60 protein-coding genes and 1 pseudogene (1 of these 61 only partly in view) are annotated in these 54918 nt (G+C 69.9%); 22 read left to right on the top strand and 39 right to left on the bottom strand.

The genetic code is table 11. The annotated features are described in order from the left end of the window. Positions 1 to 674, bottom strand: the 5' portion of a protein-coding gene (mshA, locus tag FE633_RS27480) for a D-inositol-3-phosphate glycosyltransferase (RefSeq protein WP_138047875.1). It extends 664 nt beyond the left edge of the window; the window shows 674 of its 1338 coding nt (coding positions 1-674); its start codon is at positions 672 to 674; the stop codon falls past the left edge of the window. A 213-nt stretch (positions 675 to 887) separates the two neighbouring features. Between mshA and FE633_RS27475 the strand changes: the two genes are divergently transcribed. From FE633_RS27475 to FE633_RS27465, 3 genes are all read left to right on the top strand, one after another. Beyond that, positions 888 to 1748: a class I SAM-dependent methyltransferase gene (locus FE633_RS27475; protein WP_138047874.1), complete on the top strand. Its 861-nt coding sequence runs from the start codon at positions 888 to 890 to the stop codon at positions 1746 to 1748. Positions 1749 to 2082: 334 nt separating this feature from the next. Next, on the top strand, positions 2083 to 3168 hold the full coding sequence (locus tag FE633_RS27470) for a C40 family peptidase (protein ID WP_138047873.1): 1086 nt from the start codon (positions 2083 to 2085) through the stop codon (positions 3166 to 3168). A gap of 372 nt (positions 3169 to 3540) precedes the next feature. Further along, positions 3541 to 4842 carry a PP2C family protein-serine/threonine phosphatase gene (locus tag FE633_RS27465; protein ID WP_138047872.1) on the top strand — a complete coding sequence of 434 codons (1302 nt, stop codon included), beginning with the start codon at positions 3541 to 3543 and terminating at the stop codon, positions 4840 to 4842. 88 nt (positions 4843 to 4930) lie between these two features. On the opposite strand, the gene FE633_RS27460 is transcribed toward FE633_RS27465, so the two are convergent. From FE633_RS27460 to FE633_RS27445, 4 genes are all read right to left on the bottom strand, one after another. Further along, complete coding sequence (locus tag FE633_RS27460) at positions 4931 to 5257, bottom strand: DUF2516 family protein (RefSeq protein WP_425473233.1); 327 nt, start codon at positions 5255 to 5257, stop codon at positions 4931 to 4933. A 150-nt stretch (positions 5258 to 5407) separates the two neighbouring features. Next, the gene (locus FE633_RS27455; protein ID WP_138047870.1) at positions 5408 to 6001 is read right to left on the bottom strand and encodes a hypothetical protein; all 594 of its coding nucleotides are present in this window, start codon (positions 5999 to 6001) and stop codon (positions 5408 to 5410) included. Between the two features lie 141 nt (positions 6002 to 6142). Then, positions 6143 to 6721: a helix-turn-helix domain-containing protein gene (locus FE633_RS48715; RefSeq protein ID WP_246113853.1), complete on the bottom strand. Its 579-nt coding sequence runs from the start codon at positions 6719 to 6721 to the stop codon at positions 6143 to 6145. Positions 6722 to 6965: 244 nt separating this feature from the next. Then, complete coding sequence (locus tag FE633_RS27445) at positions 6966 to 7541, bottom strand: TetR/AcrR family transcriptional regulator (RefSeq protein WP_138047869.1); 576 nt, start codon at positions 7539 to 7541, stop codon at positions 6966 to 6968. 115 nt (positions 7542 to 7656) lie between these two features. Between FE633_RS27445 and FE633_RS27440 the strand changes: the two genes are divergently transcribed. From FE633_RS27440 to FE633_RS48710, 5 genes are all read left to right on the top strand, one after another. Next, the gene (locus FE633_RS27440) at positions 7657 to 8349 is read left to right on the top strand and encodes an SDR family oxidoreductase (RefSeq protein ID WP_138047868.1); all 693 of its coding nucleotides are present in this window, start codon (positions 7657 to 7659) and stop codon (positions 8347 to 8349) included. Positions 8350 to 8409: 60 nt separating this feature from the next. Continuing rightward, a complete protein-coding gene (locus tag FE633_RS27435) occupies positions 8410 to 9465 on the top strand; it encodes an aldo/keto reductase (RefSeq protein WP_138047867.1) in 1056 nt (351 codons plus the stop codon). A gap of 172 nt (positions 9466 to 9637) precedes the next feature. Next, on the top strand, positions 9638 to 10642 hold the full coding sequence (locus tag FE633_RS27430) for an NADP-dependent oxidoreductase (RefSeq protein ID WP_138047918.1): 1005 nt from the start codon (positions 9638 to 9640) through the stop codon (positions 10640 to 10642). Positions 10643 to 10804: 162 nt separating this feature from the next. Further along, entirely contained in the window at positions 10805 to 11374 is a 570-nt protein-coding gene (locus FE633_RS27425; RefSeq protein WP_246113852.1) for an alpha/beta fold hydrolase, read from the top strand. After that, positions 11371 to 11610, top strand: coding sequence for an alpha/beta fold hydrolase (locus FE633_RS48710; RefSeq protein WP_246113851.1), 240 nt, complete (start codon positions 11371 to 11373; stop codon positions 11608 to 11610). Before FE633_RS27425 ends, FE633_RS48710 begins: the two co-directional genes overlap by 4 nt. Before the next feature lie 59 nt (positions 11611 to 11669). On the opposite strand, the gene FE633_RS27420 is transcribed toward FE633_RS48710, so the two are convergent. Both FE633_RS27420 and FE633_RS27415 read right to left on the bottom strand, forming a co-directional pair. Continuing rightward, the gene (locus tag FE633_RS27420; RefSeq protein ID WP_212747284.1) at positions 11670 to 11999 is read right to left on the bottom strand and encodes a hypothetical protein; all 330 of its coding nucleotides are present in this window, start codon (positions 11997 to 11999) and stop codon (positions 11670 to 11672) included. Positions 12000 to 12077: 78 nt separating this feature from the next. Beyond that, the gene (locus FE633_RS27415) at positions 12078 to 12455 is read right to left on the bottom strand and encodes a winged helix-turn-helix transcriptional regulator (RefSeq protein WP_138047866.1); all 378 of its coding nucleotides are present in this window, start codon (positions 12453 to 12455) and stop codon (positions 12078 to 12080) included. Positions 12456 to 12734: 279 nt separating this feature from the next. On the opposite strand from FE633_RS27415, the gene FE633_RS27410 reads away from it, so the two are divergent. Next, positions 12735 to 13640, top strand: a complete 906-nt coding sequence (locus tag FE633_RS27410; RefSeq protein WP_138047865.1) for an NADP-dependent oxidoreductase — start codon at positions 12735 to 12737, stop codon at positions 13638 to 13640. A 109-nt stretch (positions 13641 to 13749) separates the two neighbouring features. Here the strand turns inward: FE633_RS27410 and FE633_RS27405 are convergent, their stop codons facing one another. Then, positions 13750 to 14517 carry a nucleotidyltransferase family protein gene (locus tag FE633_RS27405; RefSeq protein ID WP_138047864.1) on the bottom strand — a complete coding sequence of 256 codons (768 nt, stop codon included), beginning with the start codon at positions 14515 to 14517 and terminating at the stop codon, positions 13750 to 13752. 38 nt (positions 14518 to 14555) lie between these two features. Continuing rightward, positions 14556 to 15434, bottom strand: a complete 879-nt coding sequence (locus tag FE633_RS48705) for a DUF6262 family protein (protein WP_246113850.1) — start codon at positions 15432 to 15434, stop codon at positions 14556 to 14558. Between FE633_RS48705 and FE633_RS27390 the strand changes: the two genes are divergently transcribed. Next, the gene (locus FE633_RS27390) at positions 15406 to 15663 is read left to right on the top strand and encodes a hypothetical protein (RefSeq protein WP_138047863.1); all 258 of its coding nucleotides are present in this window, start codon (positions 15406 to 15408) and stop codon (positions 15661 to 15663) included. The two genes, FE633_RS48705 and FE633_RS27390, sit on opposite strands and share 29 nt — an antisense overlap. Before the next feature lie 42 nt (positions 15664 to 15705). Here the strand turns inward: FE633_RS27390 and FE633_RS27385 are convergent, their stop codons facing one another. Beyond that, entirely contained in the window at positions 15706 to 16290 is a 585-nt protein-coding gene (locus FE633_RS27385) for a TetR/AcrR family transcriptional regulator (protein WP_138047862.1), read from the bottom strand. Here FE633_RS27385 and FE633_RS27380 point away from each other — a divergent pair. Both FE633_RS27380 and FE633_RS27375 read left to right on the top strand, forming a co-directional pair. Continuing rightward, entirely contained in the window at positions 16265 to 16663 is a 399-nt protein-coding gene (locus FE633_RS27380; protein WP_138047861.1) for a hypothetical protein, read from the top strand. The two genes, FE633_RS27385 and FE633_RS27380, sit on opposite strands and share 26 nt — an antisense overlap. A 141-nt stretch (positions 16664 to 16804) precedes the next feature. Further along, complete coding sequence (locus tag FE633_RS27375) at positions 16805 to 19951, top strand: ATP-binding protein (protein ID WP_138047860.1); 3147 nt, start codon at positions 16805 to 16807, stop codon at positions 19949 to 19951. Here the strand turns inward: FE633_RS27375 and FE633_RS27370 are convergent. Both FE633_RS27370 and FE633_RS27365 read right to left on the bottom strand, forming a co-directional pair. Next, a complete protein-coding gene (locus FE633_RS27370; RefSeq protein ID WP_138047859.1) occupies positions 19932 to 20723 on the bottom strand; it encodes an ABC transporter permease in 792 nt (263 codons plus the stop codon). The genes FE633_RS27375 and FE633_RS27370 overlap by 20 nt on opposite strands. After that, positions 20720 to 21697: an ATP-binding cassette domain-containing protein gene (locus FE633_RS27365; RefSeq protein WP_138047858.1), complete on the bottom strand. Its 978-nt coding sequence runs from the start codon at positions 21695 to 21697 to the stop codon at positions 20720 to 20722. Before FE633_RS27365 ends, FE633_RS27370 begins: the two co-directional genes overlap by 4 nt. Positions 21698 to 21864: 167 nt before the next feature. On the opposite strand from FE633_RS27365, the gene FE633_RS27360 reads away from it, so the two are divergent. Further along, positions 21865 to 22725 (top strand): GNAT family N-acetyltransferase, encoded by an 861-nt coding sequence (locus tag FE633_RS27360; protein ID WP_138047857.1) that lies wholly within the window; start codon positions 21865 to 21867, stop codon positions 22723 to 22725. Positions 22726 to 22758: 33 nt separating this feature from the next. Here the strand turns inward: FE633_RS27360 and FE633_RS27355 are convergent, their stop codons facing one another. The 3 genes and pseudogenes from FE633_RS27355 to FE633_RS48700 all read right to left on the bottom strand — a co-directional run. Then, positions 22759 to 23685 (bottom strand): RNA polymerase sigma-70 factor, encoded by a 927-nt coding sequence (locus tag FE633_RS27355; protein ID WP_138047856.1) that lies wholly within the window; start codon positions 23683 to 23685, stop codon positions 22759 to 22761. A gap of 78 nt (positions 23686 to 23763) precedes the next feature. Beyond that, positions 23764 to 24147, bottom strand: a complete 384-nt coding sequence (locus tag FE633_RS27350; RefSeq protein WP_138047855.1) for a DoxX family protein — start codon at positions 24145 to 24147, stop codon at positions 23764 to 23766. A 74-nt stretch (positions 24148 to 24221) separates the two neighbouring features. Beyond that, positions 24222 to 24359, bottom strand: a pseudogene (locus FE633_RS48700) (ABC transporter ATP-binding protein); the annotation flags it as partial. 181 nt (positions 24360 to 24540) lie between these two features. Between FE633_RS48700 and FE633_RS27340 the strand changes: the two are divergent. Together FE633_RS27340 and FE633_RS27335 are read left to right on the top strand one after the other, a co-directional pair. Further along, positions 24541 to 25110 carry a TetR/AcrR family transcriptional regulator gene (locus tag FE633_RS27340; RefSeq protein WP_138047854.1) on the top strand — a complete coding sequence of 190 codons (570 nt, stop codon included), beginning with the start codon at positions 24541 to 24543 and terminating at the stop codon, positions 25108 to 25110. Between the two features lie 116 nt (positions 25111 to 25226). After that, entirely contained in the window at positions 25227 to 26411 is a 1185-nt protein-coding gene (locus tag FE633_RS27335; protein WP_138047853.1) for a GDSL-type esterase/lipase family protein, read from the top strand. A gap of 182 nt (positions 26412 to 26593) precedes the next feature. Here FE633_RS27335 and FE633_RS27330 read toward each other — a convergent pair whose 3' ends face one another. The 4 genes from FE633_RS27330 to FE633_RS27315 all read right to left on the bottom strand — a co-directional run bounded on the left by FE633_RS27330 (position 26594) and on the right by FE633_RS27315 (position 32908). After that, positions 26594 to 28783 carry a HelD family protein gene (locus FE633_RS27330; protein WP_138047852.1) on the bottom strand — a complete coding sequence of 730 codons (2190 nt, stop codon included), beginning with the start codon at positions 28781 to 28783 and terminating at the stop codon, positions 26594 to 26596. 114 nt (positions 28784 to 28897) lie between these two features. After that, complete coding sequence (locus FE633_RS27325; protein WP_171060144.1) at positions 28898 to 29512, bottom strand: TetR family transcriptional regulator; 615 nt, start codon at positions 29510 to 29512, stop codon at positions 28898 to 28900. 39 nt (positions 29513 to 29551) lie between these two features. Beyond that, complete coding sequence (locus FE633_RS27320; RefSeq protein ID WP_138047850.1) at positions 29552 to 31807, bottom strand: aminoglycoside phosphotransferase family protein; 2256 nt, start codon at positions 31805 to 31807, stop codon at positions 29552 to 29554. Positions 31808 to 32044: 237 nt separating this feature from the next. Further along, positions 32045 to 32908, bottom strand: a complete 864-nt coding sequence (locus FE633_RS27315) for a GntR family transcriptional regulator (RefSeq protein WP_246113849.1) — start codon at positions 32906 to 32908, stop codon at positions 32045 to 32047. 173 nt (positions 32909 to 33081) lie between these two features. Here FE633_RS27315 and FE633_RS27310 point away from each other — a divergent pair, with 173 nt between their 5' ends. Further along, complete coding sequence (locus FE633_RS27310; protein ID WP_138047849.1) at positions 33082 to 33264, top strand: hypothetical protein; 183 nt, start codon at positions 33082 to 33084, stop codon at positions 33262 to 33264. Positions 33265 to 33275: 11 nt separating this feature from the next. On the opposite strand, the gene FE633_RS27305 is transcribed toward FE633_RS27310, so the two are convergent. Together FE633_RS27305 and FE633_RS27300 are read right to left on the bottom strand one after the other, a co-directional pair. Continuing rightward, on the bottom strand, positions 33276 to 33992 hold the full coding sequence (locus FE633_RS27305) for an HAD family hydrolase (RefSeq protein WP_425473232.1): 717 nt from the start codon (positions 33990 to 33992) through the stop codon (positions 33276 to 33278). 29 nt (positions 33993 to 34021) lie between these two features. Further along, on the bottom strand, positions 34022 to 34900 hold the full coding sequence (locus FE633_RS27300) for a GntR family transcriptional regulator (RefSeq protein WP_138047847.1): 879 nt from the start codon (positions 34898 to 34900) through the stop codon (positions 34022 to 34024). 195 nt (positions 34901 to 35095) lie between these two features. Between FE633_RS27300 and FE633_RS27295 the strand changes: the two genes are divergently transcribed. Continuing rightward, a complete protein-coding gene (locus FE633_RS27295; RefSeq protein ID WP_138047846.1) occupies positions 35096 to 35287 on the top strand; it encodes a hypothetical protein in 192 nt (63 codons plus the stop codon). Between the two features lie 24 nt (positions 35288 to 35311). On the opposite strand, the gene FE633_RS27290 is transcribed toward FE633_RS27295, so the two are convergent. Then, the gene (locus FE633_RS27290) at positions 35312 to 36223 is read right to left on the bottom strand and encodes a winged helix-turn-helix domain-containing protein (RefSeq protein ID WP_138047845.1); all 912 of its coding nucleotides are present in this window, start codon (positions 36221 to 36223) and stop codon (positions 35312 to 35314) included. Between the two features lie 208 nt (positions 36224 to 36431). Between FE633_RS27290 and FE633_RS27285 the strand changes: the two genes are divergently transcribed. Next, entirely contained in the window at positions 36432 to 36617 is a 186-nt protein-coding gene (locus tag FE633_RS27285) for a hypothetical protein (protein ID WP_138047844.1), read from the top strand. Positions 36618 to 36727: 110 nt separating this feature from the next. On the opposite strand, the gene FE633_RS27280 is transcribed toward FE633_RS27285, so the two are convergent. From FE633_RS27280 to FE633_RS27270, 3 genes are all read right to left on the bottom strand, one after another. Next, on the bottom strand, positions 36728 to 37984 hold the full coding sequence (locus FE633_RS27280) for a GNAT family N-acetyltransferase (protein ID WP_138047843.1): 1257 nt from the start codon (positions 37982 to 37984) through the stop codon (positions 36728 to 36730). Between the two features lie 374 nt (positions 37985 to 38358). Beyond that, entirely contained in the window at positions 38359 to 39369 is a 1011-nt protein-coding gene (locus FE633_RS27275) for an asparaginase (RefSeq protein WP_138047842.1), read from the bottom strand. A 101-nt stretch (positions 39370 to 39470) separates the two neighbouring features. Continuing rightward, entirely contained in the window at positions 39471 to 40202 is a 732-nt protein-coding gene (locus FE633_RS27270) for an RsiG family protein (RefSeq protein ID WP_138047841.1), read from the bottom strand. A gap of 161 nt (positions 40203 to 40363) precedes the next feature. Here FE633_RS27270 and dtd point away from each other — a divergent pair, with 161 nt between their 5' ends. Beyond that, on the top strand, positions 40364 to 40789 hold the full coding sequence (gene dtd / locus FE633_RS27265) for a D-aminoacyl-tRNA deacylase (RefSeq protein ID WP_138047840.1): 426 nt from the start codon (positions 40364 to 40366) through the stop codon (positions 40787 to 40789). 22 nt (positions 40790 to 40811) lie between these two features. Here the strand turns inward: dtd and ygfZ are convergent, their stop codons facing one another. From ygfZ to FE633_RS27245, 4 genes are all read right to left on the bottom strand, one after another. Next, positions 40812 to 41777: a CAF17-like 4Fe-4S cluster assembly/insertion protein YgfZ gene (gene ygfZ, locus FE633_RS27260; RefSeq protein ID WP_138047839.1), complete on the bottom strand. Its 966-nt coding sequence runs from the start codon at positions 41775 to 41777 to the stop codon at positions 40812 to 40814. Between the two features lie 34 nt (positions 41778 to 41811). Then, positions 41812 to 42279: a Fur family transcriptional regulator gene (locus FE633_RS27255; RefSeq protein WP_138047916.1), complete on the bottom strand. Its 468-nt coding sequence runs from the start codon at positions 42277 to 42279 to the stop codon at positions 41812 to 41814. Between the two features lie 101 nt (positions 42280 to 42380). After that, entirely contained in the window at positions 42381 to 43550 is a 1170-nt protein-coding gene (locus tag FE633_RS27250) for an RNA-guided endonuclease InsQ/TnpB family protein (RefSeq protein WP_138047915.1), read from the bottom strand. Between the two features lie 80 nt (positions 43551 to 43630). Further along, complete coding sequence (locus tag FE633_RS27245) at positions 43631 to 44206, bottom strand: heme-binding beta-barrel domain-containing protein (RefSeq protein WP_138047838.1); 576 nt, start codon at positions 44204 to 44206, stop codon at positions 43631 to 43633. Between the two features lie 290 nt (positions 44207 to 44496). Between FE633_RS27245 and FE633_RS27235 the strand changes: the two genes are divergently transcribed. After that, the gene (locus tag FE633_RS27235; RefSeq protein ID WP_031051812.1) at positions 44497 to 44859 is read left to right on the top strand and encodes a DsrE family protein; all 363 of its coding nucleotides are present in this window, start codon (positions 44497 to 44499) and stop codon (positions 44857 to 44859) included. A 40-nt stretch (positions 44860 to 44899) separates the two neighbouring features. Here the strand turns inward: FE633_RS27235 and FE633_RS27230 are convergent, their stop codons facing one another. The 9 genes from FE633_RS27230 to FE633_RS27195 form a co-directional block, all read right to left on the bottom strand. Then, positions 44900 to 45283: a VOC family protein gene (locus tag FE633_RS27230; RefSeq protein WP_138047837.1), complete on the bottom strand. Its 384-nt coding sequence runs from the start codon at positions 45281 to 45283 to the stop codon at positions 44900 to 44902. Between the two features lie 10 nt (positions 45284 to 45293). Continuing rightward, the gene (locus FE633_RS27225) at positions 45294 to 45554 is read right to left on the bottom strand and encodes a DUF3099 domain-containing protein (protein WP_119100227.1); all 261 of its coding nucleotides are present in this window, start codon (positions 45552 to 45554) and stop codon (positions 45294 to 45296) included. Between the two features lie 176 nt (positions 45555 to 45730). Next, positions 45731 to 46018, bottom strand: a complete 288-nt coding sequence (locus FE633_RS27220; protein ID WP_033324392.1) for a DUF1416 domain-containing protein — start codon at positions 46016 to 46018, stop codon at positions 45731 to 45733. Positions 46019 to 46056: 38 nt separating this feature from the next. Then, positions 46057 to 46896, bottom strand: coding sequence for a sulfurtransferase (locus FE633_RS27215; protein ID WP_138047836.1), 840 nt, complete (start codon positions 46894 to 46896; stop codon positions 46057 to 46059). A 156-nt stretch (positions 46897 to 47052) separates the two neighbouring features. Then, positions 47053 to 47133, bottom strand: coding sequence for a putative leader peptide (locus tag FE633_RS49850; RefSeq protein WP_351515640.1), 81 nt, complete (start codon positions 47131 to 47133; stop codon positions 47053 to 47055). A 216-nt stretch (positions 47134 to 47349) separates the two neighbouring features. Further along, a complete protein-coding gene (locus tag FE633_RS27210; RefSeq protein ID WP_138047835.1) occupies positions 47350 to 48108 on the bottom strand; it encodes an LmeA family phospholipid-binding protein in 759 nt (252 codons plus the stop codon). A 343-nt stretch (positions 48109 to 48451) separates the two neighbouring features. Further along, entirely contained in the window at positions 48452 to 49771 is a 1320-nt protein-coding gene (locus tag FE633_RS27205; protein WP_138047834.1) for a hypothetical protein, read from the bottom strand. 7 nt (positions 49772 to 49778) lie between these two features. Continuing rightward, entirely contained in the window at positions 49779 to 50033 is a 255-nt protein-coding gene (locus FE633_RS27200) for a MoaD/ThiS family protein (protein WP_138047914.1), read from the bottom strand. A 49-nt stretch (positions 50034 to 50082) separates the two neighbouring features. Next, on the bottom strand, positions 50083 to 51009 hold the full coding sequence (locus tag FE633_RS27195; RefSeq protein WP_138047833.1) for an alpha/beta hydrolase family protein: 927 nt from the start codon (positions 51007 to 51009) through the stop codon (positions 50083 to 50085). Positions 51010 to 51264: 255 nt separating this feature from the next. Here FE633_RS27195 and FE633_RS27190 point away from each other — a divergent pair, with 255 nt between their 5' ends. Beyond that, on the top strand, positions 51265 to 52083 hold the full coding sequence (locus FE633_RS27190) for a winged helix-turn-helix transcriptional regulator (RefSeq protein WP_138047832.1): 819 nt from the start codon (positions 51265 to 51267) through the stop codon (positions 52081 to 52083). A 23-nt stretch (positions 52084 to 52106) separates the two neighbouring features. Further along, a complete protein-coding gene (locus tag FE633_RS27185) occupies positions 52107 to 53129 on the top strand; it encodes a LacI family DNA-binding transcriptional regulator (RefSeq protein WP_138047831.1) in 1023 nt (340 codons plus the stop codon). Between the two features lie 117 nt (positions 53130 to 53246). Here the strand turns inward: FE633_RS27185 and FE633_RS27180 are convergent. Beyond that, the coding region (locus FE633_RS27180; protein WP_138047830.1) for a trypsin-like serine protease at positions 53247 to 54918 on the bottom strand (1672 nt) is incomplete at its 5' end.

Here is a 54918-nt window from a genome sequence, read left to right as displayed (position 1 = left end):
AGGTTCACGCCGGGGTGGACGACGGCGACCTTGCCGGGGTCCGCCTCGTAGTGGCGCACGAGTTCGTCGGCCTCTTCGGAGGTGTTGGCTATGAGCCGGTCGGCGGCGCGGACGATCTGGGTCTCGCCGATGACGCGGGCTGCGGGCTCGGGGTTGTCACCCTCGGCCAGGGCGGCGTTCTTGACCTTCGCCATGGTGTGCATGGCGTGCACCAAGGGGGCGCCCCAGCGTTCGGCGGCGAGCCAGCCGACGTGACCGGAGAGCCAGTAGTGCGAGTGCACCAGGTCGTAGTAGCCGGGGCGGTGGCCGGCCCAGGCCTGCATCACGCCGTGCGTGAAGGCGCACAGCTGGGCGGGCAGGTCCTCCTTGGCGAGGCCTTCGTAGGGGCCGGCGTCGACATGGCGTACGAGGACGCCCGGCGCGAGCTCCACGGTGGGGGGCAGGGCGCCTGTGGTCGCGCGCGTGAAGATCTCGACCTCGATGTTGATCGCGGCGAGGCGCTGGGCCAGCTCCACGATGTAGACGTTCATGCCGCCGGCGTCGCCAGTGCCGGGCTGGTGGAGCGGAGAGGTGTGCACGGAGAGCATCGCGACGCGGCGTGGCCTGCGGTGCAGCCTGAGCCGTGAGGGGGCCGCCGACGAGCGACGCCCGAGCCTGCTCACGTATTGGCTCACGTGGCGATCCTCCTTGCTGCGGGCATGCCGAAAGGAGGGACCGGAGCGCCCTCCGAAGGCGGGAACGCCGGAGCCCTCCGTTCCATTTCCCCTTTACTGAATATTTGCCCATGATCGCTCAACCGTTCGAGGTCACGGTGCGTAGGAGCCAGAACCTTGAACGGCCGAACCGGCCGCACAGTCCCGTACGACCGGCCGCATACCCTCATACGCATGACAGCCCGCGCAGCGACCCTCCCCCACTCTCGGCTTCGCTCGAGCGGGGGGACCCCCATCGTGGGAACGGTGACGCGCGGGACCACCAACCCCAACCGGCTGCGGCGCATGGACCGCTGGATCGCGGCGGTCCACGGCGCCGAACTGCGCCGGGGACTGCGCCGGACCGGCGACGCCGTGGCGGTCGACCTCGGGTACGGGGCCGCCCCCTGGACGGCGGTGGAGCTCCTCCAGCGGCTGCGTACCGTCGCTCCACGCGCGCGCGTGGTCGGCGTCGAGATCGAACCGGCCCGGGTCGCGGCCGCGCGGCCGTACGAGCGTGAAGGACTCGCCTTCCGGCACGGCGGCTTCGAGATCCCGCTGCCGGAGAAGCCGCTGCTGATCCGCGCGGCGAACGTGCTGCGCCAGTACGAAGAGGCGGAGGTCACCGAGGCCTGGGCACGGCTGTGCGCCCGCCTCGCGCCGGCGTGCGCCGACTCGGGCGGCGGACTCCTCGTCGAGGGCACGTGCGACGAGATCGGCCGCCGCCACGTCTGGGTCGCGCTCGGCCCGGAAGGGCCGCGCACGGTCACGTTCGCCACCCGCCTCGGCTCCCTGGACCGCCCCTCCGACCTCGCCGAACGCCTCCCCAAGGCACTGATCCACCGCAACGTCCCCGGCGAACCGGTGCATGCCTTCCTGCGCGACTTCGACCGCGCCTGGGCGGCCGCGGCGCCGTACGCCTCGTACGGCGCCCGGCAGCGCTGGATCCGGTCCGTCCGCGACCTGAAGGCCGACTGGCCGGTGACGGACGGCGTGACGCGCTGGCGGCAGGGTGAAGTGACCGTGCGGTGGGAGGCGTTGGCGCCGCGGGCATGACCGTGCGCGCCGCACCGGCCATTCGGCACCCCGGCCACACCCCGCCACACCCGGCCAAACCCGGCCACACTCGGCCACACTCGGCCACACGACGACCGCACCCCGACTTCACCTCGACTTCATCCCGGCGGGAACGATCTCGATGAGTCGTTCGTCACACTGGCGGGGAGATCATCGCCGAGTGGGCAAAGTGGCCGGGAGGGGGATCGAGGGGGGCGCGTGGGAGTTCTTGCTCGCCTCTGTCGCATTGCGTCTGTCGCATTGCGCGACGACATGGCACCATCCCCCGAGGTGTCCGTAAGTTACTGACGGTAAATCAGCTTGGGGGCGGAGTATGGGATCGGGCAAGCGGAGCCTGACCACGGTGACCATGGCCCTGGCCTGCGCGGCGGCCATTCTGTCCGCGCCGGGGGTGGCGTACGCGGATCCGACACCGAGCCCCACACCGACGCCGACGCCCCCTCCGTCCTCAACGCCTGCGAGCCTCAAGGATCTTGAGGCCGTCCGCAAGAAGCTGGAGAAGCTCTACCACGACGCCGCGGTCGCCACGGACGCGTACAACGCGGCGGAGGAGAAGACCGAGAAGCAGTCCACGCAGATCGTCGAGCTGGCCCGCGCGATCGTGAAGGGCCAGGCCAGGCTGGACAAGTTGAAGGACCGTGCGGGCGCCGCGGCCCGCGCGCAGTACCGCGGCGGCGGGCTGCCGCCCGAGGCGCGGCTGATGCTCAGCGACGATCCGCAGCAGTACCTGGACGGCGCGGGCCGGGTGCGCCAGGGCGAGCACGCCACCAAGGGGATGCTCGCCGAAATGGCGCGTACGCAGGAGGACTTGAAGCAGTACGCGAAGGACGCGGCCGCCCAGTGGAGGAAGCTGGAGGCCAACCGCAAGGCCAAGGCGGAGGCCAAGAAGAAGGTCAAGGAGCAGATCGCCGCCGCCGAAGAGCTCGAGTCGCGGCTGGCGAAGGACGAGAAGGAGCGGCTGGCGAAGCTGGAGCGGAAGGCCGCGGACAAGGCGCAGACGGCCTGGCTGAGCTCCGGTGTCCTCGACGACATCAAGGGCGCGGCGACGGACCAGGGCACGAAGGCCGTGGAGTACGCGACGGCACAGCTGGGCAAGCCGTACGAATGGGGCGCGGAGGGCCCGGAGACGTACGACTGCTCCGGCCTGACCTCGCAGGCATGGGCGGCGGCCGGCCAGGGCATCCCGCGCACCTCGCAGGAGCAGTGGAAGCAGCTCGACCGCATCGACATCAAGGACATGCGCCCGGGCGACCTCATCATCTACAACTCCGACGCCAGCCATGTGGCGATGTACATCGGCGACGGCGCGATCATCCACGCCCCGCGACCGGGACGGACGGTGACGATCGCGGGTGCGGGCACGATGCCGATCCTGGGGGTCGTACGTCCCGACGCGTGAGGGCCGCCACACCTCGTGGCCCGTCCGGCAGTTGAGGACGGGACCGAAGGGTGACAAACGCGCGCACCAGCGGACAATCACCCCAGGAGAGCCAAGAAAGTCCCGCCAAAAGCCTCGCCAGGTGACGCGCCCCACGTGACCCTCAGCACGTTCCTCATACCCTCTCAACCCCGGAAACGTGATGTTCGTCATTACGGGCAGAGCCGCACCCTGTCCAAATGCGTTGCGGGATGCGGCATATGACGGCGTCCGTTTTCCGGCCGGAGCGCCTTACGGCATTCCTTTGCGGCGGCAGCTGACGCTATGGTCCCCGTCGGTGGGTCGAGAACCTTGCCCCACCGTGCCCTCGGGGGGAGGGAAGGAACGAAGACGATGCCCGTACCCGTACCGCGGCAGAGAGCCATCCCTGCCGTGGCAGGTGGTCAGGCTCGCGCCGCATCCACACCAGGCGGTTCAGCCGGCACCGCGTCCGGCACCGGCGGCGCCGCCGTCGGCAGCACCGCCCCGCTGACGTTGCTCCTGATCGAGGACGACCCGGCGGGGTCGCTGAGCGTTCCTCAACTGCTCGACTCGGCCGGCAAGCCGATCCGGGTCCGTACCGCCCGCAACCTCACCGAGGCCGAGCGGCTGCTCACCGACGACGTCCACTGCATCCTGCTCGACCTCGCGCTGCACGCGCCGGGCCAGGCGGTCGAGGGGGACGACGAACTCGTCACGCTCAAGCACGTGCTGCGGCTCGCGCCCCGGCACGCCGTCCTCGCCCTCACCGCGTCCGGGGACGCCGAGCGGGGCGCGGAGGCGGTACGCGTCGGCGCCCAGGACTATCTGTTCCGTGACGAGCTGGACGGCCGGCTGCTGAGCCGGGCGATCCGGTACGCGGTGGAGCGGAAACGTTCCGACACGGCCGAGCGACGGCTCACCGAGTCCAGGCTGCGGGCTCAGGAGAACGCCCGCCTGGAGCGCGGCCTGCTGCCCACGCCCCTCCTGGAGGGCTCCTCCCTGCGGTTCGCCGCGCGCTACCGGCCCGGCCGCTCGCGTGCGCTGCTCGGTGGGGACTTCTACGACACCGTGCGCACCCCCGACGGCACCGTGCACGCCATGATCGGCGACGTCTGCGGGCACGGCCCCGACGAGGCGGCGCTCGGCGTGGAGCTGCGCATCGCCTGGCGGGCGCTGACACTGGCCGGCCTGTGCGGCGACGAACTGCTCTCGACGCTCCAGCAGGTCCTGGAGCACGAGCGCGAGAGCGACGAGATCTTCGCGACACTCTGCACCGTGGACATCGCGCCGGACGGCCGCCGGGCCGGCCTGTGCCTGGCGGGGCACCCGTCCCCGCTGATAGCCCGTGCGGGCCGCGTCGCCGAACTGCTGCCGTACGAGAACGGCGGCCCCGCGCTCGGTCTGCTGCCCCACGCCCGCTGGCCGCGCCAGCAGGTGGAGCTGGGCGGCGCCTGGAGTCTGATGCTCTACACGGACGGCCTGATCGAGGGCCGGATCGGCGAGGGCAGGGAACGGCTGGGCCAGGACGGGATGGTGGACATGGTCCGCCGCCAGCTGGCGCAGGGCCTGCACGGCGAGGAGCTGCTCCGGGCGGCCGTGAACGAGGTCCGGGACCTCAACGGGGGAGAGCTGACGGACGACGTGGCGGTACTGCTGCTGGACCGCGTCGGCTGACTCGGTCGGGCCTGAGATCCGGGTCCGAAATCCGTGCCTGAAGCGGGCTGAATCGGGCTTGAATCGTGCCTGGCATGGAGCCTGGAGGTCACCGGCCGCCGTTGTAGGGCCCGTACGGACCGTCGCTGCTGCTTCCGCCGCGCCGGCCTCCGCCCGAGACCTGCTTGAGCGCGGGCCGAACGTCCACGAAGAAGACGATCGTGGCGATGAGCCCGGCGATCTGCAGGAACAGGATCGGCACCAGCAGGTTCACGGCCACCGTGACACCGAGGATGATCATCCAGAACATCTTGTTCTGCTTGTCGGCGGCCCGATACGCGTCGTCGCGGGCCAGCGCCGCCAGCACCAGCGCCGCCACCGCGAGCACCAGCATGGCGAGGAAGATCAGCGACATGAAGCCGCCGAATGCCGTCATCAGCACTGTGCCCACCACCCGTGTCGAGTCATCTCTACGCCGTCACCGTACCCGCAGAACGGGCTGGGGACTCCGATAGTGCCCGGAGTCCCCAGCCCGTTCTCGTGACGGCGAACCGCCATATGTGTCTTTACCTGCCGGGCCTACGCCTTACTTGCTGGGCGGCGTGGTCTTCTTGGCGGTGGTCTTGCGGGCGGCCGGGGCCTTCTTGGCCGGAGCGGCCTTCTTCGCCGGGGCGGGCTCGGTCTTGGCCGCGACGGGCTTGTTGTTCTTGACCTCGGACGCTTCCGGCTTCGGCTCGACGGCCACGGCCAGTTCCTCGATCTCCTCGGCGGCCTCGCCGCGCCAGGTCTTCACGGTCTGCTCACCGTGCTCGGCGACCTTCTCGTACGTCTCGCGCGCCTTCACGGCGTACTCGGCGGCCACGCCGACACCGCGGAGGGCGAAGTCCTGAGCGGTCTCACCGATCTTCTTCAGGTCGGTGTCGAGCGTGCCGATGAACTCCGTGACCTTGGTCTGGAGGGTCACCTGCGCCTCCTTGGCGCGGCTGGCGGCCTTCTCCTGGACGGCGTTCGGGTCGATGTTGCGTACGGCGTCGATGCGGGCCGGGGCCTCGGAGCGGAGCTGCTCGACGATGCCGGGCACCTTCTTGGCCTGCTGGAAGGCCAGGTCGGCGGTGCCGGCGGCGAAGTAGAGCGGGGTCGGGTCGCTGAGGGTCTTACGCAGGTCTTCAGTGATGGCCATGGCGAGGGTCCTCCCGGAATCGCTGTGAGCGTGAGGGTTTTCGTATGCGGGTGGTGCGGGTGGTGTGCGGTCGGTGCTCCGCGGCCGTCGGCGCCCTGTCCGGCCCGGTCGACTGGGACCGGGCTCCGGCGGGCGGCCGAATCAACTCGCGGGCTGCTGACCGCGCGCGTCGTCGCGGTCGTTCTTGACGCGCTGGTCGTTCTTGCCCTGCTGGTCTTTCCTGGCGCGCTGGACTTTCTTGGCGCGCTGATCCTTCTTGACGTGCTGGTCGTTCTGGAGATCGGCCTCGTTGCCGTCGGCTGTGCGGGCCTGGTCAACAGCGGCATCCTGAACATCCGATATGCCCTGAGCATCCTCGACCGTCTTGATCTCGAACCCGTTCTCCTTGCGGAAGGACTCGTAGATCTGGAGCAGCACCTGCTTCTGCCGCTCGTTGAGCGTGGGGTCGGCGAGTATGACGGCGCGCGTCTCCACCTCGTCCCGGTCACGCTCGTCATCGAGGATCCCGGCCCGCACGTACAGCGTCTCGGCGGAGATCCGCAGCGCCTTGGCAACCTGCTGCAACACCTCCGCGCTCGGCTTGCGCAGCCCGCGCTCGATCTGGCTCAGATACGGATTGGACACCCCGGCGGCGTCGGCGAGCTGCCGCAGGCTCAGCTGCGCGTTGCGCCTCTGCTCCCGCAGATAGTCACCGAGATTGCCGACGTTGAGCGATGCCATGACTCCACCCTGCACCACGGCCGCTAACTATTGCAAGCACCTGCTTGCAAAAGTGCGCCATGCCACTTCCCGGACCGGTGAGCCTGAGCACGATAGGTGTCGCATTTGCACGACAACTGTCGTAGGGAGCACGGAACTACGCCAGATCGATCAGGCCGCGAGCACGGAAGCCTCAGGCCCCGCGTCACCTCGCGGGTGCGACCGGTGCACACACGCCGCGCGGCGCCCGATGCCGGGCCCCCGGTCAGCCGGCTTCCGTCAGGGCCGCGTGCGCGGCGGCGAGGATCTCCTCGGAGAGCGGGGAGCCCTGGGTGGCCCGGGACAGGACCAGAGCACCGACCAGGGTGCACAGCCGGGCGAGGCCGCCCTCGCCGCCCCCGACGGCCTCGGCGGGGGCGAGGAACGCGGCGAAGTCGGCCACGCCCTCCGCGTAGGTACGGCGCGCCTCGCGGCCTTCGGGTCCGCGCGCGACATCGATGGCGAGAGCCGCGACCGGGCAGCCGTCCGCCGCGTTGTCACGGTGTTCGACGGAGAGGTAGGCGTCGATCAGGGCCCGCTGAGCGGCATCCCGCTGCCCGTCGTGCCGCTCGAGCCCGGCCGCATTGCGCCGTGCGATCTCATCGAAGGCGTGGGCGGTGACCTCATCGACGAGCGCTTCCTTGGAGGCGAACTGCTTGTAGAAGGCACCGTGGGTGAGGCCGGCCGCCTTCATGAGATCGGCGACGCTGACGTGGGTGCCCTGCTCCCGGAACAGCCGCGACGCGGTGTCCACCACCCGCCTGCGATTTTCCTGCGCCTGCGCCTGCGATACGCGGCCCATGACCACCTCCCATTTGGATGTCGACTGGCATCTATCGTAGTCCGGTGTTTAGATTGTTGCCGCAATCTAATTGACGCGGGTGTCCCGACGGCGCCCGAAATGATCTGGAGCGAGCATGGAACTCAAGAACGCGGTCGCGGTGGTCACCGGCGCCAACCGGGGCCTCGGGCGGCACCTGGCCGCCCAGCTCGTGGAGCATGGCGCCAAGGTCTACGCGGCGGCCCGCCGTCCCGAGACGGTCGACCTGCCGGGCGTCCGCCCACTGCGCCTCGACGCGACGGACCAGGAGTCGATACGGGAGGCCGCCCGCATCGCGTCGGACGCGACGCTACTGATCAACAACGCGGGCATCTCCACCGGCGCGACGCTGGTCGGCGGCGACCTGGACGAGGTACGGCGCGAGATGGAGACCAACTTCTTCGGCCCGCTCGTCGCCACACGGGCCTTCGCCCCCGTCATCGAGGGCAACGGCGGCGGCGCCGTACTCAACGTCCTGTCCGCCCTGTCCTGGTTCCACCCGGCAGGACTCGGCTCCTACGCGGCCTCCAAGGCCGCCGCCTGGGCGCTGAGCGACGCGACTCGTGAGGAGTTGGCACCGCACGGGATCACCGTCTCGGCGCTGCACGTCGGCTACATGGACACCGACATGGCCGCCGGCGTGCCCGCCGATCAGAAGGTCGCCGCCGCCGACGTCGCGGCCCAGGCCCTGTACGGCATCGAGACCGGCCTGCCCGAGATCCTCGCCGACGAGACCAGCCGGTACGTCAAGCAGAGCCTGTCCGCGGCACCCCAGCCGAACGCGGGCTGACGCTCACCCCCTCCACCACGGCACGACGGCCTTCCAGGCCCCCTTACGTAAGGACTTCTCCTGCGTTACACGACCTTCGGACACAGGACCGGACTGCGCGTGTCCGAGTACGCGCTCGGCACCGCGAACTTCGGCACCGGCTGGGGCGCAGGCGCCGAGCCCGACGAGGCCCGCCGCATCTTCGACCGGTTCGCCGAGGCCGGCGGCACCTTCCTCGACAGCGCCGACGGCTACCAGTTCGGCGAGTCGGAGGAACTGACCGGCAAGCTCGTCTCCGCCGACCGCGAGCACTTCGTCCTGGCCACCAAGTTCGCCCTCGGCGCCGCCCCGCAGCCGGACATCTCCAAGACCGGCAACAGCCGCAAGAACCTGGTCGCCTCCGTCGAGGCCAGCCTGAAGCGCCTGGGCACCGACTACATCGACCTGCTGTGGGTGCACTTCCCCGACCAGCTCACTCCGATGGAGGAGCTCCTGCGCGGTCTCGACGACCTGGTCAGCGCGGGCAAGATCCACCACGCCGCGCTGTCCAACTTCCCCGCCTGGCGCGTCTCGCGCGCGGTAACCCTCGCCGACCTGCGCAACCAGTCCCCCATCATCGGCATCCAGCACGAGTACAGCCTCGTCGAGCGCACCGCCGACCGGGAGCTGCTGCCGATGGCCGAGAGCCTCGGACTCGGCGCCGCGCTGTGGTCCCCGCTCGGCGGCGGACTGCTCACCGGCAAGTACCGCACGTCCGCAGAAGGGCGCCTCAGCGACCTGGGCATGGTCATCCACACCGAGAGCACCGACCAGAAGACCGCCGTCGTCGACACCGTCCTGGCCATCGCCCAGGAGACCGGTGCGACGCCCGCCCAGGTGGCGGTGGCCTGGGTCCGCGAGCGCGCCGCCCGCTCCACGGCCACGCTGGTCCCGATCATCGGCCCGCGCAACCTCTCCCAGCTCGACAGCTACCTCGCAGCCCTCGACGTCCAGCTGACCGACGAGCAGTACGCGCGCCTCGACAAGGTCAGCGCCGTGCCGCTCGGCGTACCGCACGAGGGCATCGCGGGCTCGCTGGGACACCTCCAGGGCGGCGACGCGAGCAGCGTCATCACCCCGGTCGTGCCGGTGGCCTGAGCCCGGAAACACGGCCGACGCAGAGCTCTCCGCGCAGGCACTGGCCACTGCCGTGCCGACGCGGAGCGCGCGGACTAGAAGAACACCACAAACCGTCTCGTACCGAGACAAACCACTCACGGACAGAACACCCCTCCCGCTTGGACGGGAGACCACACGAACGGAGATGACGATGAAGGCCTTCATGGTCGAGAAGTACGGTGATGCGGCCGGGATGCGCGCCGCCGAGATACCTGACCCTCAGGTGGGCGCCGACGACGTCCTGGTCAAGATCCACGCGGCGGGCGTCAACCCGCTGGACATGAAGATCCGCAACGGTGACCTCAAGGCGATCGTGCCCTACCGTCTCCCGCTCGTCCTGGGCAACGACCTCGCCGGGACCGTCGTCCGGGTCGGATCGTCCGTCGACCGCTTCGCCGTGGGCGACGAGGTCTACGCGCGGCCTGACAAGGACCGCATCGGCACCTTCGCCGAACTCCTCGCCGTCCACCAGGACGACCTCGCCCCCAAGCCCGCCACGCTCACCATGACCGAGGCCGCCTCCCTCCCCCTGGTCGCGCTGACCGCCTGGCAGGCCCTGATCGAGCGGGCCCACGTACAGCCGGGCCAGAAGGTCTTCATCCACGCGGGCGCCGGCGGCCTCGGCTCCATCGCCGTCCAGCTGGCCAAGGCACTGGGCGCGTACGTGGCCACCACCGCGAGCACCGCCAAGGTCGACCTGGTCAAGGAACTCGGCGCAGACGAAGTCATCGACTACCGCACACAGGACTTCACCGAAATCCTCCACGGCTACGACGTCGTCCTGGACTCCCTCGGCGGCGAGAACCTCGCCAAGTCCCTGCGCGTCCTCAAGCCCGGCGGCCAGGCCATCTCCGTCGTGGGCCCGCCCGACCCGGCCACCGCCCGCGAGCTCGGCTCGAACCCGGTCCTGCGCCTGGCCGTCACCGCCCTCAGCGCCAAGACCCGGCGCCAGGCCAAGCGCCTCGGCGTCACCTACGCCTTCCTGTTCATGAAGGCCAGCGGCGCCCAACTCCGCGAACTCACCCCCCTCATCGACGCCGGGAAGATCCGCCCCATCGTCGACCGTGTCTTCCCCTTCGACGAGACCCTCCAGGCCATGGAGTACGCCGAGAAGGGCCGCCCGAAAGCCGGCAAGGTCGTCGTCTCCATGACGTGAGCACAGGGCACCGGCCCTGCCGGACGCCGAGAACGCCGCCCGCCACAACGAGAAGATCCCGCCCCACGCTCCTCTCTCCCACACCAGGACCCGATCACGAACGCACCGTCCAGCTCCCCCACGCCCACCCCGTCGTCGTACAAGAACGCGCCGACCCGCGCCGTGTCCGTGCACGGCGTGGACTTCGCCTACCGGCAGCACGGTCCGGACGACGGCGTACCGCTGATCCTGCTCAACCACCTGTCCGCGGTCCTGGACAACTGGGACCCCCGCGTCGTCGACGGACTCGCCGCCCGACGCCGCGTGATCACCTACGACAACCGCGGCGTCGGCGCCTCCGGCGGCTCCACGCCCGACACCATCGAGGCGATGGCCCGCGACACGGTGCTGTTCATCCGGGCTCTCGGGTACGACCGTGTCGACCTGCTCGGCCTGTCGATGGGCGGCTTCGTCGCCCAGGTCGTCGCGGCACAGGAACCGGACCTCGTAGGGAAGATGATCCTCGCGGGCACGGGCCCCGCCGGAGGCCCCGGCATCGACAAGGTCACCTCCCTCACCATCAAGGACACCCTCAAGGCCGTCGCGACCCGCAGGGACCCCAAGCAGTTCCTCTTCTTCACCGACACCGAAAGCGGCCGACGGGCCGCCCACGCCTTCCTGGACCGGCTGAGAAAGAGCGCACGGACGACCGCGACAAAGCCATCTCGCTCTCATCATTCCGCGCCCAGTTGAAGGCCATCCACCGCTGGGGCGTCCAGGCCCCCGCCGACCTGTCGCGCATCCACCTGCCGGTCCTGGTGGCCAACGGCGAGAGCGACCGGATGGTCCCGAGCGTCAACACCCTCGACCTGGCGGCCCGGCTGCCCCAGGGCGAACTCGAACCCCTCTACCCCGACGCCGGGCACGGGGGGATCTTCCAGTTCCACGACGCCTTCGTCCCACGGGCGCTGGAATTCCTCGAAGCGTAGCCAGGCCGATGAGCGGCTGGCCGAACGCCGCCCCATCCGGCTGTCCGCCTCGCCGTCTTTCATCGCTGAAGGCTGCGCCACAAGGCCGTCGATATCCAGGCGGAGCGACGCATGTAGATGCTGAGTGCGCGATCGGCACCACGCAGCCTTTCGACGAGCGGCGCCAGACGCTCCCGCGCTTCGTGCGCGTCCGCGGCATTGAGGAGTCGTACGGCGATCTGCATGACTGCACCCGCAGCCAGGGAGCCCTCGGGGGGCGCGGTGTAGGGCTTGGAGGTCTTCTTCTTGCCGGGAGTGTTGAACATGGGCCGCGCCTGCGCGTCGCGGGCGGCGTGCTCCACGTCGAGCGCAGTGGCCAGGACCGGCGTTCCGGCGTAGTCGCGAGCCACTGGCCAGGACCGAAAGATCATGGCTACCACGGCTCGCAAGTCCGCGAAGTAGTGCGCGACGGGGACAGCAGGTTCGAGTCAGCCGATGGAGGAGATGCCGCCCTCGCGGGCGTCGAGTAGCTCGTCCCAGTGCTCGGCCGCCCATTGGCACGCGGCGGCCAGCGGCTCCAGCATGCTGCGGCCTAGCGGTGTCAGCGCGTACTCCACCCGCAGTTTCGGGTCGGCGTGCACGGTGCGTGACACGAACCCGTTCCGCTCCAAGCCGCGGAGCGACTGGGTGAGCGCCTTCGGGGTGACGCGACTCAGTGGTACGCGGAGTTCGGAGTATCTGCGCGGGCCGTCGTCCAGGCAGCGGAGGACCATGGATGCCCATTTGTCACCGAAGCGGAAAGGCAGCAGCGGGGACGGGCACAGCTCGTCGAACAAGTCGGGTGGCAGCGGTGGCCGTTGCGTCATTGAGGGTCTCCCGTCTCAGGTCTTGGTATCCAGCTGGTTACCGACCTTCTGGATATCTTCCGGAGCATCGACTCAACGGGAGGTATTCCGACGATGGGCAGGATCGTGGTTGTCGGGGCGGGTGGCTGCCCGACTGCTCGACAACCTCACCGATCCGTACCCGTCCTCCTCTGGCCGGAAGGCAGTCGGCTTGCCGCACCTCAAGTCAACGTCAGATTTGCAGTAACGGGCGTCGAATGAACACCATCATTTCGACCTATAAAGGTAAGGCAGGACATTATGCGTGCAGCCCGCTTCCATGAATACGGCGGAGCGGAGAGCCTGGTGATCGAGCGGGCCCCCGACCCCCACCCCGGACTTGGTGAGATCCGTGTCCGCGTCGCGGCGGCCAGTGTCAATCCCATCGACTGGAAGCTGCGCGCCGGCGCCCTGCACCAGCTGATACCCCTGGAGCTACCCGCCATCCCCGGGCGCGACGCCGCCGGCGTGGTCGACGAAATCGGTGACGGAGTGCAGGGGGTGAGCATCGGCGACCGCGTCTTCGGGCTGGGCGGTGTCACCGGCGCAACCGCAGAGCTGGTCATCCTCTCAGCCTGGGCCCACGCCCCCGACACGTGGAACGATGAGCAGGCCGCGGGCGCCGGCCTCGCATCCGTGACCGCGATGCGTGGCCTGAACGCGCTCGGCTCCCTGGCGGGTCGCACCCTTCTCGTCGAGGGCGCCGCCGGAGGCGTGGGCGGCGCGGCAGTCGAGATCGCTGTGGCACAAGGTGCCACCGTGATCGGGACAGCCAGCGAACGTAACCACGAGTTCCTCACCTCTCTCGGCGCCGTTCCCACCACCTACGGCCCCGGCCTCGCGCAGCGCCTCTCCGCTCTCGCTCCGCACGGCGTCGACATCGCGCTCGACACCGCGGCCTCCGGATCCCTGGACGACCTCGTCGCGATCACGGGCGACCCGACACGCGTCGCGACGGTCGCCGACCACGCAGGCGGGCAGCGCCTGGGCACGCATGTGGTCAACGCGGAGAACGACTCCACCCTCCTGTCCGCGGCCGCGGAACTGGGCCGGCAAGGCCGCTACACACCCCGTATCGAACAGACCTACCCCCTGGAGCGGATCGCCGACGCCCACGCGCACGCCGAGCGCGGACGCACACGCGGAAAGATCGTGATCTGCATCTGAAGCGGGGCACGGCGCAGATGCGCCAGTCCGCCAAGCGATGGGGGCACGGTGACCTGCACCCCGCGAACGTCGTCGTCGCGGACGGCATACACAGCGGCAGGGCTTGCTGCTATGCCGTTTGGACGGCCCGCTTCAGCAAGGACACCGTTTCGTCGATGGCATGTGTGAGCACTTGTGGCTGGGGAGCCAGGTTGGCCAGGACGCGGTCGATGCTTCGCAGTCCCGCGCGGTCGAGCAGTTTCTTCTCGTTGGTGACCCACTGTCCCTGCGCGGCCATGACCGCGTGCGCCGTCTGGCAGGCGGCGGTGGCGATTGCCCCGGCGCAGTCGGTGAGGTGTCCCTGTTCGGCGTGGGCAGCGCGGGCATAGGTGAGGGTGAGCTGGGCCGTGCCCCACCACTGCTCAGGTGCATGGCGTCGCAGAGCCTCGGGGTATTCAGGGCGCGGCAGTTCTCCGTGGAGTACCTGGTTGACGGCCAGCTCGGCGACGACCAGGTAGGTCGGAATGCCGGCCAGGTGAAACATGAGCCTCTCGATGCCGAACCGGCCCTGGCGGGCTTCGGAAAGTTGATGCTCGACGTCATCGAGATCGCGGTAGTGCACGTCGATGTGCCGGGTGCCGATCTGGAGCCACGCTCCACCGTTGAACACGCCGCCGCCCCACCCGCCGATCTCGGAGACCTCCCCGGGCCAGCCGAGGGCGCGCAGGCTCTGGGGAGAGAACTCGCCCCGGTAGTAAATGGCGAAGTCCCAGTCGCTGTCGGGCCGATGCGTGCCCGTGGCTCGCGAGCCCCCCAACGCGACGGCTTTCACACCCGGCAGGCTCGCGAGCCGGTCCGTGACGTGCGCAACGAAGGCTTGATCGTCGTCTGGGTGCATGGAGGGGAGGATAGGCGGGTCGGCCACCGAGGTGCAGATCATTTTCCTTCGCTGCTTTCGACTCCGGGTGCGCCATGGCCAGTGGCCGCCTCGCTGACGGTGAGACGGCCACTGCGCGGATGAGGGCAGCCTGGTGGGGACGCGATCTGGGCTTCGAGGTCGGCGACGCGCCGGTCCTGGAAGCGGAGGTTGGATCGGGCGGCTTTGAGCCGCTCGTCGAGGGTGCGGTTGTCAGCGGTCAGCCGGCGGACCCGTTGTTTGAGGGTGGTGTTCTCGGTGGTGATCCGCTGGATGGCCTCTTCGGTCCACTCGGCTTGCAAGTCCCTTAGCTGGCCGAGGAGTTCGCCGATCCGGGTGCGCTGGGTGAGGATCTCGGTCTGGGCGGCCTTGAGTGCTTCCTCAGCGTTCAGCGCGCGCTCGCGCCAGGTTGCCTCGCGCTCGTCGTCCTGTTCGACGAGGATCCGCGTCCGGCGGTCACCTGCCTCGGCTATCGCCGTGGCGATGGCGGCCCGGGCCTCGGGGTTGGCATAGAGGAAGGTGCGTGAGACGTTCGCCCGCCGGGCGACAGCGGCGACGCCGACCTGGGCCTTCTCCCGTTGGAGCCGGGTGATGGACTCGCGGACCCGCAGGAGGGCCGTGTCGGTCTTGCCGCGGCGAGCTGCCAGGGCAGCGGCAGTGCGGGGGGACGCGGGCGGATGAGCGGCGCGACCGCAAGGCCGCCGCCCGCACCCGGGCCACCAGCACCGCAGCCTGGTCCCGGCCCGAACCGCCCAGAGACGAGGAGCCGCCGGACGAAGCAGCTCAAGACTCCGAAGCGGCCGAGGAAACCGAGGAGCTGGCCAAGGTGGTGCCGCTGGGTATCTTCGACGCCCGCGAGGAGGCGAAACGATGGTGGTGAACCCTTCCGACGACGGCATGGCACCCGCCGACGAGGAACGCATCGAACCGCCCACGACCCTGGCGGGGTGGCGGCACTTCGTCGACACTGACACCACCACCTTCCGGCTCGCCTCCGCCCGAAGCTGGGAGGTGATGGGCGACCGGGTCCGCAACTCCTACAACGAACGGCGCATCGACTACCACTCCGACTGCAAGTCGTGCGGACGTCCACGGTCAAGGAAGTCGCCCACCAGGGAAGGCTTCTGAATCACGACGGTGAACCCGAAGACGCCTCGTCTTGGCTGCCCATCACGAAGCATCCGCATCGTGATCGGTGAGGGACATCCCGGATGCCAGAGCGCGGGCAACGTCGGCGAAGTACTGTTCGTCGGCACCAGGGGCAAGACCGAGGGGGACGCCCTGGCTGAGGCCGACGAACAGTGCCCTGAGCGCGGTGGTCAAGCGTTGCGCCTGTTGCGACGTCACGACGCTTCCGCTGTGCGACCTTCCGGTGAACAGCGCGATCAGATGGTTCTCCTGCGCCCGGATGGACGTGGCGAGCTGGGATCCCAGATCGGGGTCATGCAGGGCCATGTCCAGCAAGGTGATCTGAAGCGACAGGCCAGACAGCGCGTCCGGGGCGTCACAACTGCGCCGGTAGTACCGGGCAAAGGCGTCGACCGCTTCCAGCAGATCAAGTTCAGCGGGAACCGCCTGCTCGATCTCCTCGTAGTACGGCCGCAGGTAGTCGGCGACCAGGGCGACCACCAGGCCGTTCTTGCTCCCGAACAGTGAGTAGATGGCGCCGGTGGTCAGGTCGGCACGTTCGGCGATCTCATCAAGCTTGGCCCGATACCGGGCATCGCGGGTGACCCGCCAGACGGTGGGGGCCATCGCCGACGGCGCCTTCAAGATGTTGCTCGCCGCTGTCTACATCGCCTGCGCTGCCCCGCTCGGCCGGTTACTCGGCACGCCGACCTGGCTGATGGTCGTCTCAGGCGTGGCCCTGCTGATCGGCGGCGGCATCGAGATCAGATACACGCGCAGCCGGTCGATGCGCACCTACACGCAGCTCATGATTGCCTACGACAGCGGCTGGGTGCTGACGGCCCTGACCGGCCTCCTGATGGCGCGGCAGAGCAGCAGCACAGGGGGTGAAGTCTGGATCCGGTATCAGACAGCCGCCCCCATCGTGTTCGCCGCACTGCTGATCGCCGCTGCCCCTATGCAAATGACCTCGAACACTCAGCGCGACGCCTCGGATTGAGCGAGACAGCCGCCCCGCCCCCGTCTCACTCAAACTGAGGCACCCCAGATCAGGCACTCACACTGCCTCACCTTGAGCGAGACCGGACATCGCGCTGCCGAGCGGGAGTTCCGGCGGCCGGGCCTTGGCTAACCTGCACGGGTGACCACCGATCTGACCCTCCTGCCGCGTGTCGCCTATCGCGGACAGGAGGTCACGGCGCCCCGGCTCCGCGGTCTCCTCGCGCTGCTCGCGGGCGACTTGCGCACGGGCTGCAGCACCGAGCGGCTTGTGGCAGGGCTGTGGCCGGACGAGTTGCCGGAGCGGCCGGGAAAGGCGGTGCAGGTCCTCGTGTCCAGGGTGCGGGCGCAGCTGGACGCCGACGTCGTCGTCAGCACGCCGACCGGATACCGGCTCACACTCGCCGAGGACCAGGTCGACAGCTCCGCCCTGCTGCTGCACGCCGCCGCCGGCGCGGACCGGGCCAGGGCCGGGGACCACGCGGGATCGCTGGCCGCGGCCGAGGCCGGGCTCGCGCTGTGGGAGGGCACTCCTGACGGGGCCGGCGACACCGACGACCCCGTAGCCGCGTTACGCGCCGAGCGCGCCCCCGTCCGCGGCACGCTCGTCCGCGCGCAGGGGCTCGCGCTCGCCCGCCTCGGACGGCACGCGGAGGCGGCCGGACCGCTGGCCGTGGCCGCCGCGGAGCATCCGCGTGACGAGGAGGTTCTCGCCGAGCTGCTGCGCGGCGAGGCGGCGTCGGCGGGCCCGTCCGCCGCGCTGACGCGGTACGAGGCGTACCGCCGTGAGCTGCGCGACGAGCTCGGCACGGATCCGGGCGCCGGGCTCAAGGCCGTACAGCAGGAGCTGCTGCGCGGCGAGGCGCCCGTGGCCAGGCACGGCGTGCCGCACGAGCCGAACCCGCTCCTCGGCCGGGACGAGGACATCGCGGCGGTGGAGCGGCTGCTGCGCGCCTCCCGCGCCGTCACCGTCGTCGGCCCCGGCGGTCTCGGCAAGACCCGGCTCGCGTACGCCGTCAGCCGTCGGGCCGAGCAGCGCGTGGTGTACTTCGTGCCGCTCGCCGGCGTCACCGCGGACGAGGACGTGGCCGTGGAGGTGGCCTCCGCGCTCGGCGCGGGCGAGGGCCGGCACGGCGCCGTGAGCGGCCACGCCCCGGCCGACCCGGTGTCCGGCATCCTCGGCGTGCTCGGCTCCGGGCCCGCGCTGCTGGTCCTCGACAACTGCGAGCAGGTCATCGGGGGCGCCGCCGGCCTCGTACGGGCCCTGGTCTCGTCTTCGAAGGACCTGCGGGTGCTCGCCACCAGCCGGGCCCCGCTGGGCCTCACCTCGGAGGCGGTGTACGCGCTGCCGGAACTCGCTCTCGACACCTCGGTCGAGCTGTTCACGCAGCGGGCCAGGGCCGCCCGGCCCGGCGTGGAGCTGCCGACGGACGCGCTGGCCGAGCTGTGCCGCCACCTCGACGGGCTGCCGCTCGCCGTGGAGCTGGCCGCGGCGCGGGTGCGGGTGCTTTCGGTGCCGGAGATCGCCCGCCGCCTCGGCGACCGGTTCGCGCTGCTGCGCGGCGGGGCGCGGGACGTGCCGGAGCGCCACCGCACGCTGCACGCGGTCGTGGAGTGGAGCTGGAACCTGCTCGAGGACGAGGCCAGGGCCGCGATGCGCACGCTGTCCGTCTTCCCCGGCGGCTTCTGCGGTGAAGCGGCGGAGCAGGTGCTCGGCGAGGACGCGCTGTTCCTGCTGGAGCAGTTGGCCGATCAGTCGCTGCTCACCGTCGCCGACACCCCGGCCGGCGTGCGGTTCCGGATGCTGGAGACCGTACGGGAGTTCAGTGCGGCCCAGCGTACGGAGGCGGGCGAGGACGAGGAGGCCGTCGGCCGGTTCCTCGCCTGGGCGCGGGACTTCGGGGTCGCGAACCACGACTGGCTCCTCGGCTCGCAGCCGGGGACCGCCTGGGAGCGGATCAGGGCCGAGCAGGACAACCTCGTGCTGGCGCTGCGGCACGCCCTGGCCCGTACGGACGGCCCCACCACCGCCGCCCTCACCGCCGTCCTCGCCGCCCTGTGGTCCACCGGCTCCAACTACCCCCGCCTCACCGCCCTCGCCGCGGACACCGGCCCGCCGCTGTCGCACTACTACCCCGAGCCCGAATACGTCGAAGTCGCCCGCGCCGCTGCGGCGTTCTGCACGGCGAGCCTGTTCATGGGCTACGGCCCGCGCGCCGTACGCCATCTCGTCACCCTCCGGCGGCTGTCCCCGGCCCCGCCGGACACGCTGCTGAGGGCCATCGCGACGGTGCTGAGCGCAGTTCCCGAGATGCTGCCTCCCGACTACGACGTGCTGCGGGGGCTCTGCGAGAGCGAGCAGCCGCTGCTCGCCGGCATCGCGGAGTGCGTCGCCACCTACGTCTGGGAGTACGAGCACGACCTCGACCGCGCGCTCGCCTCGGCTCGCCGGATCATCGCCGCACTGGCGCCGGCCGACAATCCGTTCCTGCAGCTCATGGGCCACGCTCGGCTGAGCGAGCTGTACATGCAGACGGAGCAGGGCGATGCCGCGTACGGGCACCTCAAGGCCGCGCTGGAGGCGCTGCCGCGGCTCGGCGACGAGCACGACGCCATCGGCGTCCGCTGGGGCCTCGTCCTCGCCTGCCTGCAGCGCGGTGACCCCGACGAGGCCGAGTACTGGCTGCGGCGGGCGGAGGGCGACAACGCCCCGCAGAAGGACGACTTCTACAGCCCGGACTTCGGCGGGCGCGCCGAGATCGCGCTCGCCCGCGGACTGACCGAGGTCGGGCTCGGCCTGTGGCGCAACGCCGTGGAGCGGATGCCCGCGGCCGGCTCGCTGGACGGTGACGACCCCTTCTTCGACCGGTGGTCGCTGCAGGTCCAGTCGGCGGCGGTGACGGCGCACGCGCATGCCGGCCGTCTCGAACTCGTCGCGGGGCCGGTCGACCGGCTGCGGCAGCAGTTGCGGACGCTGCTCTCCGGTCCGTCCAGCTCGCCCATGGAGCTCCCCGTGTTCGGGACGGTGCTGCACGCGCTCGGCATGGCTGGGCTGGCGTCCGGCGACACCACCGCCGTACGGATGATCGCGCTGGCCGAACGGCTGCGGGTGCTGCGCGAGTTCCAGCCGACGATGTCGGCGGACCGCGCCCGGGAGGCGGTCGGGGCCGCCGGGAACGCTGCCAGGGCGGCGTACGCCGACGCGGTGTCGGAGTACGCCGCCCTGGGGCGGGACGAGCTGCGGGAGGCGGCCCGCGCTGTCATGGCGGTTACTTCGGGTCGCGGTTGAACAGCGACGTCGACCAGCGGTAGCCGAGCGCGCTGAGGCCGACGCACCAGGCGATCGCGATCCACCCGTTGTTGCCGATCTCGGTGCCGAGCAGCAGGCCGCGCAGGGTCTCGATGGTCGGCGTGAACGGCTGGTACTCGGCGATCGGCTGGAACCAGCCCGGCATGGTGTCGGCCGGGGTGAAGGCGCTCGAGATGAGCGGGAGGAGGATCAGTGGCGTTGCCATGTTGCTGGCGGCCTCGGGGTTCGGGCTGGCCATGCCCATCCCGACCGCGATCCAGGTGAGCGCCAGGGCGAACAGCGCGATCAGTCCGAACGCCGCCAGCCACTCCAGGGCCGTGGCGTCCGTGGACCGGAAGCCGATGGCCACGGCGACGGCACCGACGAGGACCAGGCTGGCGAGCACCTGCAGCACGCTGCCGACGACGTGTCCGATGAGCAGAGAGCCGCGGTAGACCGCCATCGTACGGAAGCGGGCGATGAGGCCCTCGGTCATGTCCATGGAGACGGAGATCGCGGCCCCGATCACGGTGCTGCCGATGGTCATCACCAGGAGGCCCGGGACGAGATAGGCGATGTAGTCGGAGCGGTCCGCGCCGCCGCCACTGATGCCCGCGCTCATCACGCCTCCGAAGACGTAGACGAAGAGCAGCAGCAGCATGATCGGCGTGAGCAGCAGGTTCAGGGTCATGGACGGGTAGCGCCGTACGTGCAGGAGGTTGCGGCGCAGCATCGTGTTCGAGTTGCGTACGGCGAGGGACAGGGCGCTCATCGGACGGTCTCCTTGGACTGGCTGGGGACGTTGGTTCCGCCGGTCAGGGCGAAGAACACGTCGTCGAGGTCGGGGGTGTGCACGGTCAGCTCGTCCGCCTCGACGCCGGCCGAGTCCAGCCAGTCGAGGATGGAGCGCAGCTCGCGCTGGCTGCCGTCGCTGGGGATCTGCAGCGCCAGCGCCTCGTCGTCGCGGGTGGCCTCGCGCAGGGCGACGGCGGCGGACTGGTAGGCGGACGGGTCGGTGAAGCGGAGCCGGACGTCTCCGCCGGGGATGAGCCGCTTGAGCTCCTCGGCGGTGCCCTGGGCGGCGATCTTGCCGTCGTTGAGCACGGCGATGCGGTCGGCGAGCTCGTCGGCCTCCTCCAGGTACTGGGTGGTGAGAAAGACGGTCACCCCGTCGGAGACGAGCTCGCGGATGATGCCCCACATGTTGTGACGGCTGCGCGGGTCGAGGCCGGTGGTCGGCTCGTCGAGGAAGAGGATCCGGGGGTTACCGACCAGCGTCATGGCGATGTCGAGGCGGCGCTTCATGCCGCCGGAGTAGGTGGAGGCGGGCTTCTTCGCGGCCTCCACCAGGTCGAAGCGCTCAAGGAGTTCGGCGGCGGTACGGCGGCCCTCGCCGCGGGAGAGCAGGTGCAGGTCCGCCATGAGGAGCATGTTCTCCTCGCCGGTGATCAGGCCGTCGACGGCGGAGAACTGCCCGGTGACGCCGATCGCGGCGCGCACCGCCTGCGGGTCTGTGGCCAGGTCGTGGCCGCCGACGCGGATTTCACCGGAGGCGGGGTCGGGAGTGATGAGGGTGGAGAGGATCTTGACGGCGGTGGTCTTGCCGGCGCCGTTCGGGCCGAGCAGGGAGAAGACGGTGCCGGCCGGCACCGCCAGGTCGATACCGTCGAGGACCGTCTTGTCCCCGTACGCCTTGCGCAGCCCCTTGGCGGCGATGGCGAGTGAGTGCGATGTCGTTGTCGTCATGCCGCAGAGGTTGCGGCAGTGCGCATTCAGCGCGCTTTCACGATGGTTTCAGTGCCCTGAAACCAGGGTTGCCCGGCACGGAAGCCCGAACAACGGTGAGGAAGTCCTGCGGCCTCGCCCTGGCGGAAAACCACAGGGCACGCCTACGGCATGGGGAATCATGAAGCATGCGACCGGATGACTGGCACCTCACCGACGACGTCGACGACTTCCTCGCCCGAGCCGGAGACTTCCTGCGCTCGCGGCCCGGCCTGCACGTCATGCCGCTGACGTGGGCAGAGAGAGTGCGAACGCGTGGGGCGGACGCGTTCGGCACCGAAGCCCCCGTCTTCGGCCTGCTGGAGCGAGCGGGCGAGGTCCGCGCCGCCTTCTACCGTCTCCCGCCCCGCGGTCTGGGCCTCACCCCGCTCACGCCCGAGCAAGCCGACAGCCTCGCCGCCCACTTGGCCGCCCTCGGGCACTCCCTTCCCTCCGTCAGCGCGGACCACAGCACCGCCACCGCTTTCGCCGAGGCCTGGCAGCGGCACACAGGCGCAACGCCGAAACTCCGCGACACGCGGCTCTGTCTGTACCGCCTCGGCACGCTCACCCCACCGGAGCCGATGCCGGCGGGCCGGGGCCGCGTCCTGGGCGAGCAGGACCTTGAGCAAGTCATGTTCTGGTGCGGCGAGTTCGCCAAGGCCGTCGGGGAAGTCGTCTCCATTGACGCCGACTCCTGGGCCGGCACGCGCTTCGCCGACAAGCGCTATACGCTCTGGGAGACCCCGGACGGCACTCCCGTCTCCATCGCGGGCATGAACCCGATGATCGGCGGCCAGATCCAGGTGGACATCGTCTACACCCCGGCCCACCTACGCGGTCGCGGCTACGCGGGCGCCGTGACGGCTGAGGTGAGCCGGGCCGCACTGGCCGCGGGCGCGAGGGAGGTCGTCCTGTTCGCGGACCTGGCGAACCCCACCAGCAACGCCCTCTACCAGCGCCTCGGCTACCGCCCGCTCACCAACTGGGCGGCATACGACTTCTCATGAGCCGCACCGGAAGTCGGTCAAGAACTGACGAACTCACGGCGCGGGAGGGCGGCGTGCCTGTCTCACTGCGCGGTCGACGGCCCAGGCGTCCGCCACTGGGCCCACGTGCCCGAGCTTGTCGGGGTTGATCACCAGGCGGATCGTCTGGATCTGCCCGTCGAGTACATCGAGCGCCAGAGTGTGGAGCACCTTGCCGTCCCGGTCGCGGAAGATCGCGCCCGACTGGCCGTTGACCTCATGCGGCTCGAACGTCACGTCGATCCGGGCCATCCGGGGGAAGACGGAGCCAAGCAGCCGGGCTACCTTCTCGGCGCCGATGATGGCCCTGGCCAGCTGCGGGGCCTTGCCGCCGCCGTCGCCGACCATCGATACGTCGGCGGCGAGCAGGTCCTGCAGGCCGGCGACGTCGCCTTCGCGGAGGGCGTCGAAGAACCGCGACGCCAGCTCCTCCCGCTCCGTACGGTCCGCTTCGAAGCGGGGCCGGCCCGCGGCCATATGGCGCCGCGCCCGCACCGCCAGCTGGCGGCACGCCGACTCCGAGCGCCCCACCGCCGACGCGACCTCGGGAAAGCCGAAGTCGAACACCTCCCGCAGTACGAAGACCGCCCGCTCGAGCGGACTGAGCCGCTCGAGCAGCAACAGGGCCGCCATCGACACCGAGTCGGCCAGCTCCGCCGACCGCGCCGGGTCCTCATAGGGGTCGGCGAGCAGCGGCTCGGGGAACCACGGCCCGACGTACTCCTCCCGCCGGACGCGGGCCGAGCGCAGCACGTCGATCGAGAGCCGGGTCACCACGGCCGAGAGGTAGGCCTTGGTCGACCTGGGCTCGGTCGGGGAGGCCTCGAAGCGCAGCCAGGTCTCCTGGACCGCGTCCTCGGCCTCGCTCACGCTGCCCAGGATCCGGTAGGCGATCGAGAACAGCAGCGGCCGCAGCTCCTGGAACTCCTCGGTCCTGCTCATGCCGGCTCCTCCTTGATCGACAATCAACTCTCCACCCTCGGGACAAGACGGTGATCGGGAGCTGTGTGTTGCCGCCCGTCAGCCGGTGAAGGACTCGGGGCCGAAGCGGCCCCACGCAATGAATGCCGCGAGCGCGAGATAGATCAGGTTCAGCACCACGAACTTGGATTCGCCGAGTCGGCCATGGGTGACCATCGCGCCGGCCATCAGCACGACCCAGCAGACGGCGGTCACCGGCGCCAGAACCGGTGCGATGCCGACCGCAGCGGGCAGGATCAAGCCCAACGCGGCCAGGAGTTCGAGGACGCCGAGGGTCTTGACGAAGCCGGCGCCGACCTCTTCCGTCCATCCCCCACCAGGAGCCGCGGCCAGCTTCTCCTTGGGCACGAATGTCTTGCTGATGCCGCCGGTCAGGGCTACTGCGGCCAGCAGTCCGGCACTGATCCACAGCACGAGGTTCATCGTCCACTCCTTGATCGAGGATTGCCTGCACCTCCTGGGACGAGACAGCGACCCCGCCTGTGACATCTCCGAACACCCGGTGGCGGATCCCCGACGTTGCGGAAGGCCCCCGTTCCCGTGCGCCAGCCGGCCTTCGCGCCGGGATGCCGCTGCGTACTGCTCCAGACCCGGCCCGCCGCTCGCGCGCTCAGCTCGGCCGGGGTGCCTTCGAAAGACAGGGCCGCCGGCGGCGGCGAAGGCGTGCAGCACCGTGTGAGGGGCCGGTTGCCGGAAGGGTGGCCAGGCTCCGCAGGGCGTGCAGTGCTGCGGGCCCGACAGGCTTGAGGACGAGCCGATTTGCCTAAAGGTGTTAGGCAAATGCACAATCCCCTTCTGTCGAAGGGGGAGGACGGTATGGCACGCGTAGGACTGACCACCGAACGCCTGATCCGGGCGGGGGCGGAACTGGCCGACGAGGTCGGCTTCGACCAAGTGACCGTGTCGGAGCTCGCCAGGCGGTTCGATGTCAAGGTCGCGAGCCTGTACTCGCACCTCAAGAACTCCCAGGACCTCAAGACGAAGATCGCCCTGCTCGCCCTGGAGGAACTCGCCGACCGGGCCGCCGACGCCCTGGCCGGACGGGCCGGCAAGGACGCCCTGGCCGCCTTCGCGAACGTCTACCGCGACTACGCCCGCGAACATCCCGGCCGCTACGCCGCAGCCCAGACGAGGCTCGACCCGGCGACCGCGGCCGCCAGTGCCGGGGTCAGGCACGCGCAGATGACCCGGGCGATCCTGCGCGGCTACGAACTGACGGAGCCGGACCAGACACACGCCGTCCGGCTGCTGGGCAGCGTCTTCCACGGCTACGTCAGCCTGGAGATGGGCGGCGGGTTCAGCCACAGCGCCCCCGACACACAGGAAACCTGGTCACGGATCCTGGAGGCCCTCGACGCCCTGCTGCGGAACTGGCCCGCGCCCTGACCATGGCCAGCCCCCGCGCCGGCCAGAGGCCGTCGACCGCGCCCTCCGCGCGCCATATCGACGCATCCGCCCCCATCCACCACCACCGATCAACACCGATCAAGGGGCTGAGAACCTTGCACGCCAAGCACAACTGGATCACCACCCCCATCACCGCCGACCTCCTGCGCGGCGCCCTCGACCTGGAGCGCACCACGCACGGCTTACTGCCGCACAGACTGCCCGCCCGCGCCCGCGCGCAGTGCGCCGACGGACAACTCGCCATGGCGGAGGCCCAGCCCTCCGGCGTACGACTGGTCTTCCGCACCCGCGCCACCGCCGTCGAACTGGACACGCTCCCCACCAAGCGGGTCTACGTGGGCGCCCCGCCCCGCCCGGACGGCGTGTACGACCTGCTCGTCGACGGCCGTCTGACCGGCCAGGCCAGTGTGAAGGGGGGCAACACCCTCACCATCGACCTGACGACCGGAACCACGGAAGACCGGCCCGGCCCGGTCGGCACCCTGAGCTTCACCGAGCTGTCCGAGGGCGTGAAGGACGTCGAGATCTGGCTGCCGCACAACGAGACCACCGAACTCGTCGCCCTGCGCACCGACGCCCCCATCGAGCCCCTGCCGGACCGCGGCCGCCGGGTATGGCTGCACCACGGCAGCTCGATCAGCCACGGCTCCGACGCGACAGGCCCCACCACCACCTGGCCCGCGCTGGCCGCATCCCTCGGCGAGGTCGAGCTGATCAACCTCGGTCTGGCCGGCAGCGCCCTGCTCGACCCCTTCACCGCCCGCGCGATGCGGGACACCCCCGCCGACCTGATCAGCCTCAAGATGGGCATCAACCTGGTCAACGCCGACCTGATGCGGCTGCGCGCCTTCACCCCGGCCGTGCACGGCTTCCTCGACACCATCCGCGAGGGACACCCCACCACACCCCTGCTGGTCGTCTCGCCCATCCTGTGCCCCATCCACGAGGACACCCCCGGCCCAGGCGCCTTTGACTTCAGCGCGCTCAGCGAGGGGAAGCTGCGGTTCCAGGCCACCGGCGACCCGGCCGAGCGCGCCGCCGGAAAACTGACGCTCAACGTCATCCGGGAGGAGTTGTCCCGCATCGTGGAGCAGCGGGCGGCCGACGACCCCCACCTCCACTACCTCGACGGCCGCGACCTCTACGGCGAGGCCGACTTCGCCGAGCTCCCGCTGCCCGACGAGCTCCACCCTGACGCCGCCACCCACCACCGCATCGGCGAACGCTTCGCCGGACTGGCCTTCACCGCGAACGGGGTCTTCACCGAAGACAGCGTCTGAAAGAACCCATATCGGCCACCGGTGAGCGGCGAACCGGCCCGCTGGGAAGGGGAGTCGCGGGCCACAAGGGGGGCGTTCAGCCGCTCACCGGCAAGATCACCGTAGCCACGGCGGAGATCGCCATGGTGTACGCGCGGTCATGAGTCCGTCGCCTTCCGGTAACACCGCCCGGCCAACGGCCTCTATTCGAAGGGCAGCGGCCGGGCATGCACCACATCGAGCCGCGACACCGCGCGCGTCATCACGACATACAGCCGACGCAAACCCCGCGCCCCGGCCCCCACCCCCGGCTCAGCCTCAGCCTCCACGATCGCCGCCGGCTCGACGGCGACGACATGGTCGTACTCGAGCCCTTTGGCGGCACCGGCCTCCAACACCGTGACGCGGGCGCCCAGTTCGTCGGGTCCCGCCGTCTCGATCCCCGCCGCACCGATCGCCTCCCGCACCCGTGCGACATCCGACTCGGCCGCGATGACTCCGACGGACCCTTCGTAGCCGAGCGCGTCCCGCACGGCGGAGACGGTCTCCTCCACGACATCACCGACCCGCCCTGCACGCCCTGCCCGCCCCACCGGCCCGGCCGGCCGCATCCGCACTTCCCCGTCACTCCTCAGGGACCGAGCCGCAGGCACCCGCACATCCAGCCGCGCCAGCAGACGGTTCGTCAGCTCGACCACCGCCCCCGGCACCCGGAACCCCGTCGTCAACGGCACCACCACGGCCTCCGGCTTGCCCAGATGCCCCAGCAGTTCGGCCCAGTCACGCGCGGCCCACGGGGTGGTCCCCTGCGCGAGATCCCCCAGCACCGTCATCGACCCGAAGGCCGCCCGCCGCGCGATCGCCCGGCACTCCATCGGCGACAGGTCCTGAGCCTCGTCGATCACCAAGTGCCCGTAGCCCTCCGGGTGTTCGATGAGCCCCGCCACCTCGTCGAGCAGAACGAGGTCGGCCGCCGACCACCGCGCCGACTTGTACGACCGAGGGGGCCGCGCCCACAGGATCGCCTTCTGCTCGTCCGTGTCCAGCACCCCGTCCGCCGCCGCGGTCAACGCGGCCGGATCGGCGAGGAGTTCCGCGACGACCTCCTCCGGCAGCACCCGGGGCCACACAGCGTCGACGTACGCGCTCACGGCCCGAGCCCCCGAGATCTTCCGCACCCACGCCTGCGTAGGCGGCCCGGCCCGCCGCTCGGCCTCGCGCTGAAGACGCCGTACGATCCGGGTCCGCACACGCTCGCGCCCGACGGCGTACGGCGGTTCCTCACTCCGTACGCCCGCCACGATCCGCGCCAGTTCGTCACCGGACACGCGCCACCGGTACGAACCGTCCGGCACCGCAAGGCCGTTGCCGCCCCCGCCCTCAGCCGCCGCGCTCACGCGCACGCGGGCGTACAGCGCCCGGCGCAGCACCTCCGCCATCCGCGCGTCGTGTTTGACGACGCCGGCCCGCTCGCCGTCCGCCGGCGTCACCGGATGGCGCCCGATCTCGTCGGCGACGGTCGACTGCCGCACGCCCGTCTCACCGAGGGCGGGCAGCACCGCGGAGATGTACGAGAGGAAGGTCGGGTTGGGTCCCAGGATCAGCAGGCCGCCGCGCCGGATGCGCTGCGGGTACGTGTAGAGGAGATACGCGGCCCGGTGCAGCCCGACCGCCGTCTTGCCGGTGCCCGGGGCGCCCTGCACGCACACGGAGGTGGCCAGGTCCCCGCGTACGAGATCGTCCTGCTCGGGCTGGATGGTCGCGGCGATGTCGCGCATGGGGCCGACACGGGGGCGCTCGATCTCGTCGACAAGGATCCGGCTCGCCCCTCGCATCGCCCCCAGTGCCCCCGTTTCCCCCAGTGCCCCCGTTACCCCCTGAGTCCCGGCTCCCGCCTCCCCGTGCGTACGCCCTCCCTCGAGGTGCTCGTCCTCCAGCCCGGTGAGGTCGACGGAGTCGCCCCGGCTTCCCGGCGCCCATCCGAACCGTCGGCGGACGCGAACACCCCGCGGGTCGCGGGCGCTCGCCTGGTAGAAGGCGCGGGAGACGGGGGCGCGCCAGTCGACGACCAGGGGCGGGGCGGCGGGGTGTTCGGTGATCCTCAGCCGGCCGACGTGGTAGCTCTGCCCGGCATGCTCGTGCTCCCCCGAGTCGAAGTCCAGCCGCCCGAAGAACAACGGCCCTTCGGGCAGCTCACGCAAGGCCTTCGCCTTGCTGCGCAGTTGGTAACCGAGCACTTCGGCGTCGGCACCGGAGGCGGAGACGTCCTCGCCGGTGACGACGTGCTCCTGGGCGCCGTCGACCATCGCGGTGAGGGCGGCCCGGCAGGTGTCGTGGTAGGCGCGTTCCTGGGCGAGGACGTGCTGTAGGGAGGGATGCTCGGGAGGCGTCATTCCAGCAAGGATAACGACATTACGTTACCGAGTTAAATTTTTTACCGAGACTCGCGCAGAGGTCGCGCCGAGACCCACCCCGAGTCCCACTTCCCGGGCCGACCGTATCCCTGCTCATGCGAACCGCTTCAGTCCTGCCCCCACCTGCTCAAAGGCCAGCCCGGCGGCGGCGACGGCATCGGCCCGGACCTCCTCCACGCCCTCCCCCGCCGCGATCCGCCGCCAGTTCTCCATGGCCAGGACGCGCTGAACGGCGACAATCTGGGCAGCGGCCAGCCGGGCCGACAGGTCGCCGCCCAGCGCGTACGCGAGTGCCTCCTCGGACCGCTCCACGTACCCGTACAGGCGGGCCACGAGCGAGGGCGTCCCGTAGAGAAGCCGGTGGAAGGCGAGCACGGGCTCCTGGTCATTGAGCCCGGTGATGGGATCGCACCGCTCCAGCCCGTCCAGGAAGCGCAGCCGCAGCGCGTCGAGCGGCGACTGTCCTTCGGCCCGCTCGGCTACGACCCGCGCGGCTTCCGTCTCGTGATCGGCGAACCGGTGGAGGACCAGGTCCTCCTTGGCCGGAAAGTACCGGAAGAGGGTCGGCTTCGAGATCTCGGCGGCGGCCGCGACCTCCGCGACCGACACCGCGTCGAACCCCTTCTCGAGGAAGAGCCCGATCGCGACGTCGGAGACCGTCTGGTACATCCGCTGCTTCTTCCGCTCACGCAGCCCGATCTCAGGCAACCCGGCCGCAGGCAGTCCACTCTCACCCATGCCCCGAGCCTACGCAGGCCGTCCGGCAGGCTCAGGCCGCCGCCCCCTGCCCCTGCCGCTGCCGCCTACGCGAAGCGCACTGGCAAGATAGGGATTCGCCGTCGGGCGGGCCGGCAGGCCCAGCGAGCCGGTGGCCGATGCCAGCGTCATCGCGTACGAGTCGACAGCCCGGCGCACATTGGGGGCGTCCAGGCTCGCACCGGTCACCAGGCGGTCGAGATCCACGTACGCGGACCGGACGATCTCGATCCATCGGTAGACGCGCCAGTCCTGCCGCCAGTTCTGGGTGAACTCCGGGGGCAGTCGTTCCTCCCAGCGGCGGAACATGCGATCGCGGATCTCCGACCGGGTCGGGGTGAGGTGCATGTGCCGGACCAGGTCGTAGAGCGGATCACCGACCAGCGACATCTCCCAGTCGATGATGGTCAGCGCCAGGTGGTCGTCGCGGCGTACCAGGTTCCACGGGTTCAGATCGCCGTGCAACAGGGACCGTTTCCGGTGGCTCACCTTGTGCCGGGACAGGATCTGCCTCAGCCGGGAGGCGTCCGGCAGTCCGAGGAGCCGGGCCAACTGCTGGGACTCCTTGGGCAAGTCCCGTACGAGTGCCACGAGTTGTTCGCTCAGCCAGGGGTGGAAGCTCCCCTCCCCCTCCTCGGCAACCGGGTCGAGCTGGGTGTAGTCCACGTCCGTCAGGGCGCAGAGCTGATCGACGAGCCGGTCCGCCTCGTGCGGCAGCAAGCCGTACACCGGGTGGTTGGGCGGCTGCTCGATGTCGGACGGTCCCTCATACGTGTGGATGGCGAAGCGCTCTTTGCCGTAGCTCTCCCCCAGCGCGAGAACCCTCGGTGCGGCCACCGCGACCTTCGACTCCTCGATGGCCCGCAACACGGCATGCTCGCTGAGGAAACTGCGCTCGCGCCGGCAGGCCTTCGCCAGCTTGCGCCGCACCACGACGGGGAAATCGACGCCGGGCACCCGGACCACCGAGTTCAGGTGGGCCGTGCCCTTGAACACCCGGCCGGCCGGCGCGGCGCCCTCCGCGAGCAAGGCGCCCCCCACCACGGAAGTGGGAAACTCGGGGTGCTCGGGAAGTCGCTTGTCCGGTTCCCAGCCGATGGACGTGAAGGAGGACATGAGGCCCTTCGCCTCGCCCCGGGAAACCCGCCACCGGAACAGGGCCCGCTCGATCTCGGCCTTGCTCGGCAGGCCGCGGAGCCTCAATGGAGCCTTCGCCACCTCCAGAGCCTTGCGCACCGCCGCCGTCGCCTCGTCCAGGGTCTTCTGGTCGAACGATTCCCCCAGTGATTGCGCGGCCCGCATCACGTCCGGGTAGACGGACTGCGCCCGTTCGAAGTCGATGTAATGGCGCAGGTCGTTGGCCAGACCGTTGACGGCCGCCGGCCGGATCCGCTCCATGGCCTCCGCCCAGGCGTCAATCACCTCGCCCCGCTGGTGGGAGGGGTACTGCATGCGCACGAGGTGCGTCGCGAGGTCGTGCAGGGGATCGCCGTAGGTCGCCAGTTCCCAGTCCACGCAGATGAGGGGCGGGTCACCGTCGTACGACATGATCAGGTTGTCGCGGTGCAGGTCCGCGTGGAGCAGGCTGTACGGCCGCCGCGCCATCGCGGGTACCCGCTCGGCCAACCGGATCAGCGCGTCCTCCGGGATACCGAGCGCCGCGAACAGCCCTCCGAACTCAGGCCAATTGGGCTGCCGGATCTGGCGGTCGGCGAGGCGCGCCAGCGTCTGCAGAAAGCCCTGGCTGTCCTTGTCGTTGCGGGGCCAGACATCCGGCAGCGGTGGCAGTGCTTCTCTGCGTACCTGGGTCATCTGGGCGAGCAGGCCGGCCAGGGCTTTCATCAGGAGTGTGTCGACGGGCTTTCCGTTCCCGCAGACGCTGGAGAGCGGTACACCTTCCACATAGCTGTGGATCGCGAAACCGTCCCCTTCGACCAGACACTGCGGGGCGTGGGGCAGGATGCCCTTGACGGCGCCGAGGATCTCCGCCTCGTTCTCCCAGGTCCTGATCACCACGGGCAACGCCTCGGCACGCCGGATCCGCACGGTCACGGACCTGCCGGCCTCACGGCCCATCAGGCGCGCCGCATCCTCCGTCAACGGCAGCACGTAGTTCTGGTTGTGGTGCCCGTTGCTGGCTTGTCCCCACCGCTCGGCGTTCTCCACGAAGGCCCTGAAGGCGGCATCGGGCAGCTCGCCGGGAGGGCGTTCCCCGAGAAGGGGAGGGAGAACAGGTGGTGCGCCCACTGGCCGCTCCGAGGTGCTCGCGCGAGGGTAGCTGGTACGGCAAACGCTAATCGCCGGTGATACTCCGCACGACTAGAGTCAAGCCCGAGTGGGTAGAACGGGTGGTTTGCCACTCTTCTGCGTCAGGTCTTTCGATGTTGGCTTGTTCGCCATCCCATACGCATGAACCTGAGCAGTTGCTCACGGGGTGCGGGAATGCTACAGCACACTCCTGGGGTAATCTCCCGGTCCCCTCCGCTACTCGGAGAGCAGATCCCAGACGGAGTCGAACCACTTCTGCATGCTGGATACGAACACCGATCCCACGGAGGTGTCGTCGGCGTCCTTCTCGAAGTGGGTCAGCTCCGCATCCAGACCCAGGACGTCCAGAGCCTCGATCTCCTCGTCCCCGGCCAGGTGAATGGTGCGCTGCAGCACCTTGTACGGCCCGAAGACCGCCTCGTTTCCGTTGAGCAGGTACAGCTTGTTCGTGGGCGCCAGCGGAATGTGCCTGATCTCGAGGTCGACGGACGGCACGGTCTGCGCATGCTTCAGGTTGAGCATCGCGTCTCGCAGCGAGGACGTGTGCCTGCGCGTGATGTCGTCCACGCGCTCCCGCACCCGGGGGTCGGGGTCGTCCACTGCGCGCACGTAGGGCAGATCCACCGAGGAGGACGGCAACAGCATGCGCACGCCGATGTGCTGGGGCTGGATGCGACCTGACCTGATCAGTTCCGACTGGACCCGGATATGGGCATCCAGCGATTCGGAGGACAGCGTGAACACGTCCAGGGTGACCTCGGCCTGCCTGAACGCCGCGCCTATGAAGTCCCCCAGGTAAACCTTTCCCTGGGCTGCGGTACTCGCGCCACTGGAACGGATCCGCTGGCTCTTCAGTACCCGCGATCCGCGCCCCTGACGGGACTCGATCCAGTCTTCGTCGGCGAGCATCCGCAGAACCCGCTGCACGGTGTCGCGCGAAACGCCCAGCTCCGCAGCCAGTTCTCGCTGTGGGGGCAGGAACGACCCCTCGGGGTAGGCACCGCCGGATATGCGGGAGAGCAGCGTCTCCGCGACACGCTGGAACTCCCTGCCACCGTCAATGCCCTGCCCGCTGCTCACAAGCCGACCGTACCGCTGACGGCCGTGAAGCACACCACTTTCAGACAAGTCGGCAGTCAACCAAGACCCACAGTTAGGTGATCAAAGAACAAGGGGACAACCAAGTAACGTCAACCAGTCCAATTGGACTGCAAGTTGATCGCTTCACTGGGATTGGTGAGGGGTGGGTAAGCATGGCCTTGTATCAACTTCTGTCGTTCGTCCTGGGTCTCGGCCTGGAGCAGCTGGTCCAGTGGCGATACGGCGCCATGGGGCTCGCCTGCCTGCTCCTGATCGGTATAGGCGTACGCGCCCGGAACTCGGCATGTCTGACCACGGCCGCCGTACTGTTCGTCCTTCTGATGACTCAGGCATGACTCGGGCGGAGTCAGGCATGACTCCGCAGACTCCGGACCACCCGCAGGAGGAGTTCCAGAGAGCCCACGACGGTCGTGGCCCCCGCCTCCCTCAGGATCTTCTCCTTGCGCTCGTTACGCGCGTAGCCGATGAACGGCACCTCGGCCTGTCGCGCCGCGTGGAAGTCCGAGGGGGTGTCGCCGATCATCAGTCCGGCCGCGGGCGCGGCCCCCATCGCGCTCAGCGCGCGGTTGAGGCAGTGCGGGTCGGGCTTGAGGAGTTGGAGGTCCTGGGTGCGGCCGTAGATGTGCGGGGTGAAGCAGGAGATGAGGCCGCGGCCGGCCAGGTACTCGCGCACCACCCGCGGGGAGTTGTTCGTGGCGATGGCCAGCCGGGAGCCCACTGCTTTCCAGGTGCGTATGAGCGGATCGGCGTAGGCCGTGGGCATCGCCGACGTCGCGGCGCGGAGTTCCTCCTGGGTGAGACGTTCCTCCAGCTCCGCCACCAGATCGCTGCCGGGGTGCCGGCGGTCGACGGCGCGCAGGACGATGTGCGGGTCGAGGGACTCCCGTTCCGTCTCCGTCACCAGGCCGTGCAGGCCCCGCCCTTCGAGCCACTCCACGAGTTCTCTCGCCACCCGGTCCGCCGAGTGGCCCGCGAACAGCCGACAGACCGGCCCGTCGAAGTCCCAGAGCACAACGCGCGCGCGTGTGATCAGTTCTCGCAGGTTCTCTGTCTCTGCTTCCACCAGTTCAGTCTGCGTCGTATCAGAAGTCACTAGGAGAGTGTCAGGTCCGTGGTGATGGTTTCCCAGAGGGCGTCGAACCACTTCTGGGACTGATCCACGAACGCGGCGTCGCGCTGGCCGGCCTGTTTCTCGAAGGAGAAGAGGAGGGACTTCGATCCCAAGGTGTCGTACATGTCGAGCGTCCCGGTGTCCATCGGCTCCTCCCGGCGCGTGATCATGTAGTACCCGATCAACGCTTCCGAGCCGTTGAGCAGGTACAACTTCACCGGCGGCGTGAAGGGCAGCGCGCGGTAGGTGACGCGTACGTCGATGCCGTGCGAGGAACGCAGGGAGCGGAGGTTGTGCCGGAGAACGTGGCCCTGGGCGTTGCGCATCTCCAGCCAGCGCTGGTGGACCGGGTCGTCGTCGCCGCGGTCCTCGACCGAGACCGGGAACGCCAGGTTGATGTCCCGGGAGGGCAGCAGTACGCGGACGTCGATCGACTGGGGCCGGATGCGGCCCTCGTGGATGAGGCGGACCGGTTCCCCGAGGGCCAGCATCAGGGTTTCCGCCGTGAGGCAGACGGCGTCGACGCGGACCTGCGGGGCTGCGAACGCCTCCGTCAGACGTGGTGCCAGGCCGACCATCGTCGGCTGGGGCTTGTCGCGGGTGGGCGTCACCTCGGCGATGCGCGGCGGGCTGCCCTTGCTGACGTTGCTGAGCAGGCCGTCGTCCTGAAGCGCCCGTAGGGCCTGGCGGACCGTGCCGCGTTCCACACCGAACTCGTCGGCCAGTTCGGCCTGCGTGGGCAGGCGGTCCCCGGCCTTGAGCTCGCCCTCGCGGATCCGTTCGCGCAGGGTGTCGGCGATCTCCTGGGGCGAGAGCCTTCTGCTGCCGTTCACTGCAAGGTTCTCCTGAGTCACGACCAAACGTTACAACTTCGATCCATCTATGGGGAGTTGTTTGGAAGGTGGTTTTCTCTCCAACCAACTGGGGATAACTTACCCAGAGTTGGTCGCCAACTTAACCAAGATGGCGGAACTTTTACCTCCTCTCGCAAGCACTTGGCAGATAGGAAGCCCCCGCCCCTGGAAGTTCCCGTCCCTCCCGAAGGAGGAGCCACCATGCCCGCCATCGCCTTCATCTGCGCCGTCTTCGTCGTCGGCTTCGAACAGCTCGTCCAGTGGCGGTACGGCCCGGCCGGCATCCTCGGCCTGCTGCTGCTCAGCATCGGGATCAAGACGAAGAGCCCCACCTGCAGCTCGATCGGCGCCGTCCTCCTCGCCGTGCTCGTCGCAGGCCCGGCCCTCTCGTGAGGCCGGAACACACCCCGGGAGACCTCAGCTCGTGAGCACCAGCTCCGAACTGATGGTCTCCCACAGTGCGTTGAACCACAGATGCGACTGCTCCACGAACGTGGTGTCCCGCAGTCCGTCCCCCTGCTCGAAGGGGAACAGCATGGACTGCGTCCCCTCGGCGTCGTACATCTCCAGGTACTCGTGGTCGATCTCCTCGCCGCGCCGGGTGAGGGTGTAGTACGCGAACAGCGCCTCCTCGCCGTTGAGCAGGTACAGCTTCACCGGCGGTGTGAACGGCAGCGCGCGGAAGTGGACCCGTACATCGATGCCGTGCGTGGCCCGCAGGGCCAGCAGGTTGTGGCGCAGCACCTGGCCCTGGGCGTTGCGCTGGGCCAGCCAGCGCTCGTGCACCACGTCGTCCTCGCCCGAGCCCTCCACGGGCACCGGGAAGGCGAGGTCGATCTCACGGCTGGGAAGCAGAATCCGGACGTCGACCTTGGCTGGTTTTATTCGGCCTTCGTGGATGAGGCGGAGGGGTTCTCCCATGGCGAGGGTGAGGGAGACCGACGTCAGACACAGGGCGTCTATCTCCACGTGAGGGGCCGCGAAGGCGGCCGCTATCCGCGGTGCCAGCGCCACCATGGTGGGCTGCGGCGGAGCTTCGGGCCCGGTCAGGGCCTCGGCCACGTTCTGGGCGACGGTCGCGGGGCTGCCCTTGGACACGTTGGCCAGCAGGTGTTCCGACTGCAGGATGCGCAGCGCCTGGCGTACGGCACCTCGCTCCACGCCGAACTCGTCAGCCAGTTTGGCCTGCGTGGGCATGCGCTGTCCCGGCCGCAACTCGCCGGACCTGATCCGGCTGCGCAGCTCGTCGGCCACCTCTCTGTGTGACTTCTGTGGCCGTTGAGACCGAGTCCGCCCATTGACGGCGACGTGTTCCGGGTCCACAACCAAACACTACAACTTCGCGCCATCTTTGGGCAGTTACTGGGAAGGTGGTTATGAGACGCTTCCAAGCGGAGATAAGTCCAGTGGAGTTGGTCACCAACTTCAGCAACATGGCCAAACTTTCCGAGGGTTGGTCACCATGGGTGACTACGTCGACCAGGTGGCCGACCCTCAACCGGGGGTCCGTGTCCCCCATCCCGAAGGAGGGACCGTCATGCCGCTCATCGCCCTCGCCATCGCCGCCCTCGTCATCGGATTCGAGCAGCTCGTCCAGGTCAAGTACGGGGCGATGGGCCTCATCGCCTTCGTCGCTCTCTCCATCGGCATCAAGGCCAAGAACACCATGATCGGCGGCATCGGAGCCGTGATTCTCGTGATGCTGCTCGCCCAGACCGGCTGACCGGACGCCACCGTCTGTCAGTCCGGCTGACCGGGCTCCCTTCCGGAGGGGAGCCGGGAGCCCGGTCAGTCCGTTCACCGCACGCTACGGAGGAGGAGGTGACAGGGAGTTCAGAAGACGTCCGGGCACCACGGTCGCCTGGACGTACGCAACAGGGCGTCGGCGGTGGTCGCGGCGCCCGCCCGCGCCTCGGCCACCCGGCCGAGCGCGGCGAGCCGCACCGCCGACTCGTCCCCGAGCCAGAGCGCCGCCAACTCACCTACATCCAGCGTGAGTTCGGCGGCGTCCGTCGTTCGCGCGCAGGTCGCCCCGTCCGGTGACGCGTCCAGCCGGTACCGCCCCGCGGACAGCCCGTCCGGGTCGGTGACCTCCAGCACGAGCGTCCCGGAAGCGGTGTACGTACGGGCTTCCAGCGCCCGTACGACATCCAGGATCCGCACCCACAGCCAGTCCGCCTGCGTGCTGATCGCCGCGGCACGCGGATCCGGCAGGAACTGCGGCACCAGATCATCCGGGGCGCGGTGCCCCGTCTTCACCGTCTTGATCCAGTCCACCGAGCAGAGGTACCGCCACAGCGCACGCTCGGCGGCCGGCGAGACCGCGATCAGGTCCTTCACCTTCGCCGTGTTCAACGGCTGCTTGGCGTCGCCCCAGTGGTCGTCCACGGTGTACGTGAGCAGCCCCTCGACCTCTCCGCGCCGACCCCGGTACACGGCGTGGAAGGGCTCGGTCCACGACACCCGGTCCAGAGCCAGCGCACCGGTGCTGACCCGCCACCACCGCTCGTCCCGGTCGACCGCACCCGCCTGGGTCCGCCTGAGCCGCTCGTGCAGCTCCGGCCCGATCTTCCGTACGTCCTCGCCGTCCACGAGGTCGACCCGCCCGCCGTCCTCCGGATCCGCCCAACGAGGGTCCAGCCCCGCGCGCGGCACGTCGATCGTCCACTCGGCGACGTGGGTGGCCGGTCCGAAGCCGTACCGGCCGTAGATCGGGTGCTCCGCGGCGATCAGCGTCGCCACGACGTCGCCGCGTGCCTTCGCGGCCGCCAGGTCCTGCGCCATCATGCGCGTGAGGAGGCCGCGGCGGCGGTGGGTCGCCGTGACCGTCACGTTCGAGATGGCGTCGGCGGGTACGGCTGCGCCGCCCACCGTCGTGAGTTCCTGGGCGAAGGAGCGGAACGTTGCCACGCAGCGGTTGCCGTCGAAGGCGCCCCGGGTTCGCTCGGGCACGATGTACGTGCTGCGGTCCGCCACTTCTTCCTTCGACACGGTCGGTGCTCGTAGGAAGCCGGTGTTCAGCGCGCGGATCCAGTCCGGGATCTCTTCCTTGGTGATCGGGCGTACGTCTATGTCCTGGGGGCGGCTCATGGGCGCCAGCCTAGGCAGACGTGGGCGGCCCGCCCCAAGGGTTTTCGCCCCCGCCGCCCCTACCCGACCCATCCCTGGGGGCTGCGCCCCCGGCCCCCCGGGTTCGTCTTTCGGCTGCCGGCCGGCTGTGGCTGGTCGCGCAGTTCCCCGCGCCCCTGAAGGGGCGCGACCCGAACCGCCTTCACGCGGGAGGCAGGGGGGAGGGGGTGGGTCTCGTACTTCGGCTGCGGGCCCACCATAGCTCGTCGCGCAGTTCCCCGCGCCCCTGAAGGGGCGCGACCCGAACCGCCTTCGCCCGGGAGGCAGGGGGAGGGGGTGGGTCTCGTACTTCGGCTGCGGGCCCGCCGTGGCTCGTCGCGCAGTTCCCCGCGCCCCTAAAACGCGGGGCGTAGCTCACCCACCTCGGTTTCTCCGCCCAGCAGCGGCACCCGTCCGATCCGTGACACCACCGGTTCCCGCACGCCCAGTAGCGTCAGTGCGCGGGCCAGTACGGGGCGCAGTGCTCGTGGCGCGCCGTCGTCGACCTTGAAGGCGAGCGCGCGGCCGTCCGGCAGGGCGACCGCCTGGACGCCCTCCGCGCCCATCTTGGACAACACCCCCGGCACCTCCCGCATCAGCCACGTGTCGTGTCGACGCGTCCCGGCGACGTACTCGGGGTGTGCGCGCATCGCGTCGGCGACGCGTCTCTCGGCCGAGCCCGGCTCGGCGAGGACGAAGGAGCGGAAGGCGCGGGCCAGCCCCGTCAGGCTGATCGCCATCAGAGGGGCACCGCAGCCGTCCGTACCGACCGCGGCCACCGCTTCCCCCGCCGCCTCCTCGACCACGGCCAGAATCTCCCTCTGGAGCGGGTGCGAGGGGTCCAGATACGACTCCGTCGACCATCCCCGCAGCGCACACGCCGCGAGCATCGCCGCATGCTTCCCGGAGCAGTTCATCGTGATCCGCTCACGCACACTCCCCGCGGCGAGATACGTCTCCGCCTCCACCGCGTCCAGCGGCAGATCCTCCGGACACTGGAGGAGCGCCGCGCTCAGCCCGTTCTCGGCGAGCATCTTGGCCACGAGATCCCGGTGGAACCCCTCCCCCGAGTGGCTCGCGGCCGCCAGCGCCAGCTGCTCTCCCGCGAGGTCGAGCCCCGCCCGCAGGATCCCGGCCGCCTGCATCGGCTTGTTGGAGGAGCGGGGAAAGACGGGCACCGAGACATCTCCGAGCGCGAGCTCCACCGCCCCGTCCGCGCCCAGCAGCACCAGGCTGCCCCGGTGACGCCCCTCGACGAATCCGGAGCGCACGACCTCGACGAGGACAGGGGGTAGGGCGGATGTCGCAGGGTTTGTGGATATCGCAGGCGGTGACGGTGGTGCCGGTGGTGTGGCGGAAACGGGCATCGGCGGGTGGCCTCCCAGGACAGGGACCCGCTCGCCGGCTCCGCCCCAGGGTCGCCCCGGGCAGAGCCGACGACGACCCCGGGATCACCGGGGCCGCCGCGTCACACGAGCAGGTCGTCTACTTGTGCTTCGCCTTCACGGTACCTGCGGGCAATTTCCGCACTGCACTGGTCGGCGGTCCGTTGCAGCCGCTGCCGCCGCCGCGAGACCTGCTGCTCGTACCGCACGAGCCGCACCATCGCGGTGTTCAGCTCCGGATCCGTACGGGCCTGAAGGTCGGACAGCTCCACCTCGGCGAGCATGTCCGCGGCCAGCCGCCGGAACTCCTCGCTGTGCGGCGTGCCGAGCGTCACATGCCGGGCCGACGACCGCTGCCGCGCAGGCGCGTCCGTCAGGATCTCCGACAGCCGCTCCACGACGGACGAGACGTCCGACGAGTGGGCCGGCGAGCCGGCGGACGTCGTCTCGCCGGCCGCCACCACCCCGGACACCGCCCCGGACGCCGGCACCGACGCCGACACCGACCGCCCGGGCTCGGCCCGCCGCCGGAGCTCGGCGCGCAGGATGTCGATGCGCCCCTGAAGCAGCCGCCGTACATAGCTGAGGTCCGCCTCGTCCCGCTGTGCGCCTCGCCGCAGCGTGCGCAACTCGGGCAGCAGCAGCAGCGACACGTCCTGCTCGGGCGACGGCTCGGGCATCGGGCTGTCCGTCCGCTGCGTGGGCGGACGCGGCGCGATCGGATGCGGCGCGCCCCCGATCGCACCTGGCCCACGCTCCCCCCGGACCAGCGAAACGAACCCGGGCGGCTGCCCCGCGGTACTCGATGTGCTCATACGCCTCAACCGTCCCCTCGATCGGCGTGTGTGAGCATCGTGCCACCCCAAGTGGCCGCAATGGGACCAACTACCCCCGTTCGGCCCCAGTTCATGGGGTTAAGCGCCAATAAGAAAGACTCCTTACGGAGGTCAAGCGAGCGCACGGCATGATGGTCCGTATGCGTGCAGTGGTACAGAGGGTTGACGGCGCGAGCGTCGTCGTCGAAGGCGAGACGGTCGGCGAGTTCAGCGGCGAGGGGCTGTGCGTCCTGGTGGGCGTCACCCACGACGACACCAAGGAGAAAGCGGCCCAACTGGCCCGCAAGCTCTGGTCGGTGCGCATGCTGAGCGACGAGAAGTCGTGCAGCGACATCGACGCGCCGCTGCTCGTCATCAGCCAGTTCACGCTCTACGGCGATGCCCGCAAGGGCCGCCGCCCCACCTGGAACGCGGCCGCCCCCGGCGATGTCGCCGAGCCCCTCGTGGACGAGGTCGTCGCCCAGCTGCGTTCACTGGGCGCGACGGTGGCGACGGGCCGTTTCGGCGCCCAGATGCGCGTGTCCCTGACGAACGACGGCCCGTTCACGGTGCTGCTCGACATCTGAGCGGCGGCCGAGCCGAACGTACTTACGGCTCGACCACGACTTCCTGCGCCGCGGCCGTCGTCCCGGCCAGGAGCGGCGCATCGACCGGCACGTTCCGCTTCACCAGCGCCAGCGCGATCGGGCCGAGCTCGTGGTGGCGTACGGACGTCGTGATGAAACCGATCTTGCGGCCGTCCGGGCCGTCGGCCGCGAGCCGGATGTCGGTGCCGGGGACCGGCAGATGGACCTCGCTGCCGTCGAGGTGCAGGAAGACGAGCCGGCGCGGGGGCTTGCCCAGGTTATGGACGCGGGCGACGGTCTCCTGGCCGCGGTAGCAGCCCTTCTCCAGGTGCACCGCGGTGCCGATCCAGCCCAGCTCGTGCGGGATGGTCCGGTGGTCGGTCTCGAAGCCGAGCCGCGGCCGGTGGTTCTCGACGCGCAGGGCCTCGTACGCGAGGATCCCGACCGCCGGGCCGCTCTTCTCGGCGTACGCCTCCAGGTCGCCGCGCGGAAGGAACAGATCCCGCCCGTGCGGGGTCTCGCGTGCCACGACACCCTCCGGCGTCTCGGCGATGGAGCCGGCCGGCAGGTGCACGACCGCGAACTCGGCGGTCCGGTCGGCGACCTCGACGCGGTAGAAGAACTTCATCGACTCCAGGTACGCGATCAGCGCGTCCTGGGTTTGGGGCTCGACGTGCGCCCACACCGTCTCGCCGTCGTCGACGAGATACAGCGCGTGCTCGATGTGTCCGTGCGCGGAGAGGATCAGCGCCTCCGTGGCACGGCCGGTCGGGAGGTCGGAGACGTGCTGGGTGAGCAGGAGGTGCAGCCAGGCGAGCCGGTCCTCCCCGGTGACGCTCACGACACCGCGGTGCGAGAGATCCACGAAACCGGTGCCGTCGGCGAGGGCGCGCTGTTCGCGGAACAGATCGCCGTAGTGGGCGGCGACGCCTTCGTCCACGCCCTCCGCGGGAACGGCGCCGGGCAGGGACAGCAGGGGGCTCTTCATGGGCATACAGCCTACGACCGAGTAGGTGCGTTTTTTATTTCCTCTTACCGGTGCAGTCCTCGCATCGGCCGAAGATCGCGAAGTGCTTCATATCGGTGTCGAACCCGAAGGTCTCGCGCAGCTTCGCCGTGAACTCGGCGGCCACCGACACGTCCGCCTCGATGACGCTCGTACAGTCCCGGCACACCAGATGGATGTGGTGGTGGCGGTCCGCGAGATGGTACGTGGGCGCGCCGTGCCCGAGATGGGCGTGGCTGACCAGACCGAGCTCCTCCAGGAGCTCCAGGGTCCGGTACACCGTGGAGATGTTGACCCCCGACGCCGTCTTGCGCACTTCGCCGAGGATGTCGTCGGGGGTCGCGTGCTCAAGGGTGTCCACGGCTTCGAGCACCAGCTGCCGCTGCGGAGTCAGCCGGTAGCCACGCTGCCGCAGATCACTCTTCCAGTCGGTGCTCTCGGCGCCGCTTTCCGCGTTGCTTTCGGTGCTGCTATGAGTGCTCACCACACCTGGAAGTCTAGAACTACGTCAGCTACCCATGCTGCGGTCCCGGGTTTGCGGCTCAGGTCATCGATGGCTTCGATGAGACCGGCTGCGTCCAGCCCTCACGCCAGGGGTGCGAGAGCAGGGGCCACTGACCTGGCCCCGCAGACCCACACCCACCAGCCGCGAGAGGCGATGTTGTGGGACGCGTTGAGGTCTGCGTGTTCAACGAAGCCGCAAGACCTGCAGGCGAACACGGCCTGTGATGGCCGATTGCGCTTGTCGATGTGGTGACACTGGGAGCATTCCCGGCTGGTGTATACCGGATCCACGTACACCACCGGAACTCCGGCCCGCTTGGCCTTGTACGAGATGAACGCACCCAGCTGATGGAACGCCCATGAGTGCAACGTAACGCGTTGGGGCTTCCTGAGCCGTGCCCGCTCGCGGATGCCGCCCAGGTCCTCCAGGGCGATCCCGCGATCGGTGCGTTGAGCCTCCGCCACGATGCATTTACTGATCTTGTGGTTGATGTCGCGAGCCCGGCGCGCTTCCCTGCCCGCATGCCGCTTCGCCCGCCGCTTGGCGGACTTCGTCCCCTTCCGCTGCAGCTTGCCGCGCAGCTTCCGATCCTGTTCGCGGCGGCGGTTCAGGTGTCGTCCGCTGTGCCGCCGCCCGCTGGACGTGGTGGCGATGTTCGTGATCCCAAGATCCACCCCGACGAAGCCGTCCGGCCTGCTGTTCTCCTCGACATCGGGAACCTCGCAGGTTGCGATCAGATACCACTGCCCATCCCGGCACAGCAGATCCGACTCGCCGCGTCGGTAGCGGGCCAGTAGCTCCAGCTGCTCCGAATGCCCGGTAAAGGTGATGTTCTTCAGTCGCCCGCTTGTGGTCCAGATCGACACCGTGGCGGCGCCGATCTGCCAGGACAGACAGCGGTCATCGAACGGCTGTGCCGCCCCCGCACGAAACGTGATCGGCTTCGAGGTGGCCCTCGCATACCGCTTCGAGGTCGGCTTGCCCAGATTTCCCACCCTCGCATGAGCCTTCAACGCGGCGTACGCGTCCGCTACTTTCCGTAGCACATGCAGTGCGGGCTGCGCCGACAGCCCCCGCGTCCGAAGATCGACGTACGCAAGGGCCTGCAACCCCGCGCGAGAGGTCACCCGACGGGCGAACGCCTCGGCCGACAGCCAGTTCGCTGCCGCGTTGCACGATCGCAGCGTCGCCTCAAGTGCCGCCGCCTGCTCGGGCGTTGGCAGGAGCTTGACCCGCACCACCAACTTCACGATCACGAAGTTATGCGGCGACTTGCGGCGCGTCCCGCCGAGCCACACCATTCACCCAAACAGGCGACCCATCGGGGGAATCACTTGAAGAAAGCGATCCCGTCGTCGGGCATGTCGTCCGGCAGGGCCTTGGCCCAGCGCTCGACGTCCTCCGGGGAGACGACCTTCTTGAGCTGGGCGGACATGTAGGGGCGCAGCGGGACGTCGGGGGTCTGCTTCTCGCCGACCCACATGAGGTCGCTCTTGACGTAGCCGTACAGCCGCTTGCCGCCGCTGTACGGGCCCGAGGCGGCCGTACGGGCGACCGCGTCCGTCGCCAGGTCGATCTGCGGCTTCTTGTCGGCCAGCTCGCCGTACCAGACCTCGACGACACCGTCGTCGCGGGTCATCACGACCTCGACCTTGCGGTCTGCGTCGATACGCCAGAAGCCGGTCTCGGTCTCCAGCGGCTTCACCTTGTTGCCCTCGGAGTCGAGGACCCAGGTGCGCGAGTGGTACTCGAGGAAGTCCCGCCCGTCGTGGGTGAAGCTGACTTCCTGGCCGAAGTTGCACTTCTCGGCACCGGGGAAGTCGTGAACGCCCGCGCCGGTCCAGTTGCCGAGCAGGAAGGCGAGGGGGACGAGGTCCTTGTGGAGGTCGGACGGGATCTCGATCATGAGCAGCTCAGAAGTCCGTACGTGTGAGGTCTGGGGCGTCTGTGACGGGGGTCAGCGCTGGCCCTGGTACAGCTTCTTCACGGTCAGCCCGGCGAAGGCGAGGACACCGACGCAGACCAGGATCAGCAGGGCTTCGAAGAAGTACTCAAGCACGGGGTGCTCCTTGGATGAGCGTGAGCGAGGGTTGGCGGTACACAGAGCCGGGTTCCAGCCTACTCGGCCGGGGCCCGGGGCTTGCCGCGAGGTGCCGGGACCCGGACAGGCTCTGGGACAGGGCCTAGCATGCGGCCATGGCGAAGAAGCTCGTGATCAAGGTGACGGCCGGGGCGGACGCCCCCGAGCGCTGCTCGCAGGCGTTCACGGTGGCGGCGGTCGCCGTGGCCAGCGGCGTGGATGTCTCGCTCTGGCTGACCGGCGAATCCGCGTGGTTCGCGCTGCCGGGCCGCGCCGCCGAGTTCGAACTACCGCACGCGGCACCGCTCCCCGACCTGCTCGAGTCGGTCCTGGCCGGCGGCCGCCTCACCCTCTGCACCCAGTGCGCGGCGCGCCGGGACATCACGGAGAAGGACGTCATCGAGGGCGTACGCATCGCGGGCGCCCAGGTCTTCGTCCAGGAGGCGCTGGCGGACGGGACGCAGGCGCTCGTCTACTGAGACGAGTCGCCCGGATCGTGGTGGTGGCCGCCCCGGCGGCCTACTCCGCCGTCTCCACCCACAGGCAGAACGGATGCCCTGCCGGGTCGAACAGCACCCGTACGTCGTCCTGCGGCTGGTATCCGGCGAGCACGGCCCCTTCCGCGACCGCCCGCGCGGTCTCCGCCTCCAGGTCGTCGACCTCGATGTCCAGGTGCAGCATCATCTGCTGGTCGCCGGGCTTCCTGGTCGGCCAGACGGGCCGCACGTACTCCGGCTCGGTCTCGAAGGAGAGCGAGACGCCGTCCCCGTCCGGCGGCCCGACGAGCACCCAGTGGGGTTCGTCCGCGCGCACCTCGTACCCGAGCAACCGCACGTAGAAGTCGGCCAGTTCATGGGCGTCGTGCGCGTCGAAGGTGACGGTGGACACTTTGACTCGCGGCATGCGTACTGTCCTACTGCCGGCGCTTCTTGCCGTCCAGCTCGTCCCACCACTCGTCGGACTTCGGATCCCCGGACGGGTCGTCCCACCACCGGTCGTCGGGCCCGCGCCGGTTCGCCACCACGGCGGCGAGCGGCGGGATCACCATCGCCACGAAGCACATGCCGACGGCCACGGGAATCGACCAGAGCCGCACGACTCCCCAGGCCAGGACGAACAGCCCGAGGCACGTGCCCATCATGGCGAAGTACACATGGCGGCGTCGCGCGTACATACGTCCAGCGTAGATCCGAAAGGAGCCCTTCGGCACGCCTCGCGCAGCCGAAGGGCCGCACCCCGATCAAAGTGGTGGCGTCCAACCCCCGGGGGTGCGGCCCTTCAGCCGTTCATACGGCCCTGCGGGCCGGATTTCTCAGAGCTGCTCAGAGTGCAGCAGCCTGCTCGGAGTGCTCAGACGGCGATGGCCACCTCGGCCAGGCCGCCGGTCTGGGCGACGACCGTACGGTCCGCCGTGCCACCCGGGACGAGGGCGCGCACCGTCCACGTGCCCTCGGCCGCGTAGAAGCGGAACTGTCCGGTCGCCGAGGTCGGGACCTCGGCGGTGAACTCGCCCGTCGAGTCCAGGAGACGGACGTAGCCGACCACGGGCTCGCCGTCCTTGGTCACCTGGCCCTGGATGGTGGTCTCACCGGGCTTGATCGTCGAGGCGTCGGGGCCGCCGGCCTTCGCTCCACACATGTGCTGCTGCTCCTAGGTAGTTGAGAAAGGTCGGGGGCTTACTTGTTGGCGCCGAGCTCGATCGGCACACCGACGAGGGAGCCGTACTCGGTCCACGAGCCGTCGTAGTTCTTGACGTTCTCGACGCCGAGCAGCTCGTGCAGGACGAACCAGGTCAGGGCCGAGCGCTCACCGATGCGGCAGTACGCGATGGTGTCCTTGGCGAGGTCGACCTGCTCCTCGGCGTAGAGCTCCTTGAGCTCGTCGTCCGGCTTGAAGGTGCCGTCGTCGTTGGCGTTCTTCGACCATGGGATGTTGCGGGCGCTCGGGACGTGGCCCGGGCGCTGCGACTGCTCCTGCGGCAGGTGGGCCGGGGCGAGCAGCTTGCCGCTGAACTCGTCGGGGGAACGGACGTCGACCAGGTTCTGCGAGCCGATCGCGGCGACGACGTCGTCACGGAAGGCGCGGATCGAGGTGTCCTGCGGCTTGGCCTTGTACTCGGTCTTGGCGCGGGTCGGCACCTCGGCCACCAGGTCGCGGGAGTCCAGCTCCCACTTCTTGCGGCCGCCGTCGAGGAGCTTGACGCCCTCGTGGCCGTACAGCTTGAAGTACCAGTACGCGTACGACGCGAACCAGTTGTTGTTGCCGCCGTAGAGAACGACGAGCGTGTCGTTCGCGATGCCCTTCTCCGACAGCAGCTTCTCGAAGCCCGCCTGGTCGATGAAGTCACGGCGGACCGGGTCCTGGAGGTCCTTGGTCCAGTCGATCCGGATGGCGTTCTTGATGTGGTTCTTCTCGTACGCCGATGTGTCCTCGTCGACCTCGACGATGGCGACCTTCGGGTCGTCCAGGTGCTCCTGGACCCAGTCGGCGTCTACCAGGACGTCGCTGCGGCTCATGCTCTTTCTCCTCCGGGGCAGTTGCGGCGGGGCGGTGCGTCAGTAATGGGGTGCGTGTACGCGCATGACCGCGCACGCGTACGTGGCGCACGGGGTGGCCCTGACTCGGGCGGTCCGGTCGAAGGGCCCGGGAAAACGGGAGTTCGTGGCTCCCGCTCAGAAGGAGCGACAGAGCATGGCGGCGACGCGGCACAGGTCGACTGCCCGCCGCTTCGTGAGATCCGCCTGTCGCTTCATGCTCTCGATCGTAAGGACGGACAGGCGGACATGTCACCGACGTGTCGCATGGTGAGACGCGATCGTCCGCGATGCGGGATGGGGGCAGCGTGGAGGTGACTTCGCCCCGGATCCGGGCGCACGTGTTGGCGCCTGCCGGCGCCCGCCGCGGTGTTCACATCTGCTGTGCGGACGAGTCCGTCTCGCCTTTCGGACAGCTGTTCCTCCGTCGGTGTCCTACCCGACGAGCTTGACGTCCGAACCCTTCACAGTGATGTCGACGCCGTTCGGGGCCGCTTCGACCTTGTCGATCTTGATGCCGCCGGGCAGGCCGTCGATCCGCTGCTTGAAGTCCGTGACCGAGCGCGCCTTGTCCTCGGCGAGTTGCACGCCCAGGTTGGGCAGGCCGTCGGCGTGCGCCTTGACGGTGTCGCCCTCGACGCTGACCGTGCTCAGCACGGAGACCGGCTCGGGCAGCTTGGTCCCGAGCACGGTGGCTTCGACCTCGACCTTGATCTTGCCGTTGCCTCCGTCGGAGAGGCCGACGACCTCGGCGGTGACTCCGCGCGCGAGCTGCACCGGCTCGGACTTGGCGGCCTTGAGGAGTTCGTCGTACGAGATCGTGGCCGTGCCGGAGGCGGAGGCGGCGGTGGCGGAGCTGTAGTTGCCCGAGAAGGCGACGCCTCGCATCTGGGCGGTCAGGTCGTCGATACGGATCTTGCCCGCGGCGGTGCCGGTGCCACTGCCGGCCGCGCCGGCCGTGGAGGCCTCGTAGTTCTTGATGCCGACCTCGACCTCGTCGAGTTCGCCGCCGACGACCTGGGTGAGGAAGGGGAAGCCCTTGATGGACACGTCGGGTGTGCTGGCCAGGCCCTCGCTGGTCCGCAGCTTGTCCGCCGCCTCGTCCTCCGCGAAGCCGACGGCTACGCGGTCCGCTATGACGAAGAGTCCGCCCAGGATGACGGCGACGATCAGGAGTATTCGCAGTGCACGCATGTCTTGGTGTTCCCCCACCTCGGCATCGACGACCTCCGGTGGCCGTCGAGCGAGCGTAACCCCGTCCGGGGGTTGGGTGGGGTGGTGGACGTGGGTTGTCGATCAGCTGTGACAGGTGGGGCCCCGTACCTGGGGGCTCCGCCCCCAGACCCCCGATCGGCCTGAACGGCCTCGTCCTCAAACGCCGGACGGGCTGGTGAGTGCTGGCCCGGGCGCGAACACTCCAGCCCCTCCGGCGTTTGAGGAGCGGGGGTCCAGGGGGCAGAGCCCCCTGGCGGGGTCTGGGGCGGAGCGCCAGGGGACGGGAATGGGTAGGGGCGGCGGGGGCGAAACAAACCCCGCCTCAGGCCAGCGCCCTGCCCACCAGATAGATCGCCGGGGCCGCCGCCGCCAGCGGCAGTGCCACACCCGCGGTGAAGTGGACGAAGCGGGACGGGTAGTCGTACGCGGCGACCCGGTGGCCGATCAGGGCACAGCCTCCGGCCGCCGCACCGAGAAGCGCACCGCCGGTCCCGAAGTCCGTCACGCCACCCAGCGCGACACCGACCCCCGCCGCGGCCGGCAGCGCCAAGAGCACCGAGACCGGCGTCGGCAGGGGAAGGGCGCGGACCAGGACGGCCGCCGCGACCGCCGCCCCGCCCACGGTGACGGCGTCGGCGACCGCCGCAAGGTGCCCCGTGGCGACGATCGCGAGCGCCGCCGAGGCAACCGTGGCCATCAGGCCGTACATGCGCTCGTCGGGATCGGCGTGGCTGCGGAGCTGCAGGACGAGGGTGAGCAGGACCCAGACACCGAGGGTGCCGAGGATCGCGGCGGGGGCGTTCTCACGGCCGGTCGTGAGCAGCACGATGTCCGCCGTGAGCGCGCCCGCGAAGGCCAGCGCGATGCCCTGCCGGGCGGGCCACATGCCGTTCAGGCGGAACCAGCCCGCCGCGGTCAGGGCCTGCAGGATCACCAGGGGTACGACCAGCGCGTACTGGCCGATCGCCGCCGCTCCCGAGAGCAGCAGCCCGAGCGTCGCCGTCAGCGCGGCCGGCTGCCCACCCGGCTCGATGATCGGCGAACGCCCTTCCGCGCGGGCGCGCTGGGCGTCGGTGACCCGGGGGTTGCCGGTGACGGTCGGCGGGCCGTAGGCGGGAGCGCTGTGAGAGGGAGCGGCGGCCTGGTCGCCGCTCGCCTGGGCTGCGGAAGCAGGGGCAGGAGCGGGAGCGGGGGCGAGGTCGCCGTAGGCGGGATCCTGCGCGGGTGCCTGGACCGCGTGGTCCCACCCCGGAGTCTGCGCCGCCGCGTAACCCTGCCCGGGCCGGCTCGCATACCCCGAATGAGCCTCCGGAGGCAGCGGCTGCCCCAGCGTCCCGTACCCGTGGCTCGTGCCCGACGGCGTGCCGTACTGCTGCGCCCCGTACTGCTGCGCCCCGTACACGGGCTCGCCCGGAGCCTGCGGCTGCTGATACGCCGTGTCAGCCGGAGCGGGAGCCGGAGCCTGGGCCTCGTCCGCGGACGCGGGCCGCACCTGCGGCTGGTACTGGGTCTCCCAGGTCTGGCCCTCCCACTGCTGGGTGTCCTCCTGGTGGCGTTCGTCGTACTGCTGCTGCCCGGGCCAGACGGGCTGCTGCTGATCATGATGAGGGTCGTACCCCTCGTACGGCTGGTTGCTGCTCATGGTCCCGTCACCCTCCTGCGAACGGCGGGAGCACCTCGACCGTGCCGCCCTCGGCCAGCCGTACCGTCTCATGTCCGCGCGTGCCCACGGGGTCCCCGTCGATGAGGAACGAGCATCGCCGCAGGACACGGACGAGTTCGCCGCCGTGTCGTGCGCGCACCGCGTCGAGCGCCTGCGCGAGGGTCTCCGCGTCGTACGGCTCCTCCGCGACGCCGGCGGCGGCCTTGGCGGCGGCCCAGTAACGCACCGTGCCCTGTGCCATCAGGTTCAGTTCCTCGCTCAACGGGTCAATGGTTACGGTCACGGCCAGGCTAGCCCGCGGCCGAGGCCGCCCACTGCCCGATCCGCTCCAGCAGTTCGTCGCCCGCCGCGTGCTCCGCATGGCCCATCCCCGCCTCCAGCCACAGCTCGGCGTGCCCGCCGGCCGCCGCGGCCAGCATCCGGGGGTGGTCCACCGGGAAGTACCCGTCCCGGTCGCCATGGACGATCAGCAGCGGTGTGGGGGCGATCAGCGGGACCGACTCGACCGGGGACAGCGGGACCGGGTCCCATTCGCGATGGTGGATCCGGGTCCGCAGGCCGTAGCGGCCCACCGCTCGGCCCACGGGCCGGGTCACCAGCCAGTGCAGGCGCCGCATGGGGGCCGTGCCCCGGTAGTACCAGCGAGCCGGAGCGCTCACGGACACCACCGCGTCCGTATGCGCATCCGGATGTGCATCTGTACGCGCTTCCCTCCGCGTATCGGCGCGCCCCTCACGCGCCTCACGCCCCTCACGCGCCTCGCGCTCCCCGGCAGAGGCCCCGTACTCGGCCGCGTGCCGCAGCGCGACCGATCCGCCCATGGAGAAGCCGACCGTGGCCACGCGCGTGTGTCCAAGCTCTCGCGCCCATGCGACCGCCGCCGCCAGATCGAGTACCTCGCGGTCGCCGAGCGTGGAACGCCCCGCGGAGGCGCCGTGCCCGCGGAAGGAGAACGTGATCACGGCCGCGTACTGCGCGAGGACACCCGCCGCCCGGCGCACGTGGGGCCGGTCGAGATCCCCCGTGAAACCGTGCGCGACCACGATCACGAGGTCGTCGGATCTGTGGGAGGACGGGGCGTACGCCGCCTCGATCGTGACCCCGTCGACCGTGCGCAGAAACCTCCGCAGCATCCTCCGCCGCTCCACTCCCCGGGCTGTCTCAGTGTGTGGACGATGCAAAGATCGCGTCACATGACCTGCCGGACCTTGGCTCATGTGGGTTATTCTGCTGGGCAGAGGACTCGGGCAGCGTAGCCCCCGGGTCCTTTTGCGCTTTCTGGAGGGTCGTACGAGCGTGGAGTACGAGCGCTGTGACGACGAGGAAGCGCAGGTGCGGCGCCCAGGGGCGCGGGAGCCGCGACCGGTAGGAAGCAGTGCCGCAAACGTCCTCGCAGGGACCGAGGAGGAACCAGACGTTATGGGCGAGCGAACCTTGCACAACCGTAGGACGACCCGGGCAGGTGGGGCGCGATGAGCTCTCTGCTGCTCCTGACCAATGCCCTTCAGCCGTCGACGGAGGTGCTTCCCGCTCTCGGCCTGCTTCTGCACAACGTGCGAGTGGCTCCGGCGGAAGGCCCCGCACTCGTTGACACACCTGGTGCCGACGTCATCCTGATCGACGGGCGCCGTGACCTCCCGCAGGTGCGCAGCCTGTGCCAGCTGCTGCGCTCCACGGGCCCCGGCTGTCCGCTGATGCTCGTCGTGACGGAGGGCGGTCTCGCGGCCGTCACCGCCGACTGGGGCATCGACGACGTGCTGCTCGACACCGCCGGTCCGGCGGAGGTCGAGGCGCGGCTGCGGCTCGCCATGGGCCGCCAGCAGATCGTCGCCGACGACTCCCCCATGGAGATCCGTAACGGCGATCTATCCGTGGACGAGGCGACCTACAGCGCCAAGCTCAAGGGCCGGGTCCTCGACCTGACCTTCAAGGAGTTCGAGCTCCTGAAGTACCTCGCGCAGCACCCGGGCCGCGTCTTCACGCGCGCGCAGCTGCTGCAGGAGGTCTGGGGTTACGACTACTTCGGCGGTACGCGGACGGTCGACGTCCACGTACGACGGCTGCGGGCCAAGCTCGGACCCGAGCACGAGTCGCTGATCGGGACCGTCCGGAACGTCGGTTATCGATTCGTTACGCCGGAAAAGATCGACCGTGCCGCGGACGAGGCGAGGGCCAAAGCGGCCCAGCCAAAGCCGGAGGATGCGGACGAGACGGCTCACCTGGACGCCCCCTCGGACCCCGGGCTCGCGGCGGAGCCACAGGAAGCCGCCGTACGCCCTGCCCAGAGGTAGGTCCATCCGCGTAGACTCCGCGCGTGGCCAAGGTGACTAGGGATGATGTGGCGCGGCTGGCGGGTACTTCGACCGCCGTCGTCAGCTATGTCATCAACAACGGACCCCGGCCGGTCGCCCCGGCCACGCGCGAGCGCGTTCTCGCCGCGATCAAAGAGCTTGGCTACCGACCCGACCGGGTCGCGCAGGCGATGGCCTCGCGGCGTACGGACCTCATAGGACTGATCGTGCCGGACGCGCGCCAGCCGTTCTTCGGCGAGATGGCGCACGCGGTCGAACAGGCCGCGTCGGAGCGCGGAAAAATGGTGCTCGTCGGTAACTCCGACTACATCGGCGAGCGCGAGGTCCACTATCTGCGGGCCTTCCTCGGCATGCGGGTCTCCGGACTGATCCTGGTCAGTCACGCCCTGAACGATCTGGCCGCCGCCGAGATCGAGGCGTGGGACGCCCGCGTGGTGCTGCTGCACGAGCGGCCCGAGGCGATCGACGACGTCGCGGTCGTCACGGACGACATCGGCGGCGCCCAGCTCGCCACCCGCCACCTCCTGGAGCACGGCCACGAGTACGTCGCCTGTCTCGGCGGCACGGCGGAGACCCCCGCCGTCGGCGACCCGGTCTCCGACCACGTCGAGGGCTGGCGGCGCGCGATGCAAGAGGCTGGGCGGCCCACCGAGGGCCGCCTCTTCGAGGCGCTCTACAACCGCTACGACGCCTACCAGGTGGGCCTGGAGCTGCTGTCCGGGCCGAACCGGCCGCCCGCGATCTTCTGCTCCACCGACGACCAGGCGGTCGGCATCATGCGTGCGGCGCGCGAGCTGCGCATCGATGTGCCGGGCGAGCTGGCCGTCGCCGGCTTCGACGACATCAAGGAAGCCGCGCTCACCGATCCGCCGATGACCACGATCGCCTCCGACCGCTCGGCGATGGCCCGCGCGGCCGTCGACCTCGTGCTCGACGACGGCGTCCAGCGCGGCTCCCGCCGGGAAGAACGCCTGAAGCTGTTTCCGTCGCGGCTGGTCGTACGCCGTTCCTGCGGCTGCAACTGAGCGCTCCGCTGAGAAGGCGGTCCGAACCTGCAGGTCCGTCGTGGCTGGTCGCGCCCACGCGGCGAAGCCGCATGATGTGACGTCCCCGCGCCCCTCAGGGGCGCGGGGACGAGCGTCTCAGAACAGCAGGTTGTACTGGTTGAAGCCGGTGCCCAGGCTGACGCGGGACGCGAAGAGGTCCGTGGACGCCTTGCCCGTACCCCGGTAGAGCCACAGCGTGCCGTCCGACGACCGGGCGAGGACGTCGGCGGTGCCGTCACCGTTCATGTCGCCGTTGGTGACGTACGAGGTGAAGTTCCAGCCCGTACGCGCCTTGATACGGGACGACCACGGGGCCGACACCTTGCCCGTGCCCCGGTAGAGCCACAGGGTGCCGTCCGTGGAGCGGACCAGCAGGTCGGGCTTGCCGTCTCCGGAGAGGTCGCCGCGGCCCATGAGCTTCACGCCCTTCCAGGCGCCGGACACGACCTTGACCTTGCCGTTGAACTGGCCGTCGCCCTTGCCCGGGTACAGGTAGACCGAGCCGTCCGCGTCCAGCGCGACCAGGTCGGGGCGGGCGTCACCGGTCAGGTCGCCGGGGATGGCGTACGACTTGTAGCCGCCCCAGACCGAGCTGATCTGCATCCAGTTCCACTCCCAGGTGGAGTGGTCCATGTAGCTGCGGTAGAGCTTGCCGTCCGTCTTGTCCCGGACGATCGTTTCCTGGAAGAAGTCCCGGTCCAGGTCGGCCTGCATGCCCCAGCTGATGCCCTCCCAGCCGTTGCCCTGGTAGGCGCGCTGTGCGAGCGAGGTGCCCCGGCTGTCCTGCTGGAAGAGGTTGCCGGAGGGCGTGCGGGCCAGCAGGTCGGCGCGGCCGTCGAAGGTCAGGTCGGTGTCGTCGATGCGCGGCTGGGCGGCCCAGGTGTACGAGGACACCTTCGTGAACACCGGGTACGCGCCTTGGGCCGTGCAGCCCGCGACGCCCCACGAGACGATGCCGACGATCTTGCCGCCGACGACGAGGGGCCCGCCGGAGTCGCCGTTGCAGGGGCTCTTGGTGCCCTCGTCGGTGCCGGTCGCGGGGGTGCCCGCGCAGATCATGGAGCCCTCGACGAAGTAGTCCGCGCCGAGAACCGACTCCATGGAGCTGTTGCAGGTCGAGTCGGCGACCAGCGGGAGGCTCACCTTGCGGAGCTTCGTGGACAGGGCGGCGCCGTCGGCTCCGGAGGTCAGGCCCCAGCCGTACACCGTGGCCGTGGTGCCGGCGGTGTAGAGCGCGCTGTCGTCGGACGCGGCCAGGCGCAGCCAGGGCTGCTCAAGAGGCCGGTCGAGGGTGAGGACCGCGACGTCGTTCCTCGTGGTCGCCGCGTCGTACTTCGGGTGGCTCCACTGGCGCCAAACGCCGGCGACGGTGCCGTTCGTGCCGTCGTTCAGGTCGGTGGCACCGGCCACCACGGCGCCGAACTGCTTCCAGTCCAGGCCCGCCACGCAGTGGGCGGCGGTGAGGACCTTGGTCGGGGAGACGAGGGTGCCTCCGCAGAAGTAGCTCTGCTGGGCGGCCTCGTCGTGGTACGCGAGCTGGACCATCCACGGGGCGTCGGCGATCGTCGTCTCGGTGCCGCCGATGATGAACGGGGACTTGGTGGGTGCGTCCGTGGCCGGGGTGGCCTGGTCCTCGGCGGCCTCGACGACGCGGTCGCGCAGTTCGGCCTCGGAGGCGGTGGGCGCGGGGGCCGTCTGCCGGGCGACGCCGGGGTCGGGCAGGGCGGCCGGTCCGTCGGCCGCGCTCGCGGGCTGCGCCGCGAGGGCG

This window comes from Streptomyces montanus (assembly GCF_005786655.1).
In the GTDB taxonomy this organism is placed as follows: Bacteria; Actinomycetota; Actinomycetes; order Streptomycetales; family Streptomycetaceae; genus Streptomyces; species Streptomyces sporangiiformans.
This window is presented reverse-complemented; position numbering and strand designations above follow the sequence as displayed.

Bases quoted from the DNA above. Each gene is read 5' to 3' on its own strand.
- FE633_RS27475 (WP_138047874.1), top strand. From the start codon at position 888: ATGACAGCCCGCGCAGCGACCCTCCCCCACTCTCGGCTTCGCTCGAGC.
- FE633_RS27470 (WP_138047873.1), top strand. From the start codon at position 2,083: ATGGGATCGGGCAAGCGGAGCCTGACCACGGTGACCATGGCCCTGGCC.
- FE633_RS27465 (WP_138047872.1), top strand. From the start codon at position 3,541: ATGCCCGTACCCGTACCGCGGCAGAGAGCCATCCCTGCCGTGGCAGGT.
- FE633_RS27460 (WP_425473233.1), bottom strand. From the start codon at position 5,257: ATGACGGCATTCGGCGGCTTCATGTCGCTGATCTTCCTCGCCATGCTG.
- FE633_RS27455 (WP_138047870.1), bottom strand. From the start codon at position 6,001: ATGGCCATCACTGAAGACCTGCGTAAGACCCTCAGCGACCCGACCCCG.
- FE633_RS48715 (WP_246113853.1), bottom strand. From the start codon at position 6,721: ATGGCATCGCTCAACGTCGGCAATCTCGGTGACTATCTGCGGGAGCAG.
- FE633_RS27445 (WP_138047869.1), bottom strand. From the start codon at position 7,541: ATGGGCCGCGTATCGCAGGCGCAGGCGCAGGAAAATCGCAGGCGGGTG.
- FE633_RS27440 (WP_138047868.1), top strand. From the start codon at position 7,657: ATGGAACTCAAGAACGCGGTCGCGGTGGTCACCGGCGCCAACCGGGGC.
- FE633_RS27430 (WP_138047918.1), top strand. From the start codon at position 9,638: ATGAAGGCCTTCATGGTCGAGAAGTACGGTGATGCGGCCGGGATGCGC.
- FE633_RS27415 (WP_138047866.1), bottom strand. From the start codon at position 12,455: ATGACGCAACGGCCACCGCTGCCACCCGACTTGTTCGACGAGCTGTGC.
- FE633_RS27410 (WP_138047865.1), top strand. From the start codon at position 12,735: ATGCGTGCAGCCCGCTTCCATGAATACGGCGGAGCGGAGAGCCTGGTG.
- FE633_RS27405 (WP_138047864.1), bottom strand. From the start codon at position 14,517: ATGCACCCAGACGACGATCAAGCCTTCGTTGCGCACGTCACGGACCGG.
- FE633_RS27390 (WP_138047863.1), top strand. From the start codon at position 15,406: ATGGTGGTGAACCCTTCCGACGACGGCATGGCACCCGCCGACGAGGAA.
- FE633_RS48705 (WP_246113850.1), bottom strand. From the start codon at position 15,434: ATGCCGTCGTCGGAAGGGTTCACCACCATCGTTTCGCCTCCTCGCGGG.
- FE633_RS27385 (WP_138047862.1), bottom strand. From the start codon at position 16,290: ATGGCCCCCACCGTCTGGCGGGTCACCCGCGATGCCCGGTATCGGGCC.
- FE633_RS27370 (WP_138047859.1), bottom strand. From the start codon at position 20,723: ATGAGCGCCCTGTCCCTCGCCGTACGCAACTCGAACACGATGCTGCGC.
- FE633_RS27365 (WP_138047858.1), bottom strand. From the start codon at position 21,697: ATGACGACAACGACATCGCACTCACTCGCCATCGCCGCCAAGGGGCTG.
- FE633_RS27360 (WP_138047857.1), top strand. From the start codon at position 21,865: ATGCGACCGGATGACTGGCACCTCACCGACGACGTCGACGACTTCCTC.
- FE633_RS27355 (WP_138047856.1), bottom strand. From the start codon at position 23,685: ATGAGCAGGACCGAGGAGTTCCAGGAGCTGCGGCCGCTGCTGTTCTCG.
- FE633_RS27350 (WP_138047855.1), bottom strand. From the start codon at position 24,147: ATGAACCTCGTGCTGTGGATCAGTGCCGGACTGCTGGCCGCAGTAGCC.
- FE633_RS27340 (WP_138047854.1), top strand. From the start codon at position 24,541: ATGGCACGCGTAGGACTGACCACCGAACGCCTGATCCGGGCGGGGGCG.
- FE633_RS27330 (WP_138047852.1), bottom strand. From the start codon at position 28,783: ATGACGCCTCCCGAGCATCCCTCCCTACAGCACGTCCTCGCCCAGGAA.
- FE633_RS27310 (WP_138047849.1), top strand. From the start codon at position 33,082: ATGGCCTTGTATCAACTTCTGTCGTTCGTCCTGGGTCTCGGCCTGGAG.
- FE633_RS27295 (WP_138047846.1), top strand. From the start codon at position 35,096: ATGCCCGCCATCGCCTTCATCTGCGCCGTCTTCGTCGTCGGCTTCGAA.
- FE633_RS27285 (WP_138047844.1), top strand. From the start codon at position 36,432: ATGCCGCTCATCGCCCTCGCCATCGCCGCCCTCGTCATCGGATTCGAG.
- FE633_RS27280 (WP_138047843.1), bottom strand. From the start codon at position 37,984: ATGAGCCGCCCCCAGGACATAGACGTACGCCCGATCACCAAGGAAGAG.
- FE633_RS27275 (WP_138047842.1), bottom strand. From the start codon at position 39,369: ATGCCCGTTTCCGCCACACCACCGGCACCACCGTCACCGCCTGCGATA.
- FE633_RS27270 (WP_138047841.1), bottom strand. From the start codon at position 40,202: ATGAGCACATCGAGTACCGCGGGGCAGCCGCCCGGGTTCGTTTCGCTG.
- dtd (WP_138047840.1), top strand. From the start codon at position 40,364: ATGCGTGCAGTGGTACAGAGGGTTGACGGCGCGAGCGTCGTCGTCGAA.
- ygfZ (WP_138047839.1), bottom strand. From the start codon at position 41,777: ATGAAGAGCCCCCTGCTGTCCCTGCCCGGCGCCGTTCCCGCGGAGGGC.
- FE633_RS27245 (WP_138047838.1), bottom strand. From the start codon at position 44,206: ATGATCGAGATCCCGTCCGACCTCCACAAGGACCTCGTCCCCCTCGCC.
- FE633_RS27235 (WP_031051812.1), top strand. From the start codon at position 44,497: ATGGCGAAGAAGCTCGTGATCAAGGTGACGGCCGGGGCGGACGCCCCC.
- FE633_RS27230 (WP_138047837.1), bottom strand. From the start codon at position 45,283: ATGCCGCGAGTCAAAGTGTCCACCGTCACCTTCGACGCGCACGACGCC.
- FE633_RS27225 (WP_119100227.1), bottom strand. From the start codon at position 45,554: ATGTACGCGCGACGCCGCCATGTGTACTTCGCCATGATGGGCACGTGC.
- FE633_RS27220 (WP_033324392.1), bottom strand. From the start codon at position 46,018: ATGTGTGGAGCGAAGGCCGGCGGCCCCGACGCCTCGACGATCAAGCCC.
- FE633_RS27215 (WP_138047836.1), bottom strand. From the start codon at position 46,896: ATGAGCCGCAGCGACGTCCTGGTAGACGCCGACTGGGTCCAGGAGCAC.
- FE633_RS49850 (WP_351515640.1), bottom strand. From the start codon at position 47,133: ATGAAGCGACAGGCGGATCTCACGAAGCGGCGGGCAGTCGACCTGTGC.
- FE633_RS27210 (WP_138047835.1), bottom strand. From the start codon at position 48,108: ATGCGTGCACTGCGAATACTCCTGATCGTCGCCGTCATCCTGGGCGGA.
- FE633_RS27205 (WP_138047834.1), bottom strand. From the start codon at position 49,771: ATGAGCAGCAACCAGCCGTACGAGGGGTACGACCCTCATCATGATCAG.
- FE633_RS27200 (WP_138047914.1), bottom strand. From the start codon at position 50,033: ATGGCACAGGGCACGGTGCGTTACTGGGCCGCCGCCAAGGCCGCCGCC.
- FE633_RS27195 (WP_138047833.1), bottom strand. From the start codon at position 51,009: ATGAGCCAAGGTCCGGCAGGTCATGTGACGCGATCTTTGCATCGTCCA.
- FE633_RS27190 (WP_138047832.1), top strand. From the start codon at position 51,265: ATGAGCTCTCTGCTGCTCCTGACCAATGCCCTTCAGCCGTCGACGGAG.